General features: G+C 68.6%; 45 protein-coding genes, 1 tRNA gene and 3 pseudogenes (1 of these 49 running past the window's edge). 28 read left to right on the forward strand and 21 right to left on the reverse strand.

Annotated elements, in window-relative coordinates; translation table 11 throughout:
* Nucleotides 1–168: 168 nt before the first annotated feature.
* Nucleotides 169–1548: pseudogene (locus ACFVWL_RS18240) on the reverse strand (DEAD/DEAH box helicase); the annotation flags it as partial.
* A gap of 296 nt (nucleotides 1549–1844) precedes the next feature.
* Nucleotides 1845–2792 (reverse strand): 2,3,4,5-tetrahydropyridine-2,6-dicarboxylate N-succinyltransferase, encoded by a 948-nt coding sequence (gene dapD / locus ACFVWL_RS18245; protein ID WP_387185891.1) that lies wholly within the window; start codon nucleotides 2790–2792, stop codon nucleotides 1845–1847.
* A gap of 65 nt (nucleotides 2793–2857) precedes the next feature.
* Between dapD and dapE the strand changes: the two genes are divergently transcribed.
* The 3 genes from dapE to ACFVWL_RS18260 all read left to right on the forward strand — a co-directional run bounded on the left by dapE (nucleotide 2858) and on the right by ACFVWL_RS18260 (nucleotide 5398).
* Entirely contained in the window at nucleotides 2858–3931 is a 1074-nt protein-coding gene (dapE, locus tag ACFVWL_RS18250; RefSeq protein ID WP_387185894.1) for a succinyl-diaminopimelate desuccinylase, read from the forward strand.
* Nucleotides 3913–5130 carry a hypothetical protein gene (locus ACFVWL_RS18255; protein WP_387185897.1) on the forward strand — a complete coding sequence of 406 codons (1218 nt, stop codon included), beginning with the start codon at nucleotides 3913–3915 and terminating at the stop codon, nucleotides 5128–5130. Before dapE ends, ACFVWL_RS18255 begins: the two co-directional genes overlap by 19 nt.
* A 94-nt stretch (nucleotides 5131–5224) precedes the next feature.
* Nucleotides 5225–5398 carry a DUF3117 domain-containing protein gene (locus ACFVWL_RS18260; protein WP_017203323.1) on the forward strand — a complete coding sequence of 58 codons (174 nt, stop codon included), beginning with the start codon at nucleotides 5225–5227 and terminating at the stop codon, nucleotides 5396–5398.
* A gap of 102 nt (nucleotides 5399–5500) precedes the next feature.
* Here ACFVWL_RS18260 and ACFVWL_RS18265 read toward each other — a convergent pair whose 3' ends face one another.
* Complete coding sequence (locus tag ACFVWL_RS18265; RefSeq protein WP_387185901.1) at nucleotides 5501–6139, reverse strand: O-methyltransferase; 639 nt, start codon at nucleotides 6137–6139, stop codon at nucleotides 5501–5503.
* Nucleotides 6140–6229: 90 nt separating this feature from the next.
* On the opposite strand from ACFVWL_RS18265, the gene ACFVWL_RS18270 reads away from it, so the two are divergent.
* Nucleotides 6230–6631: a twin-arginine translocase TatA/TatE family subunit gene (locus tag ACFVWL_RS18270; RefSeq protein ID WP_387185904.1), complete on the forward strand. Its 402-nt coding sequence runs from the start codon at nucleotides 6230–6232 to the stop codon at nucleotides 6629–6631.
* Nucleotides 6632–6670: 39 nt separating this feature from the next.
* On the opposite strand, the gene ACFVWL_RS18275 is transcribed toward ACFVWL_RS18270, so the two are convergent.
* The 4 genes from ACFVWL_RS18275 to ACFVWL_RS18290 are packed head-to-tail and all read right to left on the reverse strand — an operon-like array spanning nucleotide 6671 to nucleotide 10083.
* The gene (locus ACFVWL_RS18275; RefSeq protein WP_387185907.1) at nucleotides 6671–7165 is read right to left on the reverse strand and encodes a YcxB family protein; all 495 of its coding nucleotides are present in this window, start codon (nucleotides 7163–7165) and stop codon (nucleotides 6671–6673) included.
* Between the two features lie 19 nt (nucleotides 7166–7184).
* Complete coding sequence (locus ACFVWL_RS18280) at nucleotides 7185–8306, reverse strand: Mrp/NBP35 family ATP-binding protein (protein WP_387185910.1); 1122 nt, start codon at nucleotides 8304–8306, stop codon at nucleotides 7185–7187.
* Nucleotides 8303–8815, reverse strand: a complete 513-nt coding sequence (locus ACFVWL_RS18285; protein ID WP_387185912.1) for a DUF1003 domain-containing protein — start codon at nucleotides 8813–8815, stop codon at nucleotides 8303–8305. The genes ACFVWL_RS18280 and ACFVWL_RS18285 overlap by 4 nt, the downstream gene beginning before the upstream one ends.
* Nucleotides 8815–10083, reverse strand: coding sequence for a magnesium transporter MgtE N-terminal domain-containing protein (locus ACFVWL_RS18290; RefSeq protein WP_387185915.1), 1269 nt, complete (start codon nucleotides 10081–10083; stop codon nucleotides 8815–8817). The genes ACFVWL_RS18285 and ACFVWL_RS18290 overlap by 1 nt, the downstream gene beginning before the upstream one ends.
* Nucleotides 10084–10168: 85 nt before the next feature.
* On the opposite strand from ACFVWL_RS18290, the gene ACFVWL_RS18295 reads away from it, so the two are divergent.
* Nucleotides 10169–10861: a general stress protein gene (locus tag ACFVWL_RS18295; RefSeq protein ID WP_387185917.1), complete on the forward strand. Its 693-nt coding sequence runs from the start codon at nucleotides 10169–10171 to the stop codon at nucleotides 10859–10861.
* A gap of 25 nt (nucleotides 10862–10886) precedes the next feature.
* A complete protein-coding gene (locus ACFVWL_RS18300; RefSeq protein WP_387185920.1) occupies nucleotides 10887–11549 on the forward strand; it encodes an alpha/beta family hydrolase in 663 nt (220 codons plus the stop codon).
* A gap of 49 nt (nucleotides 11550–11598) precedes the next feature.
* On the opposite strand, the gene ACFVWL_RS18305 is transcribed toward ACFVWL_RS18300, so the two are convergent.
* Both ACFVWL_RS18305 and ACFVWL_RS18310 read right to left on the reverse strand, forming a co-directional pair.
* The gene (locus ACFVWL_RS18305) at nucleotides 11599–13020 is read right to left on the reverse strand and encodes an aminopeptidase P family protein (RefSeq protein WP_387185923.1); all 1422 of its coding nucleotides are present in this window, start codon (nucleotides 13018–13020) and stop codon (nucleotides 11599–11601) included.
* Nucleotides 13021–13056: 36 nt separating this feature from the next.
* Nucleotides 13057–14079, reverse strand: coding sequence for an endonuclease/exonuclease/phosphatase family protein (locus ACFVWL_RS18310; RefSeq protein ID WP_387185925.1), 1023 nt, complete (start codon nucleotides 14077–14079; stop codon nucleotides 13057–13059).
* 100 nt (nucleotides 14080–14179) lie between these two features.
* On the opposite strand from ACFVWL_RS18310, the gene ACFVWL_RS18315 reads away from it, so the two are divergent.
* Both ACFVWL_RS18315 and ACFVWL_RS18320 read left to right on the forward strand, forming a co-directional pair.
* Nucleotides 14180–15052 (forward strand): PHP domain-containing protein, encoded by an 873-nt coding sequence (locus ACFVWL_RS18315; RefSeq protein WP_387185928.1) that lies wholly within the window; start codon nucleotides 14180–14182, stop codon nucleotides 15050–15052.
* 62 nt (nucleotides 15053–15114) lie between these two features.
* Nucleotides 15115–16038 (forward strand): DUF817 domain-containing protein, encoded by a 924-nt coding sequence (locus ACFVWL_RS18320; protein ID WP_387185931.1) that lies wholly within the window; start codon nucleotides 15115–15117, stop codon nucleotides 16036–16038.
* 81 nt (nucleotides 16039–16119) lie between these two features.
* Here the strand turns inward: ACFVWL_RS18320 and ACFVWL_RS18325 are convergent, their stop codons facing one another.
* Nucleotides 16120–17640, reverse strand: a complete 1521-nt coding sequence (locus ACFVWL_RS18325) for a DEAD/DEAH box helicase (RefSeq protein WP_387185934.1) — start codon at nucleotides 17638–17640, stop codon at nucleotides 16120–16122.
* A 196-nt stretch (nucleotides 17641–17836) separates the two neighbouring features.
* Here ACFVWL_RS18325 and ACFVWL_RS18330 point away from each other — a divergent pair, with 196 nt between their 5' ends.
* Nucleotides 17837–18550 carry a ferritin-like fold-containing protein gene (locus ACFVWL_RS18330; protein ID WP_387185936.1) on the forward strand — a complete coding sequence of 238 codons (714 nt, stop codon included), beginning with the start codon at nucleotides 17837–17839 and terminating at the stop codon, nucleotides 18548–18550.
* Between the two features lie 18 nt (nucleotides 18551–18568).
* On the opposite strand, the gene ACFVWL_RS18335 is transcribed toward ACFVWL_RS18330, so the two are convergent.
* The gene (locus ACFVWL_RS18335) at nucleotides 18569–18856 is read right to left on the reverse strand and encodes a hypothetical protein (protein ID WP_387185939.1); all 288 of its coding nucleotides are present in this window, start codon (nucleotides 18854–18856) and stop codon (nucleotides 18569–18571) included.
* Nucleotides 18857–18863: 7 nt separating this feature from the next.
* Nucleotides 18864–19088, reverse strand: a complete 225-nt coding sequence (locus ACFVWL_RS18340; RefSeq protein ID WP_387185942.1) for a DUF3107 domain-containing protein — start codon at nucleotides 19086–19088, stop codon at nucleotides 18864–18866.
* Between the two features lie 172 nt (nucleotides 19089–19260).
* Here ACFVWL_RS18340 and ACFVWL_RS18345 point away from each other — a divergent pair, with 172 nt between their 5' ends.
* Nucleotides 19261–22482, forward strand: a complete 3222-nt coding sequence (locus ACFVWL_RS18345) for an ATP-dependent helicase (RefSeq protein ID WP_387185944.1) — start codon at nucleotides 19261–19263, stop codon at nucleotides 22480–22482.
* Nucleotides 22479–26003, forward strand: a complete 3525-nt coding sequence (locus ACFVWL_RS18350; RefSeq protein ID WP_387186155.1) for a UvrD-helicase domain-containing protein — start codon at nucleotides 22479–22481, stop codon at nucleotides 26001–26003. The genes ACFVWL_RS18345 and ACFVWL_RS18350 overlap by 4 nt, the downstream gene beginning before the upstream one ends.
* Here the strand turns inward: ACFVWL_RS18350 and ACFVWL_RS18355 are convergent.
* Nucleotides 25949–27304 (reverse strand): hypothetical protein, encoded by a 1356-nt coding sequence (locus ACFVWL_RS18355; RefSeq protein ID WP_387185947.1) that lies wholly within the window; start codon nucleotides 27302–27304, stop codon nucleotides 25949–25951. The two genes, ACFVWL_RS18350 and ACFVWL_RS18355, sit on opposite strands and share 55 nt — an antisense overlap.
* Nucleotides 27305–27368: 64 nt before the next feature.
* On the opposite strand from ACFVWL_RS18355, the gene nudC reads away from it, so the two are divergent.
* A complete protein-coding gene (gene nudC, locus ACFVWL_RS18360; RefSeq protein WP_387185949.1) occupies nucleotides 27369–28250 on the forward strand; it encodes an NAD(+) diphosphatase in 882 nt (293 codons plus the stop codon).
* Nucleotides 28247–29968 carry an ATP-dependent helicase gene (locus tag ACFVWL_RS18365; protein ID WP_387185952.1) on the forward strand — a complete coding sequence of 574 codons (1722 nt, stop codon included), beginning with the start codon at nucleotides 28247–28249 and terminating at the stop codon, nucleotides 29966–29968. The genes nudC and ACFVWL_RS18365 overlap by 4 nt, the downstream gene beginning before the upstream one ends.
* An 838-nt stretch (nucleotides 29969–30806) precedes the next feature.
* Here ACFVWL_RS18365 and ACFVWL_RS18370 read toward each other — a convergent pair.
* Nucleotides 30807–32216 carry a zinc-dependent metalloprotease gene (locus tag ACFVWL_RS18370; protein WP_387185955.1) on the reverse strand — a complete coding sequence of 470 codons (1410 nt, stop codon included), beginning with the start codon at nucleotides 32214–32216 and terminating at the stop codon, nucleotides 30807–30809.
* Nucleotides 32217–32334: 118 nt separating this feature from the next.
* Between ACFVWL_RS18370 and ACFVWL_RS18375 the strand changes: the two genes are divergently transcribed.
* The 3 genes from ACFVWL_RS18375 (at nucleotide 32335) to ACFVWL_RS18385 (ending at nucleotide 37437) form a co-directional block, all read left to right on the forward strand.
* Nucleotides 32335–33426, forward strand: coding sequence for a PDZ domain-containing protein (locus ACFVWL_RS18375; RefSeq protein WP_387185958.1), 1092 nt, complete (start codon nucleotides 32335–32337; stop codon nucleotides 33424–33426).
* Nucleotides 33427–33501: 75 nt separating this feature from the next.
* On the forward strand, nucleotides 33502–36414 hold the full coding sequence (locus tag ACFVWL_RS18380; protein WP_387185960.1) for a UPF0182 family protein: 2913 nt from the start codon (nucleotides 33502–33504) through the stop codon (nucleotides 36412–36414).
* 189 nt (nucleotides 36415–36603) lie between these two features.
* On the forward strand, nucleotides 36604–37437 hold the full coding sequence (locus ACFVWL_RS18385) for a class I SAM-dependent methyltransferase (protein WP_387185963.1): 834 nt from the start codon (nucleotides 36604–36606) through the stop codon (nucleotides 37435–37437).
* A gap of 164 nt (nucleotides 37438–37601) precedes the next feature.
* Here ACFVWL_RS18385 and ACFVWL_RS18390 read toward each other — a convergent pair.
* The 3 genes and pseudogenes from ACFVWL_RS18390 to ACFVWL_RS18400 all read right to left on the reverse strand — a co-directional run.
* Nucleotides 37602–37745 (reverse strand): annotated as a pseudogene (locus tag ACFVWL_RS18390) (helix-turn-helix domain-containing protein); the annotation flags it as partial.
* Nucleotides 37688–38009: pseudogene (locus ACFVWL_RS18395) on the reverse strand (recombinase family protein). The pseudogenes ACFVWL_RS18390 and ACFVWL_RS18395, both read right to left, overlap by 58 nt.
* 46 nt (nucleotides 38010–38055) lie before the next feature.
* Nucleotides 38056–38129 (reverse strand) — tRNA-Met (locus ACFVWL_RS18400).
* A gap of 95 nt (nucleotides 38130–38224) precedes the next feature.
* Here ACFVWL_RS18400 and ACFVWL_RS18405 point away from each other — a divergent pair.
* The gene (locus tag ACFVWL_RS18405) at nucleotides 38225–39046 is read left to right on the forward strand and encodes a carbon-nitrogen hydrolase family protein (protein WP_387185966.1); all 822 of its coding nucleotides are present in this window, start codon (nucleotides 38225–38227) and stop codon (nucleotides 39044–39046) included.
* 7 nt (nucleotides 39047–39053) lie between these two features.
* Here ACFVWL_RS18405 and ACFVWL_RS18410 read toward each other — a convergent pair whose 3' ends face one another.
* Entirely contained in the window at nucleotides 39054–40256 is a 1203-nt protein-coding gene (locus ACFVWL_RS18410; RefSeq protein WP_387185968.1) for an aminotransferase class I/II-fold pyridoxal phosphate-dependent enzyme, read from the reverse strand.
* Between the two features lie 98 nt (nucleotides 40257–40354).
* Here ACFVWL_RS18410 and ACFVWL_RS18415 point away from each other — a divergent pair, with 98 nt between their 5' ends.
* The 3 genes from ACFVWL_RS18415 to ACFVWL_RS18425 are packed head-to-tail and all read left to right on the forward strand — an operon-like array spanning nucleotide 40355 to nucleotide 44691.
* A complete protein-coding gene (locus ACFVWL_RS18415) occupies nucleotides 40355–41956 on the forward strand; it encodes a S1C family serine protease (protein WP_387185970.1) in 1602 nt (533 codons plus the stop codon).
* 48 nt (nucleotides 41957–42004) lie between these two features.
* Complete coding sequence (locus ACFVWL_RS18420; RefSeq protein ID WP_387185974.1) at nucleotides 42005–43258, forward strand: CDP-glycerol glycerophosphotransferase family protein; 1254 nt, start codon at nucleotides 42005–42007, stop codon at nucleotides 43256–43258.
* Entirely contained in the window at nucleotides 43255–44691 is a 1437-nt protein-coding gene (locus ACFVWL_RS18425; protein ID WP_387185977.1) for a CDP-glycerol glycerophosphotransferase family protein, read from the forward strand. Before ACFVWL_RS18420 ends, ACFVWL_RS18425 begins: the two co-directional genes overlap by 4 nt.
* Nucleotides 44692–44735: 44 nt before the next feature.
* Here ACFVWL_RS18425 and ACFVWL_RS18430 read toward each other — a convergent pair whose 3' ends face one another.
* Nucleotides 44736–45809: a glycosyltransferase family 2 protein gene (locus ACFVWL_RS18430; RefSeq protein WP_387185979.1), complete on the reverse strand. Its 1074-nt coding sequence runs from the start codon at nucleotides 45807–45809 to the stop codon at nucleotides 44736–44738.
* Between the two features lie 120 nt (nucleotides 45810–45929).
* Between ACFVWL_RS18430 and ACFVWL_RS18435 the strand changes: the two genes are divergently transcribed.
* From ACFVWL_RS18435 to ACFVWL_RS18460, 6 genes are all read left to right on the forward strand, one after another.
* On the forward strand, nucleotides 45930–47213 hold the full coding sequence (locus ACFVWL_RS18435) for a CDP-glycerol glycerophosphotransferase family protein (protein WP_387185982.1): 1284 nt from the start codon (nucleotides 45930–45932) through the stop codon (nucleotides 47211–47213).
* 2 nt (nucleotides 47214–47215) lie between these two features.
* A complete protein-coding gene (locus tag ACFVWL_RS18440; protein WP_387185985.1) occupies nucleotides 47216–47986 on the forward strand; it encodes a biotin--[acetyl-CoA-carboxylase] ligase in 771 nt (256 codons plus the stop codon).
* Between the two features lie 86 nt (nucleotides 47987–48072).
* The gene (locus ACFVWL_RS18445) at nucleotides 48073–48576 is read left to right on the forward strand and encodes a PH domain-containing protein (protein ID WP_387186158.1); all 504 of its coding nucleotides are present in this window, start codon (nucleotides 48073–48075) and stop codon (nucleotides 48574–48576) included.
* A 112-nt stretch (nucleotides 48577–48688) separates the two neighbouring features.
* Complete coding sequence (locus ACFVWL_RS18450; RefSeq protein WP_387185988.1) at nucleotides 48689–49813, forward strand: 5-(carboxyamino)imidazole ribonucleotide synthase; 1125 nt, start codon at nucleotides 48689–48691, stop codon at nucleotides 49811–49813.
* 139 nt (nucleotides 49814–49952) lie between these two features.
* Nucleotides 49953–50420: a 5-(carboxyamino)imidazole ribonucleotide mutase gene (gene purE, locus ACFVWL_RS18455; protein ID WP_387186161.1), complete on the forward strand. Its 468-nt coding sequence runs from the start codon at nucleotides 49953–49955 to the stop codon at nucleotides 50418–50420.
* Complete coding sequence (locus ACFVWL_RS18460; RefSeq protein WP_387185989.1) at nucleotides 50417–51871, forward strand: LCP family protein; 1455 nt, start codon at nucleotides 50417–50419, stop codon at nucleotides 51869–51871. The genes purE and ACFVWL_RS18460 overlap by 4 nt, the downstream gene beginning before the upstream one ends.
* A 245-nt stretch (nucleotides 51872–52116) precedes the next feature.
* Here the strand turns inward: ACFVWL_RS18460 and ACFVWL_RS18465 are convergent, their stop codons facing one another.
* Both ACFVWL_RS18465 and ACFVWL_RS18470 read right to left on the reverse strand, forming a co-directional pair.
* On the reverse strand, nucleotides 52117–52701 hold the full coding sequence (locus ACFVWL_RS18465; protein ID WP_387185990.1) for a hypothetical protein: 585 nt from the start codon (nucleotides 52699–52701) through the stop codon (nucleotides 52117–52119).
* Nucleotides 52702–52844: 143 nt separating this feature from the next.
* On the reverse strand, nucleotides 52845–54608 hold the full coding sequence (locus tag ACFVWL_RS18470) for a DUF4012 domain-containing protein (protein WP_387185992.1): 1764 nt from the start codon (nucleotides 54606–54608) through the stop codon (nucleotides 52845–52847).
* A gap of 122 nt (nucleotides 54609–54730) precedes the next feature.
* Here ACFVWL_RS18470 and ACFVWL_RS18475 point away from each other — a divergent pair, with 122 nt between their 5' ends.
* The gene (locus tag ACFVWL_RS18475; protein ID WP_387185994.1) at nucleotides 54731–55804 is read left to right on the forward strand and encodes a glycosyltransferase; all 1074 of its coding nucleotides are present in this window, start codon (nucleotides 54731–54733) and stop codon (nucleotides 55802–55804) included.
* 101 nt (nucleotides 55805–55905) lie between these two features.
* Nucleotides 55906–57671, forward strand: partial view of a hypothetical protein gene (locus tag ACFVWL_RS18480; RefSeq protein ID WP_387185997.1) — the 5' portion only. It continues 1102 nt past the right edge of the window; 1766 of the gene's 2868 nt are visible here — the first part of the coding sequence; its start codon is at nucleotides 55906–55908; its stop codon lies beyond the right edge, outside the window.

A 57671-nucleotide genomic window follows, 5' to 3' on the forward strand; every position in this document is an offset into this window, starting at 1 on the left:
GGCCCCACTCCGTCTCGACGGAGTGGGGCGCTTCTATGTTGCTGGACTCACAGCGACCGGGCCCCGTTGTCTCGGTCTCTCGTCGCCGGCGGGTGCAGGAAGGCGCCCCCTCCGTCGAGCGGAGAGGGCGCCTTGATGCGAGAGAACTGCGGGTCGTGTGTCAGCTCAGCGGCCCTGCGAGCTGCGGCCACCCTGGCGGGACTGGCTGCTCTGCGTGGAGTATCCACCGCCCTGACCGGCGCCGGAAGCGCCCGAGCGAGGACGACGACGGCGACGCGACGGCGGGTTGGCCGCGCTGTTCCGCTCGCCGCCTGCGGGGCGCTGCTTCGACGACTGGCGCTGCTGCTGCGGAGCCTGCACGGGTGCCGGGCGCACGTGCGGTGCCCGCTCGGGGACAAGGGCGGTGACGGCAGCGGTCGTGACATCTTCCAGCGGGGCTGAGATGGCGGCCTTGCGCAGGAGGTCCTTGACGTCGCGGCGCTGCTCGGGGAGCACGACGGTGACGACGGTGCCTGCGGCCCCGGCACGGGCGGTGCGGCCGGAACGGTGCAGGTACGCCTTGTGCTCGACCGGCGGGTCGACGTGGACCACGAGGTCGACGTTGTCGACGTGCACGCCACGGGCAGCGACGTCGGTGGCGACGAGCACGCGCACTCCGCCATCCTCGGGAGCGGCGGAGAAGGCGCCGAGGTTGCGTTCGCGGGCGTTCTGCGAGAGGTTGCCGTGCAGGTCGACGGCGGGGATACCCGCGGCGGTGAGCTGCTTCGCGAGCTTCTTCGCCTGGTGCTTGGTGCGGGTGAAGAGGATGCGACGGCCGGTGCCGGAGGCGAGCTCGCGCACCAGGGCGGTCTTGTTGTCGGTCGAGTCGACGACCAGGACACGGTGCGTCATCTCGCCGACGGGCACGCTCTCTTCATCGACCTCGTGGCTGACCGCGTTCGAGAGGAAGCGGCGGGCGAGGGTGTCGATGCCGCGGTCCAGAGTCGCGCTGAACAGCAGGCGCTGACCACCGGCCGGGGTTGCCGTGAGAATGCGGGTGACGCCCGGGAGGAAGCCGAGGTCAGCCATGTGGTCGGCCTCGTCGAGCACCGTGACCTCGATCGCGCTCAGGCGAACGACCTGCTGCTTCATGAGGTCTTCGAGTCGACCGGGGCAGGCCACGACGATGTCGACGCCGCCGCGCAGCGCCTGCTCTTGCGGGCGCTGGCTGACGCCGCCGAAGACGGTCGTGACGCGCAGGCCCGCGGCCTCGGCGAGAGGAGCGATGGTCGCGGCGATCTGCGTCGCGAGCTCACGGGTGGGTGCGAGCACGAGCCCACGCGGGAGGCCGGCGCGGCGCTGTCCGCCCGAAGCGGCGAGGCGCGCGACGAGCGGCAGGGCGAACGCGATGGTCTTACCGCTACCCGTGCGTCCGCGACCCAGGAGGTCGCGTCCGGCGAGGGAGTCGGGAAGGGTGTCGCGCTGGATGGCGAACGCTTCGGTCTTGCCGGAATCGGCGAGAACAGCGGCGAGCTCGGCGGGAACGCCGAGTTCAAGGAAAGTAGACATGCAGAAAACTCCGTCAGCGCACGAGTGAACGGCGCGAGATAAGGGGTGAGGTGGGCGACGGCGCAGGAATTGCGCATCGGTTCGCCGTTCGAAAGGCCAGCTATAGCTGGTGGTGGGAGCAGTTCCGCTCGCTTCGGTCCTCGGAGACCCCGTGACGACGACGATGTTGCAACACCGGCGGTGCAGGCAACGACCTCAGTCTACCAGTGCGCACATGCCATCAGCTGCATGTCGCTTCTCGCGCGGGTCGTCGGCGACCCGCGCGGCTACGCGCCACCGACGTTCTGATCCTGTTCTCAGGCGTGCAGAGCCTCGTTCAGCGTCACTCCCACGCCGGCGCGACGCACGGCCTCGACCGCACCGCTGAGCGAGTTGCGACGGAAGAGCAGTCCGTCCTGACCGGAGAGCTCCGCGCCCTTCACGGTCGTGCGTCCGCCGTCAGCGGTCGCGGGACCGTCGACCAGGACGACCTTGGTGCCGGCCGTGACGTAGAGGCCCGCTTCGACGACGCAGTCGTCGCCGAGCGAGATGCCGATACCCGCGTTCGCGCCGAGCAGGGAGCGGGCGCCGATCGACACGCGATGCGTTCCCCCTCCCGAGAGGGTGCCCATGATGGAAGATCCTCCGCCGATGTCGCTGCCGTCGCCGACGACGACGCCCTGCGAGATACGGCCCTCTACCATCGATGCGCCCAGCGTCCCGGCGTTGAAGTTGACGAATCCCTCGTGCATCACGGTCGTGCCGGGGGAGAGGTATGCGCCCAGACGCACACGCGAGGCGTCGGCGATGCGGACGCCGGAAGGCTGAACGTAGTCGGTCAGGCGGGGGAACTTGTCGAGCCCCTGCACCTGGATGCCGGCGCGCTGGAGGAGCGGACGTAGACGGGCGGCGTCCGCGGGGAGGACGGGTCCCGCATTGGTCCAGGCGACGTTGGGGAGGTTCCCGAAGATGCCGTCGAGGTTGAGCTCGTTCGGCCGCACCACGAGGTGGGAGAGCGCGTGCAGGCGCAGGTAGGCGTCGGCGGTGGAAGCCGGTGCCGCGTCGAGATCGATCTGCAGCTGCACCACCTCGATCGTCACCTCGCGTCGCTCGTCCCGCCCGACGTGGGGCTCGAGGGCGGTCACTGCGGCCTCGTCGGCGGACGCCGCCCCGGTGCGCACCTCGGGGTACCACGCATCGAGGACGGTGCCGTCCCCGGCGATCGTGGTCAGTCCGATACCCCATACCGTGCGTGCGTCGCTCATCCCTCCACGCTATCGCGCCCGAGATGTGGCGACGTCACTCATGACGGGGTAAGTAGTCTTGTCCCATGGTGCTCGATCTGACCTCGTCCTCCGTCGACCTCACCCGTGCGATCTGCGACATCCCGAGCGTCTCCGGCGATGAGAAGACGCTGGCCGATGCGATCGAGGCCGCGGTCGCACCGCTGGAGCACCTCGACGTCTTCCGTCACGGGAACACGATCGTGGCTCGTACCGATCGCGGCCGCGCACAGCGAGTGGCGATCGCCGGTCACATCGACACCGTGCCGATCAATGCGAACCTGCCGACCCGGGACATCGAGATCGACGGGGTCCCTTACCTCTGGGGACGCGGAACCGTCGACATGAAGGCGGGCACCGCGGTGCAGCTGAAACTCGCGGCCGAGCTCACAGACCCCGCGATCGACATCACGTGGATGTGGTACGACAACGAGGAGATCGAGGCGTCGAAGAACGGCCTCGGACTGCTCGCCGCCGTGCGTCCCGACCTCTTCGAGGCGGACTTCGCGATCCTCGGCGAACCGTCCAACGGCGAGGTCGAGGGCGGATGCAACGGCACGCTCCGAGCGATCGTGCGCACCACCGGCGTGCGCGCACACAGTGCGCGCGCCTGGATCGGCGAGAACGCGATCCACCGCGCCGCGCCCATCCTCAGCCGTCTGGCGGAGTACCGGGCGAAGGAGGTACTGGTCGAGGGGCTGCTGTACCGCGAGAGTCTGAGCGCCGTGCGCATCGCGGGCGGCGTCGCGGGGAACGTCATCCCCGATGCCTGCGAGGTGGAAGTCAACTATCGGTTCGCGCCGAGCACGTCGGCGGCCGACGCCGAGGCCCACCTCCGCGGTGTCCTCGCGGGCTTCGACGTCGAGATCACCGACGCCGCCGAGGGCGCACGCCCGGGACTCGATGCCGAGATCGCGAGGCAGTTCGTCGCGGCCGTCGGTGCGGAGCCGCGTCCGAAGTACGGCTGGACCGACGTCGCCCGGTTCTCCGCGCTGGGGATCCCCGCCGTGAACTACGGCCCCGGCGACCCGCATCTGGCCCACCACGACGAGGAGCGCGTGCCCCTCGGGCAGATCGACGCCGTGGAGCGGGGCCTGCGCGCATGGCTCACCTCGCACTGAGCACAGCGCGCCGTTGGGCGAAGACACCGGTCGCGCTGCGCGTGGCCGTCATCTATCTCGTCGCGCGGGTCGTCACGACGGCGTTCCTCATCATCGCCGCGTCGTTGTCGACATCGTTCTCGCGGTTCGGTGCGGGGGCCGGGCTCATCGATTTCATCCTCGGCTGGGATGCGCAGTGGTACTGGCTGGTGGCTGAGAACGGATACCCGACGGAGTTGCCTCTCACGGAATCGGGTGACGTCGCCGAAAACGCCTGGGCCTTCATGCCGGTGTTCGCATATGCGGCGAAGGGGATCGGCTTGCTGCTCGGCTCCTGGGGTGCCGGTGCTCTCCCGCTCTCGCTGGTCGCGGGATACCTGGCCTGTCTCGCGCTTCATCGGCTGCTCCGTGATCGCGTCGGGAACTCTGGGGCGATGTGGGCCGTGGTGTTCTTCGCCGCAGGTCCGATCGCGGCGATGTTCCAGGTCGGATACGCCGAGACCCTGTTCCTGCTGCTGCTCTTCCTGGCTCTGGATGCCACGGTGCGCAGGAGATACGCCTGGCTGTACATCCTCATCCCGGTGATGGCCTTCACACGCCCCGGAATCCTCGCCTTCGCGCTCTATCTCGGTCTCCACGGTCTGCTGCGCTGGTTCCGGCGCCGACAGGATCCGCTCGCAGGTCGGGAGATCGCGCACATCCTTGCGCTCGGCGCCCTCGCTACCGTGTCGGGTTTCGCCTGGCAGACGATCGCGGGCATCGTGACCGGGGATCCCGGTGCGTACCTCGCGACCGAACTCGCGTGGCGACAGCACTGGATCACCGGCGGGGTCGAGGGCTTCATCCCGTTCGAGGGGTGGATCCAGGCATCACAGTTCTGGTTCGCGCTGTGGGGGATGCCGCAGTGGTGCGGGCCCCTCGTCTTGGCACTGCTGGTCGCGGGCGTATCCGCAGCCCTTCTCTTCTCGCCCCAGGTGCGTGCGGTCGGCGCGGATCTGCGCCTGTGGAGCGCGAGTTACCTGCTGTATCTGCTCGCCGTCTTCTTCCCCCAGTCGAGCACCTTCCGCCTGCTCCTGCCCCTCAGCCCCCTCTGGGGCGCGGTCGCCGTACCGCGATCCCGGCTCTGGCGCATCGGAATCCTGACCGCGTGTCTCGTCGGGCAATGGTTCTGGATCTACCACGTGTATGCCCTCGGAAGCACGTTCTGGCAGGTGCCGTGATCGGGAACCTCGACCCAATTGTTGCTCCGTGACCTCCAGGTCCCGGTGACACCCGATAAACTCATCCCATACCACCGGAGGAAAGGGAGCCACGATGGCAGCGATGAAGCCGAGGACCGGAGACGGACCCATGGAGGCCGTGAAAGAAGGACGACTCATCATCGTGCGCGTTCCGCTCGAAGGCGGCGGCCGCCTGGTCGTCTCCGTGAACGACGCCGAGGCCAAGGAGCTTCACGACGTGCTTGCCGCCGTCGTGGCACCGGCCTGATCGACCTGGGGTCCGCGTCAGCGGATCCGAAAGGGCGGTGGATCCTCGGATCCACCGCCCTTTTCGTCGCGCTCGGTGCCTGCAGTTCCGGTATTTTCGCGGTCAGTCGCGTTCTGCGAGGCTGATCAGCTGCAGCAGACCCTCGCCGGCGGGGGAGAGCGTGGCCAGGACGGCCGACGATTCCTGTGTCTCCTGCACGAGGGATCGATACGCGGAGGTGATCTCGTCGCGCTGCACGGGGTCGGCGACGCGGCCACCCGCGAGGACCCGCGGCACGAGGACGAGTCCGCCGGTGCGGGCGAGACGCAGACCGTGCTCGACGTATTCGATGACGTGCTCCGGATCGGCGTCGACCAGCACGATGTCGTAGGAGTTCTCGTTCATGCGGGGGAGCACATCGATCGCTCGCCCGGTGATGAAGCGAGCCCTGGTGGAGGGGATCTTCGCATCGGAGAAGGCCTGCCGTGCGGCGGCGAGGTGTTCCGGCTCGTTGTCGATGGACGTGAGCACGGCCTGGGGTGCGCCACGCAGCAACCAGAGTCCGGAAACACCGGCACCGGTGCCGATCTCGACGATGGAACGGGCGCCGGTCGCCGCGGCGAGCACAGCGATCTGCGAGCCGACGGCCGCGCTGATCGGCATCGCTCCCAGTTCGACCGCATGCGCGCGGGCGCGGGTGATGGCGTCGGGTTCCACGATGGACTCGCGCAGAAAACGCGCGTTCGCGTCATGCTCGCTCATGGCCTGTTTCTCCCTGCCTGCCCGGTGATCCCTTCCAGAGTATTCGGTCCGTGAGTGCGGGGACCGCAGGCGCGGCGGTAGCCTGTAGAGATGACGTTCGGGCTCACCTTCGAGAAGCTGCTGCTGATCGGCCTCATCGCGGTCCTGATCATCGGTCCCGAACGTCTCCCGCGGGCGGCGGAGAGCTTCTCGCGCATGGTCCGCAAGGCCGGCGAGTACCTTCGCGCGACCAAGTCGAGGGTGCGCGAGGAGATGGGGCCGGAGATCGACGACGTCGACTGGCGCAAGCTCGACCCGCGGCAGTACGACCCGCGGCGGATCATCCGCGATGCCCTGATGGAGGAGCCCCAGCCGGCGACCCCGCTGCAGGCACGTGAGACCATCGCGGAGCCGGTCGCCGCGCCGGTCGCCGGGCCGCTCACAGCCACCCGCGTCGCTCCGCAGGAGTTCAGCGCGACCAACCGCCCGCCGTTCGATCCCGAAGCCACCTGACCCCGGCGGTCCGCGGTCCTGGGCGCCGTCGCTCGAGCTCTAGGAGATCTTGGAGCGGAGGGTGGCGATGTCGTCGTCCATGAGGAGGGCGCGAGGAATCGCGGTGGCGACCGAGGAATCGCGCAGCTTCAGCAGCACGGCGTCCTTGCCCACATGCATCCTCTGGAACGTGGTGTAGGCGATGTCTGAGCGGCGACGGCCACTGCCCATCTGCAGCCGGTCGTCCTCGAGCGAGACCCACACCACCGTCTCGACGGGCATCGCGATCCGGACGGCGGTGCGCGCGCCGGACACCGACATGAAGATGGCGAACCCCGCGAGCGCGACGATGATCACCGGCATCCAGCCCGCCCCGAACGGACCCTCTTCGCCGGGTGCGACGGGGATGCTGAGATTGAGCACACTGAACACGAGAGCCCCGGCGAGGGCGACCCACATGACGAGTGCCGCGGGACGGGTCAGCGAGTAGATCGCCGCATCCCGCGCCATCCGTCGCAGCAGACTCTCATCGACGGTCAAGGAGCGTGGGGGCACCGGTTCATCCTCCCACGGCTCAGCCGATCGACATCGGCAGGGATCGGCCGGAGAGACCCCGGCCCTGCCGTGCGAGGGTGCTCGCCAGGTCGCGGATGGTGGTGGCTGCGGCGTCGGTCGTCTCGCCGGCGACGATCGGCTCACCCGCGTCTCCGCCTTCGCGTAGAGCCGGGCTCAGGGGGATCGAGGCGAGCAGGGGGACCATCGCGCCGGGTTCGGAGAGGGCGTCGGCGACGGCTGCGCCCCCACCGGAGCCGAACAGATCGATGACCGTTCCATCCGGCAGGGTGTAGGCCGCCATGTTCTCGATGACGCCGATCACGCGCTGACCCGTCTGGCGCGCGACCAGGCCGCTGCGGATCGCGACCTCAGCTGCGGCCGTCTGCGGGGTGGTGACGACGAGCACTTCTGCATGGGGGAGGAGCTGGCCGATCGAGATGGCGATGTCTCCCGTTCCCGGAGGCATGTCGATCAGAAGCACATCGAGGTCGCCGAAGAAGACGTCGGTGAGGAACTGCGACACGGTGCGGTGCAGCATCGGTCCGCGCCAGGCCACGACGGACTCGCCGTCGCGGAGGAACATCCCGATCGAGATCGTCTTCACGCCGTGCGAGACCGGGGGGAGCATCAGGTCGTCGATGCGCGTCGGCTGTGTGCCCGCCGGGATGCCGAGGAGGCCGGGAATCGAGAACCCATGGACGTCGGCGTCGACGAGCCCGACGGAGAGCCCCTGATCCGCGAGGGCGACGGCGAGATTCGCCGTGACCGTCGACTTGCCCACGCCGCCCTTGCCGCTGGAGACGAGGATCACACGGGTGAGCGAGTCGGGGCCGAACGGCATGTGCCGTGCCGGTCGGCCGGCACGGAGCTTCTCGGTGAGCGCCTTGCGCTCGGTGGGCGTCATCACCCCGACCTCGACCTCGACCTCGACGATGCCGGGAACGGAAGCCGCAGCGTTGCGGACATCCGTCTCGATCCTCGCTGCCGCCGGGCACCCGACGATCGTCAGGACGATGCCGACGCGGGCGCGGTCGCCGTCGACGGAGATCTCGCGGACCATGTCGAGCTCGCCGATGGGACGGCGGAGCTCGGGATCCGTGACAGCGGCGACGGCCGACCGGACGCGTTCCGCCTCGGTCACGATGCGGCGCTCGGTCGGGGCTTCTCCGGCGCGTCTTCGAGCTCGGCGAGAAGGGCCTTGAGCTCCTGGCGGAGCACGTCGCGTGTGACGGCCTGGGAGTTGCGCTCCTCGAGCGACATCCGCAGCGCCACGATCTCGCGGGCGAGGTACTCGGTGTCGGCGAGGTTGCGCTCGGCTCGTTGCCTGTCCTGCTCGATCTGCACCCGGTCGCGGTCGTCCTGGCGGTTCTGCGCGAGCAGGATGAGCGGTGCGGCGTAGGAGGCCTGGAGGGAGAGCATGAGCGTCAGCGCCGTGAACCCGAGGGCGGCGTCGTCGAAGCGCAGCTCATCGGGCATCAGGGTGTTCCAGACGATCCAGACCACACAGAACAAGCTGAGGATCACCAGGAACGCGGGTGTTCCCATCGCTCGAGCCACCCACTCCGTGAAGCGCCCGAAGCGGTCACGGGAGGTCGCCCTGGGCCGAGTCGTGGTGCGGCCCGGTGCGTCGAGGCGGGGCGCGCGGGGCATCAGCGCACCTCCTTCGTCGGCGTCGCGGTGTCTTCGCTGTCATGCGAGCGCCAGTCGTCGGGCAGGAGGTAGTCGAGCACGTCGTCGATGCTGATCGCTCCGACGAGCCGGTGTGCCGCGTCGATCACCGGGAGCGACACCAGGTCGTAGCTCGCCAGGAGTCGTGCGACCTCGGCAGCGGACGCCGTGACGGGAACGGGCTCGAGGCTGTCGTCGAGGATCGCTCCGAGGCGCTCGTGTGGCGGGTAGCGCAGCATCCGCTGGAAGTGCACGAGCCCGAGCAGGCGACCGGTGGGCGTCTCGAACGGCGGAAGCGTCACGAACACAGCCGCGGCCAGTGCCGGATGAAGCTCGTGACGGCGGATCAGGGCCAGCGCTTCGGCCACGGTGGCGTCGGCAGACAGGATGATCGGCTCAGGCGTCATCAGACCGCCGGCGGTGTCCGGGCCGTAGCGCAGCAGCATCCTGACGTCTTCGGCCTCCTCCGGCTCCATGAGCTCGAGCAGCTGCTCCAGACGGTCCGGGGCCAGCTGGGCGAGAAGGTCGGCCGCGTCGTCCGGTTCCATCTGGTCGAGGATGTCGGCGGCGCGCTCGTCTCCCAGGCGGTCGAGGATGTGCACCTGCTCGTCTTCGGGCATCTCTTCGAGGGCATCCGCGAGGCGATCGTCCGACAGCTCCTCGGCGACCTCGATCATGCGCTGCTGCGGAAGATCGAGGAGCGTGTTGGCGAGGTCGGCCGCGTGCAGTTCCGAGTACGAGGCCACGAGCTGCTCGGCCGACTGCGACTCGCCCGGTGCGCGCTGCTCCGCGACCTCGCTCCACGCCGCGAACGTCGTCGGCCCCTTCGCGAACGGCGACGCGCTGGTTTTCGGACGCCGGAGGAACAGCTGGCTGATCGCCCATTCGCCGAGGCGGTTCGGCTCGATCGCGATGTCTTCGATCACCGCGGTCCCGCTGCCGTCGACGAAGCTCACGCGTCGTCCCAGCATCTCGGCGAGGACACGCACCTCGCCGGCGCGGGGAGAGAACCGTCTCACGTTGATGAGACCCGTGGTGATGACCTGACCGGAGCGGATCGAGGTGACACGTCCGATCGAGAGGAACACGTGTCGTCGACCCGGGATCTCCACGACCAGACCGATCACGCGGGGCGCCGCGGTACTTCGATACACGACGACGACATCCCGGACCTTGCCGAGCCGGTCGCCGACGGGATCGAAGACGGCGCACCCGGCAAGGCGCGCGGCGAAAACCCGTTGTGTGCTCACTTCTCCAGAGTAGTCGGCGGCTCGGGTCTCCGGCGGGACGGTCGCGCCTCGGGCCGTGCGACGGTGCGCGTGGAAGAATAGCCGGATGAGCATGTTGAACCGGCCCGCGAGCGGCACAGACACCGGCGAGATCGTCGCGTCGATGCGCGACTACGAGAGCGCGCAGAAGACGGTCTCGAAGCTGATCGCCGGGGAGGTGCCGGCGCGCGACATCGCCATCGTCGGGCAGAGCGTGCGCACGGTCGAACGCGTGACCGGCAAGCTCGGTTACGCCTCCGCCGCGCGCTCCGGGGCGATCAACGGCGTGCTGATCGGGCTGTTCCTCGGTGCGATCCTCGTGCTCGGCAATCCCGAGGTGCCGATCCAGCTGTTCGTCGGCTTCGTCTTCATCGGCGTCGCCGTCGGGATGATCCTGAGCCTCGTCACCTATGCGATCGTCCGCCGTCGGCGCGACTTCGCCAGCGTCACGCAGTTCGCCGCCGACCACTACGAGGTCACGGTCCTGTCCTCCTCGCTGGGCAAGGCTCGCCAGGTGCTCGGAGCCGACAAGGTGGCGCCGGTGCGGCCTCCGGTCAACCTCGACGAGCCGCCGCGGTACGGCGAGCGGATCACGCCCGGTGCGACCGCTCCCGACCCCGCCCCGGCTCCCGAGGAGCCTGTGATCCCGCCGCGCCCGGCCGACCCGGTCTCGGAGCCCGTCGCGGAGCCGGCACCTGAGCCGCACCCCGAGCCGAAGACCTCCCCGGGCGCCGAAGGCATCCAGGGCGAACGCGCATGACGGCGACTCCGGCCTTCGCTGTCTGATGGCCGAGATCCAGGTCGCGCTGCCGACCGGACCCACCGCGGTGTCCGCCGACTGGACTCCCGGTGACAACGCAGCGACGGTGATCGTCGCGCACGGCGCCGGCACCGGCAAGGACCACCCGTTCCTCACGGGCTATGTCGATGCTCTCCGCGCGCATGGCTTCTCGACTCTGCGTTTCAACTTCCCCTATGTGGAGCAGGGGCGACGGATGCCGGGGCCCGCCGCACACGCGATCGCCACGTGGAACGCCGTCGTGGGCTTCGCGCGCGATTCCGATCCCTCGGCGAGCGTATGGGCGACGGGGAAGTCGTACGGCGGGCGCATGGCCTCGATGGCGGTCGCCGAGGGGTTGCGCGTCGACGGACTCGCCTATCTCGGCTACCCGCTGCATCCGCCCGGAAGGCCGGAGAAGCCGCGCATCGAACACCTGCCGGGTATCACCGTGCCCCAGCTCTTCGTGGAGGGGACCAACGATCCCTTCATCCAGCCGCTCACCCAGTTCGAAGAGGCGGTCGCGATCTGCCAGGATGCGCGCATCGTCTGGGTCGAGGGCGGCGGACACACCTTCGAAGTGAAGGGACGCAGGCTCCCCGCCGAGCAGATCGGGGCCTCGCTCGCCTCCGTGGTGGCGGAGTTCGTCCTCGGCGGCGCAACCGGCTGAGACCGGTCAGGCGACGAGCTTCAACAGGTCCGCATCGGTCAGCAGGGGGTCAGCGCTGCAGTCGCGCGATCCACGCCTCGACCTCGTCGGCCGTACGGGGAATTCCGGCCGAGAGGTTCACGGGGCCGTCCTCGGTCATCACGATGTCGTCCTCGATGCGCACGCCGATGCCGCGGAGCTCTGCCGGAACGGTGAGGTCGTCGATCTGGAAGTACAGTCCGGGCTCGATCGTGAAGACCATCCCCGGTGCGAGAATTCCGTCGTAGTACATCTCGCGCCGGGCCTGGGCGCAATCGTGCACGTCGATGCCGAGGTGGTGCGAGGTGCCGTGCACCATGTACCGACGGTGCTGGCCGCCCTTGTCGGCGTCCAACGCCTCTTCGGCCGTGACGGGCAGCAGACCCCACTCGGCCGTGCGCTCGGCGATCACCTTCATGGCAGCGCCGTGCACGTCGCGGAAGCGCACGCCGATCCGGGCGGCGGCGAACGCGGCATCCGCGGCCTCGCGCACCGTCTCGTAGACGCGTCTCTGCACGTCGGTGAACGTGCCCGAGACGGGGAGAGTGCGGGTGATGTCGGCGGTGTACAGGCTGTCGGCCTCGACGCCCGCGTCCACCAGGATCAGGTCGCCGGGGACCACGGTGCCGTCGTTGCGGGTCCAGTGCAGGTAGCAGGCGTGCGGGCCGGAGGCGGCGATCGTGTCGTAGCCCTCGCCGTTGCCGTCTTCGCGTGCGCGCCGGTGGAAGACGCCCTCCACGACGCGCTCGCCGCGTGCGTGAGCCGTTGCAGCGGGAAGCTCGCGGATGATGTCGTCGAAGCCGTTCGCCGTGATCTCGACGGCGCGGCGCATCTCGGCGATCTCGAACTCGTCCTTGATCAGGCGCAGCTCGGACACGAAACGGGTGAGCGCCTCATCGTCGTCGAGCACGAGCTCGCCCTCGACGGCCTCGAGCTCGTCCAGGTGCGCGGTCGCGATCTCGAGGTCGGCCGCGACACCTGCCAGGGAGGGGCGCGGACCGATCCAGAACTCTCCGACCGTGGCATCGGCGTAGAACTCGGTCGTCGTGCGGTCGGCGCGCTCGCGGAAGAAGAGCGTGATGTCGTGACCACCCTCGGTCGGCGCGAAGACCAGGACCGAGTCGGGCTCGGCATCCGATGCCCATCCGGTGAGATGCGCGAAGGCGGAGTGCGCGCGGAAGACATAGTCGGTGTCGTTGCTGCGCTGCTTGAGCGAGCCGGCGGGGATCACGAGACGCTTGCCGGGGAAGGCCGCGGAGACGGCTGCGCGACGCACCGCCGCGTACGACGCTTGCGCGCGCGGGGCGGGGAGCGTCTCCGGACGCTCGGCCCAGCCGGCGGAGATGGTGTCGAGGAAGCCCTGGGGGAAGGGCTGCTTGCGGTTCGTGGTGCCGTTCTCGACAGACGCTTCGACGGTGGGTTCTGCGATCGTGTCGCGCTCTCCTGTGCTCATCCCTCCAGTCTGTCACCTGGCGGGCGGGTGCGGGAGTCAGCCGGCGGGCTCGAGCTGCACGACCAGGGCCCGGTGGTCGCTCCCACCGGCGTCATCGAGCACGACGGACCCGGTGGGAGACCAGTTCTGCGATGCCATCACATGATCGATCGGGGCGCCGGCGAGTACGGGCAGCGAACTCGGCCAGGTGCCGGTGATTCCGTTGCCGGTGCGGGAAGCCGCGTCGCGGCAGTAGCCGATGTCACCGCCCTCCACCCCGAGCGGGGCCATGTGGTCGATCGTCGCGTTGAAGTCTCCGGCCAGGATGAAGTCGCCCTGGGGACACTGATCGGCGATCCACTGCAGGTCGCTGCGCCACTGCTGCATCTCCTCCATGCGCGGGGCGACCGCGTGCACGGCGACGATGGTGGGGCCGGATCCGTCGATCGGCATGAGCACAACGCTGGGCACCGAGCCGGTGTTGCTCGTGCCGTCCTTCGCCGACTCGATCACGGAATACTCGCCGAGGTCGGGGGCGACCAGGACCGTGGTCTGCCAGGACTGCGGCCCGTCCTGCACATCGGGGCGGAACTGCACGTGGTGCACCCACATCGGATGCCCCTGTTCGCGCAGCATGATCGCGATGCGCTCGCCGACGGCCTCCGTCGTCTCGGGAAGGGCGACGATGTCGGCTCCCTGAGCGAGGATCTGCTGTGCGATCGCCTCTGCGGACACGGCCTCGCCCGCCGTGTTCCAGGTGAGAACGCGGACGCTGCCCTCGGTCTTGTCCGGAAGGGTGGATGCGCCGAAGCCGCGAGTGGCGCCGATGGCCGCGGTCGCGCCGGCGCCGAGCAACGCCACGATCAAGACCGAGGCGGCGAAACCCCGCAGCGGACGGGCGAACAGCAGCAGGAGCGCGAGCACTGCGACGACGAGGAATCCGCCGAGCACGAGACCTCGCACCGACACGAGCTGCGCGAACGGATAGGTCTGCTCGAGGCGGAAGAACTGCGGCCACACCACGACCGCCGTCGCGATCGCGAGCAGCACGGTGAAGAGGATCCCCAGGAGACGAAACATCCCCTCCAGCCTAGGAGCGCCGCCTGTGAAGTCCCTGCCTCGACATCCGGTTCCGTGCGCCTCCGCGTCTGCCCGGGGCGGTGCTCGGTACGCTCGGAGGATGGCCACTTCGTCCCACGAGTTCGCCGGTCCTGCCGACCTGCACCTGCACTCGAACCACTCCGACGGCACGGAGTCCCCCGCCGAGGTGGTGACACAGGCGCACGCCCACGGGGTGCGCACGCTCGCCCTGACGGACCATGACCGCTCGACCGGATGGGCCGAGGCGGGAGACGCCGCCGTCGCGCTCGGGATGACCTTCATCCCGGGGATGGAACTCTCGGCGAAGCACGAGTGGCGCAGCGTGCACGTGCTCGGCTACCTCTTCGATCCGGCCGATGAGGCGCTGCGCGCGGAGACCGATCGCATCCGTGGGGACAGGATCGGCCGCGCCGAGCGGATCGTCCGGAACATCGGGCGCGATTACGACCTCCAATGGGACGACGTGGTGGCGCAGACGACGCTCGACGCGACGGTCGGGCGCCCGCACATCGCCGACGCCCTCGTGGCACGGGGAATCGTGCGGGATCGGACCGAGGCGTTCGACGGCATCCTGCACCCGCGGGAGGGATACTACGAGCCGCACTACGCGCCTGATCCGCTGACCGCGGTGCGCCTGATCACGGAGGCGGGGGGAGTGGCCATCATCGCGCACCCTGTGACAGCGGGACGCGACCGCATGATGCCCGTGCCGTTCATCGAGCGACTCATCGCGGCGGGCCTCGGCGGGTTCGAGATCGATCACCGCGAGAACACCGAGGCGGGCAAGCGGATGCTGCGCGAGATCGCGGCGAAGCACGACCTCATCGTCACCGGGTCGAGCGATTACCACGGCACCGGCAAGCCGAACCGTCCGGGCGAGAACACCACCGCCGAGGAGATGGTCGCCAGGCTCATAGCACGCGGCACCGGCACAGTCCCGCGTTTTCCCTGACCCTCGACGTTCTGTCGGTCACCTCCCGGCGACCTGTCGAGGTGGACCGATACCGTCGACGCATGCAACGAGCGACTTCCCTGGAGCGGCGCGTCGATGCGTGGGCTCATCGCCTTCTCCGCGGAGCTCCGTCGAACGGCATCCGCGCCGGCTTGATCGAGTTCGCGGTGTTCATCGTCAAGCAGGCGTGGGCGTGCATCTTCGGAGCCGCGCTGCTGGTGCTGATCGTCGCGGCGCGCCTCTGGTATCCCGACGATGCGGCGCTCGCCCGCAATGACGCCCTCACCATCGCGGCGGTCCTCATCCAAGTCGCGATGCTCGTCTTCCGGCTGGAGAGCGGTCGCGAGCTGTGGGTCATCGTGCTGTTCCACATCACCGGCACCGTCATGGAGCTGTTCAAGACCGATGTGGGCTCGTGGGCGTACGCCGCAGACGGGATCCTCCGCATCGGCGGGGTCCCGCTGTTCAGCGGCTTCATGTATGCGGCGGTCGGCTCGTACATGGTGCGCGTCTATCGACTGTTCGACCTCGGCTTCACGCGGTATCCGCGTCGCTGGATGACGGCGGTCCTCGCCGCGGCGATCTACGTCAACTTCTTCACGCATCACTGGTGGTGGGACGCGCGGTGGGTGCTGCTCGCCGGCGTCGTGGTGCTCTGGCTGCCCACCATGATGCACGCGCGTGTCTGGCGCCGCACGATCCGACTCCCGCTGCTGGCGGTGTTCGGCGGGGTCGCGGTGTTCATCTACCTCGCAGAAAACATCGGCACATGGGCAGGCGCGTGGGCCTACCCCGATCAGGCGGGGGGATGGCAGCCGGTCTCCCTGAGCAAGCTGAGCTCGTGGTTCCTGCTCATGATCATCTCGGTCGTGCTGGTCGCCTGGGTGTATCCGCCGCAGGTTCCCGCGTCCGTGTTGCGAGCGCCGGCAGACGGCGAGGCGACGGGCCCCCGCGCCGGCGAGAACCGGAGTCCGGGCACGGCCTGACCCGCACGTTCCTGGCGTGCGCATGCGAAAGGGCGCATACGTCGGCGTGAACCGAACGTATGCGCCCTCTCGGCGGGAAACTCAGGCCCCGGTGACGGGAGCCGCACCGGCGCCGGAACCGCCGCGACGGCGGCGACGACGACGTGCCGGTGCCGGCTTGCCGTCGTGGTGCTCCTTGCCTGCGCCGTCATGCGTTCCTGCGCCCTCGGCGCCGCGGTCGGCCGCCGGCGCGGATTGCCCCTCGCCGGAAGCGGGCTCCGCTGCGCCCTCGGCGAAAGTCGAACCGACTGGAGTCGTGCTGTTGCGACGACGACGGCGACGACGGGTGCCGCTCTCGTCGGTGCCTTCGGCGGCGACATCGGCCGCGCGCTCGGGGCGACGGGTGCGCTCGGTCTTGACGGACTCGGTCTTGGGTGCCGACACGAGGCGGCCCTTCGTGCCCTGAGGGATGTTGAGATCCTCGTACAGGTGCGGGCTCGACGAATAGGTCTCGATGGGCTCGGGCTGGCCGAACTCGAGGGCGCGGTTGATCAGGGCCCACTTGTGCAGGTCTTCCCAGTCGACGAACGTGACCGCGATGCCGGTCTTGCCCGCACGGCCGGTGCGGCCGGCGCGGTGCAGGTACGTCTTGTCCTCGTCGGGGATCGTGTGGTTGATGACGTGCGTCACGTCATCGACGTCGATGCCTCGCGCGGCGACGTCGGTCGCAACCAGGACATCGCGCTTGCCGGCCTTGAAGGCGGCCATCGAACGCTCGCGCTGGTCCTGGCCCATGTCGCCGTGCACACCGCCGACGTTGAAGCCGCGGTCGCCGAGCTCGTCGACGAGCCGCTGCGCCGCACGCTTGGTGCGCGTGAAGATGACGGTCTTCCCGCGACCCTCGGCCTGCAGGATGCGGGCGATGACCTCGTCCTTGTCCATCGAGTGCGCGCGGTACACCAGGTGCTTGATGTTCGCCTGGGTGAGGCCCTCGTCGGGGTCGTTCGCGCGGATGTGGATCGGGTTCGACATGAAACGGCGCGCGAGGGCGACGATCGGACCCGGCATGGTCGCCGAGAACAGCTGCGTGTGGCGGACGGCCGGAACCTTCTGGAAGATCTTCTCGATGTCGGCGAGGAAGCCGAGGTCGAGCATCTTGTCGGCCTCATCGAGCACGACCTCGGTGGCGTTCGAGAGGTCGAGCAGGCGCTGGCCCGCGAGGTCGATCAGTCGACCGGGGGTGCCGACGACGATCTGCGCGCCCGCCTTGAGCTGGTCGATCTGTCCCTCGTAAGCCTTGCCGCCGTAGATCGCGACGACGCTGGTCGAGCGGTTGCTGGTGAGCAGGTCGATGTCTTCGTACACCTGCACCGCGAGCTCGCGTGTCGGCACCACGATGAGTGCCTTGACGCCGTGCTCCGGGTCCTTGCCGAGGCGCTGGACGACCGGGATGCCGAACCCAAAGGTCTTCCCCGTTCCCGTCTTGGCCTGGCCGATGATGTCCTGGCCGGGAAGGCCGAGGGGGATGGTCTGCTCCTGGATGGGGAACGCATCGACGATGCCCTTGGCGGCGAGTGCCTCGACGATGTCCTGATCGATGCCGAGATCGGCGAAAGTTGTCACTTTATTCAGATTGCCTGTCCGGCGACCCTGCGGGATCGCCACGTTAACGGATCCACGCCGTCTCTTGTGCCACAGGCGCGGGGCCCCGCTCCGACGGCGGGGACACGCCCAGCCTACCCGAGGGGTGCTGTCGGCCAGGAAGGAGGGTCCGGCACGAGTATTGTGAACGACGTGGTGGACTCGGGAGGACGACCTCGTGGTTAAGTGGTTCTGGCAGCGCGATGCCGCGCCGCGACGCACCCTCGCCCTGCGCAGCAGAGGCGAGCAGGGGGATGCGACGCGCATCGACTTCGCGGAACTCGCCCCCGAGCTCAACCGCTTCCTCGGGCAGGCCGCCTATCTGCAGCTCGGCTACTTCGAGACGCTGACACGCCTCATCCGCGCCACGACGGAGCTGTCCGAGAAGGAGTCGCTGTCGCGCGCCGCCGGAGCCGCTCTGACCAAGCATCGCGGAATCGTCGATCTCATCGCCGAGCGCGGAGATGATCCGACGCAGCTGATGCTTCCGTTCCGCGAGAACCTCGATGCCTTCCGCCGCAAGACCATCGGCGCGCGCCCTCGCGAGACCCTGTTGGCCGTGTACATCACGGCGGGGATGCTCGACGACTTCTACCTCGCGCTGGCGTCCAGCTACGGGGATACCGGCCGTCGTGTGGCGGAGATCCTCCGCGAGGACGACGCACGGCACGAGATCGTCGCGATCATCCAGGAGACCATCGAGAGCGACGAGGAGTGGCGCTCACTGCTGTCGATGTGGGCACGCCGCCTCGTCGGTGACACCATCCTCGTCTGTCGATCCGCGCTGCGCCCGGAGCGCCTCGACGTCGACGAGGAGCGCATCGAGCCGGTGTACACCGAGCTCATGGGCGCGCACGCACGGCGCATGGACGCCATGGGCCTTGCGTCCTAGGAGACGCGACTCGGCGGGTCAGATGCCCAGCGCTGCCCTGCTCTGAGCGTCGGAGCGCTTGCGCATCCCGGTGATGGCGACGGTCGCCATCACCGCGACGACGGGGGCGCCGAGGACGCTCGCGAGCCACAGCCAGATGCTGTCCTCGCCGACTCCGGACCACTGCATTGCCGTGTACGTGATCGCCGAGACGGCGGTGGCGATCGCCGGAGTCAGGGCGACGCCGCGCAGCTCGCGATCGCCGATCAGGAAGTGCGCAGCGATTCCCAGAGCGCACGCGCCGATGAGTGCGAGAAGGATGTACATCGTCGGGTCAGGCGACGAAGCCGACGCGGCGCGATTCCTCGGTGCCCAGCTCGATGTAGGCGAGGTTGGCGGTCGGGACGATGTACGAGTTGCCCTTCACATCGGCGAAGCTCACGTGCGATGCGTTCTGCTCGAGCGCCGTTGCGACCTGGGTGCGGACCTCGTCCGCGCTTGCGCCGGTGTCGAAGCTCAGTTCACGGCCGGTGTTGATGATGCCGATGCGGATTTCCACGCGTGCTCCTTGAAGTTCGGGGACTGCGCCAACTCTACCCCGCGAGTGCGGGCCGGGTTCGGCCGCGGCGGCCGGTTTCGCCGTGAGCGCACAGGGCCGGCTCCGGTGGCCGCGCGTGGTGCGCCTGGCTCGTGCGGACGGCGATGTCCGCACGGGCGGATAGCGTGGAGGCATGACACCGGATACCGCTCAGCGCGCTGTGATCGCCGCGGAGCCGACCGCCTCCGGAGTCATCATCGGCGCACCGGGAACGGGCAAGACGCGCACTCTCATCGAGCGTGTCGTGCACCTGCTCGACGCCGAGGCTCTGCGCCCCGAGCAGGTCCTCGCGCTCACCCCGAATCGCCAGGCGGCCACGGCCCTGCGTGATCGGATCGGCGTGCGCGTCGGTCAGGCGACGCCGGGACCGCTGGCCCGGTCGCTCGGCTCTTTCGCCTTCCAGCTCGTCCGCGGAGCGATGGTGAGAGAGGGAGCGGAGCCGCCGGCACTGCTGACCGGTGCGGACCAGGACCGCATCATCGCCGAGCTCCTCGCCGGAGACGCGGAGGACGGACGCATCCTATGGCCGGACGCGCTGAGCCCCTCGGTGCGAGCGTCGAAGGGATTCCGCTCCGAGCTGCGCGCATTCCTCGCCGAGTGCACCGAGATCGGTGTCGAGGCCGCGGAGCTGCGTGCGACGGGCAATGAGGTGTGGTCGGCGACGGCGGAGTTCCTGGTCGAGTATCGAACGGTGCTCGACGCGCTCCGATCGGCCCACCGCGACGCCGCCGACCTGCTCAGTGAGGCGAGCACGATCCTGCGCACGGCCGAGGCGTCGGCGCTGGGCCCGCTCGAGCCGCTGCGCGTGGTGCTGATCGATGACGCACAGGAGCTCACCCGCGGCGGAATCGCCGTGGTGACGGCGCTGCGCAGCCGCGGGATCGCCGTGCTCGCGTTCGGCGACCCCGACATCTCCTCCGGATCGTTCCGCGGAGCCAGCCCCGAGCTGTTCGCGCAGCTCGCCGGGGTACTGGGAGACGTGCACGTGCTCGACGGTCCCCACCGTCAGCGTCCGGCCCTCACCGCGCTCACCCGCACGGTGACCCAGGCGATCGGCGTGTCCGGCCGCGTCGAGCATCGACGCGCGCCGGTTCCCGTGACCGCCGACGAGGTGGAAGCGGGGGTCGCGACGTTCGTGGCGCCGTCTCCGTACGAAGAGCTCGATCGCATCGCCGGGGTCATGCGCGAATGGCACCTCTCCGACGGGATCCGCTGGGATCGGATGGCCGTGATCGCCCACGACACCCGGCAGGTGACCACGCTCGAGACCGAACTCGCCGCCAGGGAGATCCCGACGCGAGCGGCCGGTGTGCAACGCCCGCTCGGGAGCGAAGGCATCGTGCGCGACATCGTCGGCATCGTCCGCTTGGCGCTCACCCCCGTCGAGGAGCGCACGTCGCCGTCGCTCGAGGAGGCGCTTCGCACTCCGTTCGGCGGGATGGACGCGATCGGACTGCGGCGGCTGCGTGCTCGACTCCGGCACGTCGAACTCGAGCAGGGCGGATCCACGCCCGCACGTGAGCTGCTGCGTCAGGCGATGGCGAATCCTGCGCACCTCACGCTCATCGATGCCCCGGAGTCGCGCACGGCCGAGCGGTTCGCCGAGACGCTCGAGGCGCTCTCCCGCGGTGCCGCGGCGGGGGAGACGATCCACGACCTGCTGTGGCGGGTGTGGGACCAGGCTCGGGCCGTGGACGGCCGACGGCTGCAGATCGCCTGGCGGGAGATCTCGCTGCTGCCCACGGGAGCGGAGACCGCGCGTTCCCTCGATGCGCTGGTCTCGCTGTTCGACGCGGCGAAGCGGTTCGTCGAGCGCACGCCCAACGAGAAGCCCGAGGCCTTCGTGCGGGACATCCTCGACAGCGAGGTTCCTGAGGACTCGCTGTCGACTCCTGATCGGCCGGGCAAGGTCACGCTGTTGACTCCCGCCACGGCTCTGGGCACGGAGTTCGACGCGGTCGTCGTCGCCGGGGTGCAGGACGGCATCTGGCCGAATGTCCGACTGCGGGGCGGTCTGCTGCAGACCTGGCGGCTGTCCGACGCGATCGCGGCGGGGCGCACGGGGACGTTCATCGAGCCCCCGGGGGCTCTGGACCGTCGACGGGCCGCGCTGCACGACGAGCTCCGGCTGTTCGTCCGCGCGGTGTCGCGTGCGCGTGATCGGCTCCTGATCACGGCGGTGGACGACGACGATCTGACGCCCAGTCCGTTCTTCGGGTTCCTGCCCGCTCCCGAACCTCCCGAGCGGCACGCGTCGGCGGAGCATCCGCTCACTCTCCGCGGCCTCGTCGCACGGCATCGACGCACGCTCACCACGGCTTCCGCCGCGCCGGTGCGGCGCGCCGCCGCGGCGCAGCTCGCCGTCCTCGCGCGTGAGGGGGTGCCCGGTGCCGATCCCGCGGATTGGTACGGCGTGACACCGGCCTCGACCGACGCGCCGCTGCGCGATCTCGCCGTCACCGGGGCTCGTGTCTCGCCGTCGAAGATGGAGTCGTACGAGGAGTGCGGCCTCAACTGGGTCGTCTCGGCTCTCGGCGGCGATACGGTGATGCCGCCGACTGCCGGCATCGGCACGATCGTGCACGAGGCGATGGAGCGGGTGCCCGACGGCGACCTCGAGCGGATGCGGGCGATCGTCGCCGAGCATTGGCCGGAACTCGACTTCGAGACCGCGTGGATCGGACGCAAGGAGCGGCGTCGCGCCGACGTGCTCGTCGATCGCCTGCACACTTACCTGGGCGATGTGCGCCGAGATGGGGGGCGCGTGATCGGGAGCGAGGTCGAGTTCCGCTTCGCCGTCGACGTGGCGGGCGCGACCGACGACGATGCGGTGCCGGCGGTGCACGCGGTGGGGGACGATCGAGCGAATCAGGCGATCATCCACGGCTACATCGACCGGGTGGAGGCCTACCCGCCGGGCGCCGGCGAGCACCCTGCGGCCCGGGGTCGCGGGTGGGAGCCGATGACGGGAGGTCCGAACGGTCCAACGGTCGTCGTCGATCTGAAGACCGGGAAGAACGATCCCGAATCCGACTCGGGAGTGATCGAGCATGCGCAGCTGGCCGCATATCAGGTTGCCGTCCAGCAGGGCCTGGTCGAGGGGGCACCGCCGACGTCGCTGGCCGGAGCGCGGCTCGTGATCGTCTCCAAGACGCTCGCGAAGAGCGACTACCGCATCGCCCATCAGCACAGGCTCGATGACGAGTCCCGCTCGGCTTTCCTGATGCGCGTGTCCGATGCGGCTCGTGGCATGTCGGCGTCGAGCTTCACCGCGCAGGTCGAGTCGCACTGCGCCGACACGCAGCGCCGGGTGCATCCGTGCCGCATCCACACGGTGCCGGCGGTGAGCTCGTGACGGCGCGGAGAGTATCGGGGTGGAGCGGTGGCGAGGGGATCTCGGCCACCGACATCGCCGCGGCGCTCGGTCAGCCGTCGCCGACTCCCGCCCAGCAGCGGGTGATAGAGGCGCCACCCGAACCGGCTCTCGTGGTCGCGGGGGCGGGCAGCGGCAAGACCGAGACGATGTCGGGGCGGGTGGTGTGGCTCGTCGCCAACGGGCATGTACGACGTGACGAGATCCTCGGCCTCACCTTCACGCGCAAGGCCGCGGGTGAGCTCGCGGAACGGATCGGCCATCGGCTCGCGGTCATCGACGAGTACGGGCGCCGCGGCCTCCTCCCGCATCTCCCCGAGATCGTGGTGGACGGGTCACTGCGCAGGATCGATGAGGCGGTGCCGGGCCGGCAGCGCGAGCTGGTGCGCGCGCACGTGCTCGACGAGCTCGCGGCGCACCGGGGAACCGGGTGGGATCCGGTGACCCCTCGGGCCGCGGAAGACCTGATGATCCGGCCGCGCGTCTCGACCTACAACGCCTTCGCCGACGGCATCGTCCGTGAGCACGCGGCGCGCATCGGACGGGACCCCGACGTGGCGATGCTCAGCCAGGCAGCCTCCTGGATGTTGGCGCGCGAAGTCGTGCTCCGCAGCGACCTTCCCGAACTGGAGAACATCGACTTCGCGCTCGGCACGGTCATCGATGCCGTGCAGCGCCTCGCCGGCGACGCCCTCGACCACCGCGTCGACCTCGAGGTCGCCGAGCGGATCGCCCGGGATCAGGCTCTCGCTTTCGAGCCGTATCGAGGCAACGGAGACGTCGAGAAGGCGGCCGTGAACCTGCTCAGCCTGCCGACGCTGTCGACGCTCGTGCGTGACTACATCGCCGAGAAGCACCGGCGCGGGGTGCTCGACTTCGCTGACCAGGTGGGCGGCGCCTATGACATCGTCGAGTCGGCTCCCGACGTGCGCGCCGAGCTTCGCGAGCAGCACCGCGTCGTGCTGCTCGATGAATACCAGGACACATCGGTCATCCAGACCCGCTTCCTCGCGGAGCTCTTCCGCGATACCGCGGTGATGGCCGTGGGCGACCCGCATCAGTCGATCTACGGCTGGCGCGGTGCGAGTGCCGACAACCTCTACGCGTTCTCCGGCACGTTCTCGAGCACGGGTGCGGCGGAGACCTACAGCCTCATGACGAGCTGGCGCAACGATCGCGGCATCCTCGGGATCGCGAACCGTGTGCTCGAACCTCTCCAGCGCCCGGGACTCGACGTACCGCCGCTCGAACCCCGCCCGGGGGCGGGGGAGGGCACCGTGACCGTGGAGTACCCGTTCACGGTCGACGAGGAGGCGTCCGTCGTGGCGGAGTGGTTCTCTGAGCGCCGTGCCGCACACGACGCCCGCGGCGTCGGCGAGGCACAGGGCGGGAAACCGCACACCGGAGCGATCCTGTTCCGGTCGAAGCGGCACATGCAGACCTTCGCGGCCGCGCTCGCGGCTCGTGGCATTCCGCACCGTATCCTCGGTCTCGGCGGGCTGCTGGCGACGCCGGAGGTGGTCGACGTCGTATCGACGCTCCGAGTGGTGCACGACCCCACAGCCGGGTCCGCGCTCATCCGTCTTCTCACCGGACCGCGTTTCGGGGTCGGGGTGGCCGACATGGCGGCTCTGTACGATCTGGGCCGCACCCTCTCGGAGCGCGACCCTGCCATGGCGCCGCTGCCCGAGGAGGTACGGGCTCGTCTGCGCTCTTCGCGCGGAGCCGATGAGGCGGTCTCGATCATCGACGCGGTCGACGTGGTGCGGGCGGTGCGCGACGATTATCGACTCCTCGAGGCGATCACGCCCGACGGCAGAGCGCGGGTACGCGCGGCAGGGGAGATGCTGGAGCGACTCCGTCGAGCGTCATCGCAGCCCATCCCCGAGCTGATCCGTCTGATCGAACTCGAGCTGCGGCTGGACATCGAGCTCGCGGCCAACGAGACGAGAGGACCCGCTCGTATCGCGGCGACGCAGCTGCGCGCCTTCGCCGACGAGGTTCGAGCCTTCCTCGCCGCCGACGACCGGGGGAGCATCGGCAGTCTGCTCGCCTGGCTCGACAAGGCCGAGAGCACGGACGAGCTGATGCCGCGCCCGGAGCCGCCGGAAGCCGGTGTCGTGCAGCTTCTGACCATCCACGGCTCGAAGGGGCTGGAATGGGATGCCGTCGCCGTGGTCCGCCTCGTGGTCGACGAGCTCCCCAGCCGGGTCTCCGACACCTCCGGTTGGTTCGGGTTCGGTGTCGTCCCCTTCGCGCTGCGCGGCGATCGCGATGCGCTACCCCGTTTCGAGTGGGATCCGATCGAGGCGATGGGTGACGAGGCGGACCCCGTGAAGCGCCAGAAGCTCGCACAGGCCTCGCTTTCTGGCGGCGCGACGAAGGCGAATCCGCAGGGCGGAGCGATCAAGCGCTTCAAGGACGCATATCGGGCGTACCAGCAGCAGGAGGAACGTCGCCTCGCCTATGTCGCGGTGACCCGTGCGCGGACCGATCTGCTCCTCAGTGGCGCGCACTGGGCAGGGCAGAAGTCTCCGCGCACCCCGAGCCCCTATCTCCTCGAGGCCATCGAGGTTCGGGGTCTCGATCCCATCGATGCGGTCGACCCCGACGACAATCCCTACGACGGTCCCGGTTCGACCCTGCGCTGGCCCCTCGACCCGCTGGGGGCTCGACGCGGTGTCGTCTCCGCAGCGGCCGCCGCCGTAGACGACGTGACACGTGCAGGAACTGCAGAGCCCTCGGTGGAGCTCGCGCGTCTACTGGCCGAGCGCGCGGCCCGGCAGCGCGGAACCGACGCGGAAGCGCCCACCCGCGTACCGGCGTCGCGCTTCAAGGACTACGTCACCGACTTCTCCGGCACCTTGTCCTCGATCGTGCGACCGATGCCGGAGCGGCCCTATCGGCAGACCCGCCTCGGCACGCTCTTCCACGCCTGGGTAGAGCAGCGGTCCGAACTCGTCGGCGTCGGCAGCCGGGTGGACGAGGCGCTCTGGGAGCTCGACGAGGACGAGACCCCGGCAGAGCCCGCGCACGGTGCCGTGGAGACATCGGCGGAGCCGGGCGCGACCGCCGACGCCGCCGATCTCGCGATTCTGCAGGCGACGTTCGAGCGTAGCGAGTGGGGTGGGCTGCAGCCGATCGCCGTCGAGATCGAGATCGACTTCGCGCTCGGCGCCGGACTCTCCGCTTCGGATGCGGTCGGGGCGCACATCGTCATCTGCAAGCTCGACGCCGTCTACCGGCGAATCGACCGCGGCGGACGCATCGAGATCGTGGACTGGAAGACCGGCAAGGCCCCGCGAACCGCGGCGGAGCGCGAGGAGCGGATGCTGCAGCTCGCGCTCTACCGCCTCGCGTACCATCGGCGTTTCGACGTGCCTCTGGAGGAGATCGACGTCGCGCTGTACTACGTCGCGGACGACCTGATCATCCGCGGCGACCGCGTCTACTCGGAGGAAGAGCTCTTCCAACGCTGGAGCGCCGCCCGGGCCGCGCGCTGAGCCTCATCCGAGTCGTCTTCGTCGTACTCGGCTGCCGGCTTCGAGGTGAGGCGAGGTGTTCCTTCGCGGACATCGTCGCCATGAGTGCCGGCGAAGATGCTCCGGGCTTCGGAGAGGTCTTCGGTCTCGACGGTGAGCATCTCCGTGCGGTGGGCGTTGTCGTCCCGGTCGGTCCCGCCCGGGCGAAGAGGCTCGTGCGACTCCGTGTCGGTCGAACTCGAGCCGGACTCGTCCGGGACCTCGATCCACAGCTCTTCGGGATTGTAGGCGTCGGTGTGCATCGAGGTGTCGACCTCGGCGACGGCGGTCTTGGGCACGCGGTCGAGCGCGTCCAGAGCGGAGTCGACGCCTGCGGCGCGTTCATCGACGATGCTGAGGTCGTCCGTGCGCAGCCCCTCGGCGAGAGCATCCAGCAGCGCGCCCGCGTCATCGACGATGTCCGGCCGGTGCATGGAATCGCCGTGCACGAGCCAGCGGGCGAACTCGAGCTCGGCCAGCAGGCGAGCGCGTACCTCGATGCCCGCGTCCGGAGTGCGATCCAGCGCGCGGGCATAAGCGGCGTGCACGTCGTCGGACGCATCGGGCGCCGCGGAGAGCCAGGAGAGGTCGAGCGCCGGGTCGCCGACCGAGAGCCCGTGCCAGCCGAGGAGGCCGACGACTTCGGGACCGAGTTCCGGATCGTCCTCGAACAGGAACGAGGTCGACTGCACGCCCCCGAGGATGACGGTCGACTCGAAGCGCCACAGGTCATCATCGGCGACGGCGTCGCGCCAGCGCACGGTGAGACGGGCGGGAACCCGGCCGGTGGCGGCCGCCGTGTCGATCAGGCGCTCCAGCTCGGCGCGGCTCTCCTGTGCGGTGCGCGTGGCGAGCCCCGCCCCGCGCACGACGGATGTGGGCAGGCCGTGCACGGCGGCGATCGAGGCACCCATGGACTGCGCGGCGCCGCGCCCGGCGGGCACCAGGGCCGCCTCGATCTGGAAACCGGGGAGGAGCTCGGTGACGAGTGCACGACCGTCGCCGATGCGCGTCTCTCCGATGTAGGCGGGCACGCGGAACGGCAGCATGGCGCGAGCGCCGTCGGTGAGTGCGCGAAGAGCGATGGCTTCGGCAGCGAGTTCACGCGCCGTCTCATCGTCGTCTGCGACGCGGATCGCGAGCTCACGGCCGTCGGCCAGCGAAGCGATGGCGGAGTCGAATCGACCGTCGCCGTCCGCGCTCAGACCGCGGGCACCCGTGACCTCCGCCCCGGGCAGTGCGGCGGTCACGGCCGCGGCTAGAGTGAAAGGAGAGCGTCCCATGCCCCCAGGGTAGGTCGGCTCAGGGGCGGTCCCGCCTCCGCCACGCCCGTGAAAGAGGGAGTCGATGACCATTCCGCGCCCGTCCCTCGACCGTGCAGCCGAACTCCGCGAGGAGCCGGACGTGCTCGATCGCCTGCGAGACGACCCGGCGACCCGGGTGATCGTCGTGCGTGAGGGCCGCGTCAGAGTCGTCGATTCCGCCCTGCTGCGCGTCACTCCCGATGCGGTCGTCGAGGCGACCTGGGCCCTTCTCGGACGCGACGCCGACGGAACCGTGCTGCTCCTCGCCGCCGCCCCGCCGGAGAACGACGCGCTCGACACGGCCCCGGACGAGATCTGGCTCGGGCTCCGTGACCTCGGCGGACGCATCGATGGGCAGGAGTCGGAGCTGCTCACGAGCGCCATCGCCCTCGCCGGGTGGCTCCAGGATGCGGCGTTCTGCCCCACATGCGGTGGGCGGACCGAACTGCAGCAGGGCGGCTGGTCCCGGCGCTGTCTCGTGTGCGGACGTCAGCACTTCCCGCGCACGGATCCCGCCGTGATCGTCGCGGTCGAGAGCAGGGACGGCGAGCGCCTCCTGCTCGGTGCCAACGCGAACTGGGGTGGCCGGATGTTCTCCTGTTTCGCGGGCTTCACCGAGGCAGGGGAATCGCTCGAATCGACCGCGTATCGCGAGATCGAGGAGGAGGCGGGGGTTCGTCTGTCCGCCCTGCGTTACCTCTCCTCTCAGGCCTGGCCGTTCCCCCGATCTCTCATGGTGGGCTTCCGTGCCGTCGTCGACGACGAGTCCGCGGCACGCGCCGACGGCGAGGAGATCATCGAGGTGCGCTGGTTCACGCGCGCTGAGATCGGGTCCGCGCTCGCCGGAGACGGCCCCGTGGGGCTTCCGGGACCAGCGTCGATCGCCCGTGCCCTGATCGTCGACTGGTACGAGGACCACGCGTGAGCGCACTCGATGCCCTCGATGAGCGGCAGCGGGCAGCGGCATCGGTGCTGCGGGGTCCCGTCGCCGTGCTCGCCGGAGCAGGAACCGGAAAGACGCGTGTGATCACCCACCGCATCGCGCACGGCGTCGACACGGGTGCGTATTCACCGTCGCGAGTCATGGCCGTCACCTTCACCGCCAAAGCCGCGGGCGAGCTTCGCGGTCGACTGCGTGCCCTCGGCGTCGAGGGGGTCGCCGCTCGAACGTTCCATGCGACTGCGCTCGCGCAGTTGAACTTCTTCTGGCCTACGCTGGCCGGTTCCCCCGCGCCGTCGATCATCGACAACAAGGTACGGATGCTGGGGCAGGCCGCGGATGCGATACGCCTCCGTCCCAGCACTGCGACGTTGCGCGACATCGCCTCCGAGATCGAGTGGCGCAAGGTCTCGATGCTCTCGATCGCGCAGTACGCCGCGCTCGGTCGCCCGATCAGCGGCGTCGATGCAGGGCAGCTGATCGAACTGATGCGCGGTTATGAAGCGCTGAAGGACGACCGTCGCCAGCTCGACTTCGAAGACGTGCTCCTGGCCTGTGCCGGCATGCTGGAGGCGGAGCCACGGGTCGCCGCGTCCGTCCACGAGCAATACCGGCACTTCACGGTCGACGAGTTCCAAGACGTCTCCCCGCTGCAGAACCGTCTGCTCGAGCTCTGGCTCGGAGATCGCCACGACATCTGCGTGGTCGGCGATGCCAGCCAGACCATCTACTCCTTCGCCGGGGCCGAGCAGCGCTTCCTCCTCGAGTTCGAGCGTCGTCATCCGGACGCCACCGTCGTGCGGCTGGAGACGAACTACCGCTCGCAGCCGCCCATCCTCACCGCCGCCAACGCCCTCATGCACGGCCGTCCTGGAGCACTGGAACTCGTGCCGGCGCGTGAGCAGTTCACCGCAGACGCGCCGACCATCACCGCATACGAGACCGAGGGTGAGGAAGCAGCAGGAATAGCCGCGGCGATCTCCGCTCGCATCGAGGCGGGTACGTCGCCCTCGGAGATCGCGGTGCTCTATCGTGCCCACGCCCAGTCCGCCGTGCTGCAGCAAGCACTCGCGGCCGAAGGCATCGCGACATCGGTGTTGGGCGGCACGCGATTCTTCGCCATGCCGGAGGTGCGTCAAGCCATCCTCGCGCTTCGGGCCGCCGCTGTCGCTCCGACCGAGCAAGGATTCCTGCCGGGGGTGGAGCGCGTGCTTCGCGAGCTCGGGCTCACCGAGGAGCCGCCCGCCGCGGGGGGAGCGCAGCGAAGCGGATGGGAGGCGCGACGCGCCATCCTGCGCCTTGCGGAGGAGGCAGGGCCTGAGGCGGATCTACGCAGTTTCAGTGACGCCCTGATGGCGCGGGCGAAGGACCAGCACGAGCCGACGATGCGTACGGTCACCCTTTCGACCCTGCATGCCGCCAAGGGCTTGGAGTGGCCGCACGTGTACCTGGCCGGATGGGCGGAGGGGTCGCTGCCCATCTCGTATGCGACGACGTTCGAGGCGATCGACGAGGAGCGGCGTCTGGCCTATGTGGGCGTCACGCGCGCCGCGCGAACACTGGCGCTGTCGTGGTCGAGATCAGCGGGGCGGGGGGAGCGCTCCCCGTCGCGGTTCCTCGCTGAGATGGGTACCACGGGCCGCGGCACCGGCATTCTTCGTGAAACGACACCGAACGCCACTCGAGCGAACCGTCCACGCTGACGCGCACCGACCGCCCGTCCGTGGTCTCGTCATCGGCGAGGAGCAGGGCTGCGAGCCGACCGGCTTCGGCGACCTGCGCGGCGCGGATCGGACCGGGATCGCGGCCGATCATCTGCGCGTGCAGCAGCGGCCAGGCCGGATCCAGGTCTCGGGCATGGGCGTCGCGACACGCGAGGCAGGCTGACGCGCCGGGTACCACGAGTGGCCCGATGGTCGCTCGGCCGGGCTCGAACGCGACCGGCAGGTGTGCGATGTCCGCGCGCAGGTAACGTACGAACTGCAGTGCGGCGGACGCTCCGTTCACCAGCACGATGCCGACAGCAGGCTGCTGGCCGATCTCGACGAGAGCGATGCCCTCGTCGGCGAGCGCCTCCCGCATCCGGTACTCGCTGCGGTCATCGTCGATCCCGATGCTCTCGACCCAGGCGGAGCGGGCCGGAGCGATGTCGTCGAGCAATACAGGCTCGAGACGCGCGAGGAGCATCCGTGCCGCCTCGCGCGGTGCACCGGCTGCGTGCGCGATCACGTCGAAGGCGCCGCGTCGGAATCCGGAGCGCAGTCTGCTGAGCAGCGGCTCCACCCAGGCGTCCTCCGCGTCGATGCGCAGACCGCCGTCGTCGCCGAGTTGGAGCGTGTGCTCATCGCGCCACAGCAGAGGCGAGCTCGGGTGCAGGCGTGTGAGGAGCGGAGGAGTCAGCGGCATCTCTCCGATTGTGGAGAGGATGGCGGCACACCGGGGCTGGAACCGGGCATCGGTGGACAACTCGCCCTCATCCGCGTGACGGGGGAGGAGAGGTGCGGGCGGCCGCGTGATCCGCTGCCGCCCGCTCTCACCGGGTCAGACCGGCCGGTCGCCCTCGGGGGGCGCGTCGCCGTCTCCGTCCGACTCGTCGGTCGAACCCTCTGCCGGCTTGTCATCCGAGAAGTCGTCACCATCGAGCAGACGGGCCAGCGCCTCGTCGAACTCGTCGGCGACCGGCTGCTCCCCACGCTCCGCCGCCTGCAGACGCGCGACGAGCGCGCTCGGATCGTCGATGTCCTCGGCGGTCGGCATGAGATCCGGGTAGTCCCAGAGGGAGTCGCGCCCGCTGATGCCGACGGCATCCGTCACCGCCTGCCACATGGCGGAGGCTTCGCGCATGCGCCGCGGACGCAGCTTGAGTCCGACCAGAGCACCGAGTGCATCTTCGGCAGGGCCACCCACGGCGCGTCGGCGCCGAGCGGCTTCCGCGATTCGTGCGCCGTCGGGCAGACGCGAGGTCGCCTCGGCGGTCACCACGTCCACCCAGCCGTCGATCGTCGCGATGAGGTTCTCGAGCCGGGTGAGGGCCTCGAGCTGCGCTTCGCTCTGCACCGGAAGGAGCGCGCCGCCCTCGATGGCCGCACGCAGCTCTTCCGGGTCGGAGGGGTCGAGCCGGCTGGCAACGTCTTCCAGAGCGTCGACGTCGACCGTGACCCCGCGTGCGAAGTCGGTGATCTGTGCCATGACGTGCAGGTGCAGCCACTTCGCATGCCGGTAGAGACGTGCGTAGGCGAGCTCGCGGGTGGCGAGGTAGAGCGCGATCTGGTCTTCAGGGATCTCGAGGCCCTCGCCGAAGGCCGTCAGGTTCTGTGGGATGACCGCCGCGGTCCCTGCCGGGAGCACGGGGATCCCGACGTCGCCGCCGGAGACGACCTCGAGCGAGAGGTTGCCGAGAACCTGTCCGAACTGCGCGGCGAACACCGAGCCGCCGAGGCCCCGCATCAGTTTGCCTGCGCCCTGGACGACGCCGCGCATCTCCTCGGGCACCTGCGTGTCCAACGCCGACGTCAGCGCGTCCGCGATGCTCGTCGACACCGGGTCGGCGATCTCCTTCCACACCGGCAGAGTCTTCTCGACCCACTCGCCTCTGGTCATCGCGGTGGGCGTCTCGGAGAGCTCCGAGATGGTCGTCGCCTCGCCGAGCCACAGGTTCGCGAGCGCGAAGGAATCGGCGAGCGAGGTGCGTGATCCGGCGGTCACACCCTGGTCGTCGCGGTTGGCGATGAACAGAGCCTGGCGCAACGCGCTCTCCCAGGGATCGCCTCCGAAGGCGCCCTGGAGCTGCGACATGATCGTCTGCATCATCGCGGGATCGAATGTGAAGCCGTCCATCCCCTCGAAGGCGCCTCGCAGCGCTTCGGGGTCGATGTCCCCACCGCCCTGATTCGAGAGCATCTTCCGCAGGAACTCCTGGAAGTCCTCGGGTGTCGGGTCGTTGTCTGCCATGTCGCTCGCCCTCTCAGCACTTCTGTTGCCGTGGCCTCTACGCTAGTCACAGGTTTCTGCGCGCGAACCCGATGCGGGCAGATCGGTGTACGCCGCTCGCGAACGACGGAGGAATGCAGTGGATCGAACGCGGTCTAGGAAGCTCGGACTCGGAGTCTGGGCGCTGATCGTCGCGCTCATCGCGCTGGTCGTGCTGACGTTCCTGCCGTCGCCCTACGTGATCCAGCGGCCCGGCCCGGTCTACGACACCCTCGGCACCGCGAAGGGGGCAGACGGCGAGCAGGTTCCGCTCATCAGCGTCGAGGGCGCCGAGACGTTCGAGACCGCAGGCACGCTCGATCTCACGACGGTCCAGGTCGTCGGCAACCGTGAGCGCACGCCGAGCTGGTTCGAGCTCGCCCTGGCATGGATGGATTCGTCCAAGGCGGTCGTCCCGCTCGACTCGGTCTTCCCCCAGGGCGTGACGAGCGAGCAGCGCGACGAGCGCAACGCCACGCTCATGGTCGATTCCCAGCACGAGGCCACAGCGGCCGCGTTGAACGAGCTCGGATACGACACCGGCGCCCAGGTCGTGGTCGTGGATGCCGTGGCGGGCTCTCCGGCGGACGGCATCCTGGAAGCCGACGACGTGATCACCGCGATCGACGGCACTCCGGTCACGTCCGCCACCCAGCTGCGTGAGGCGATCCAGGCCGCGGCGGGATCCCCGGTGCAGCTCACCGTGCTGCGCGACGGCGCCGAACAGACCGTGGAGGTCACCCCGGAGAAGCACACCGAGGGCGACGCGACCGCATGGCTCATCGGGATCACCCTGCGCACCGACTACGACTTCGAGATCGACGTCACGATCCAGCTCGACAACGTCGGCGGCCCCAGCGCCGGGATGATGTTCGCGCTCGGGATCATCGACACGCTGACCGAGGGGGAGCTCAACGGCGGGAAGGACATCGCCGGCACCGGAACCATCGACGCGGCGGGCACGGTCGGCCCGATCGGCGGCATCCGTCAGAAGCTCTACGGCGCGCGAGACGCCGGAGCCGACTACTTCCTGGCTCCCGCGGCGAACTGCGACGAAGTCGTCGGCCACGTGCCGGACGGGCTTCAGGTCGTCCGCACGGCGACACTCGAGGAGTCGCTCGCCGCGCTCGAGGTCATCGCGGACGACGGCGACGTCTCAGCGCTCCCGACCTGCGACCTCGCAGGGAGCTGAGCGGAGAGGTCACCGTGACCGCGCCGTGATCGGGATGACAGCCTGCGCACAGTGAGCGATGCCTAGGATGGTGGGGTGACCTCCTCGCCTTCAGCTCCGAATCCGGCCACGCCTCGAACCTCACGACGCATTCTCGGCATCTCCCTGGTGATCATCGCCGCCTTGATCGCGGTGTTCTTCGTGTTCGCCTCCCTTTACACCGAGTTCCTCTGGTTCGACCAGGTGGGCTTCACCGGCGTCCTCACGACGCAGTGGATCGCCACGGCGGTGATGTTCGTGGTGGGCTTCCTCGGGATGGCCGTTCCGCTGTTCGTCGTCATCCAGCTCGCGTACCGGCTCCGTCCCGTCTACGTGCGGCTCAGCTCGCAGCTGGACCGCTACCAGGAGGTCATCGAGCCGCTGCGTCGCCTGGCGATGTGGGGCATGCCCATCTTCTTCGGACTGTTCGCCGGCTTCGCGGCCGCGGGGCAGTGGAAGACGGTCTGGCTCTGGGCCAACGGTGTGGCGACGTCCGACGTCGACCCCCAGTTCGGCATCGACACCGGCTTCTACATGTTCGCGATGCCGTTCTACACGATCCTGCTCGCGTTCGTCTCCGCCGTACTCCTGCTCTCGCTCCTGGTCACCGCTCTCGTGTCGTACCTCTACGGCTCGGTGCGCATCGGTCAGGGTGAGCTGCGCATCTCGAAGCCCGCGCGCATCCAGCTCGCGGTCATCGCGGGTCTCTACCTGCTCGTGCAGGCGGCGAGCCTCTGGCTCGACCAGTACAAGACTCTCGTCGAGCCCGACGACCGCATCACGGGTGCGGCGTACACGGGCGTGAACGCGACGATCCCCGGTCTCGCGATCCTCGCGATCATCGCCGCTGTCGTGGCGATCCTCTTCTTCGTCACGGCCGTCATCGGTCGCTGGCGCTTCCCGCTGGCTGCGACCGCGCTGCTCATCGTGGCCTCGCTCGTGGTCGGCATCGGATACCCGTGGGTGGTCACGACCTTCCAGGTGAAGCCGAACCAGAACGCCTACCAGGCCGAGTACTACCAGCGGAACATCGACGGCACGAAGGAGGCGTACGGGGTCGCCGACCTCGAGACCACGCCCTTCGCCGCCAAGACCGATGCCGAGGCCGGTCAGCTGCGCGCCGATGCCGAGACCACCGCCTCCACCCGCATCATGGACCCGAAGGTCATCCCGCCGACGGTGCGTCAGCTCGAGCAGTACCGCGGGTACTACCAGTTCCAGAAGACGATGGACGTCGACCGGTACGAGATCGACGGGAAGATGCAGGACACCGTGGTCTCGGTGCGCGACCTCGACATGTCGGGCCTGGGCGACGGCGACAACTGGAACAACCGCGTCGCGGTCTACACCCACGGCTACGGCCTCGTCGCCGCTGCGGGAAACCAGCGCACCACCGACGGCGAGCCGGTGTTCCTCGAGCGCGGCATCCCCACCTCGGGGTTCCTGTCCGATCGCGAGAACTTCGAGCCGCGTGTCTACTTCGGCGAGAACTCGCCCGAGTACTCGATCGTCGGCGCCCCCAAGGGCTCCGAGCCCGCGGAGATCGACTACCCGCGCGGTAAGGACGGCTCGAGCGAGACGAAGACCACGTTCGAGGGCGACGGCGGTCCGAAGATCGGCGACACGTTCACGAAGCTCCTCTACGCGCTGAAGTTCCAGTCCGAGCAGATCCTGTTCTCGAACCTCGTGAACGAGGACTCGCAGATCCTCTACGACCGCGACCCCAAGACGCGCGTCCAGAAGGTGGCCCCTTACCTCGAGCTCGACAGCGACCCGTACCCGAGCGTGGTGGACGGGCGCATCGTCTGGATCGTCGACGGCTACACGACCAGCCAGACGTACCCGTACTCGACGAGTGTCAGCCTGTCCGACGCCATCGCCGACTCCAACATCCCGTCGCCGACGCTCGCGATCGATGACATCAACTACATCCGCAACTCGGTCAAGGCGACCGTCGACGCCTACGACGGTTCGGTGCAGCTGTACGCATGGGATGCCGAGGACCCGGTGCTCAAGACCTGGCAGAAGGTCTACCCGTCTACGGTGAAGCCGATCAGCGAGATGTCGGGTGAGCTCATGAGCCATGTGCGCTACCCGACCGACCTGTTCAAGGTGCAGCGCGACATCCTCGGCGTGTACCACGTCGACAAGGCGGGATCGTTCGCGCAGCAGGACAACCGCTGGCAGACGCCCAACGACCCGCGCAGCGAATCGATGCTGCAGCCGCCGTACTACCTGACCATGCAGATGCCGGGGCAGGATGCTCCGAGGTTCTCGATGTTCTCGACGTTCATCCCGAACTCGCAGGGTGCGGGCGGAAGCCGTGACGTGCTGATGGGCTACCTCGCCGTGGATTCGGACGCCGGCTCGGAGAAGGGCGTGAAGGCGGAGGGCTACGGCCAGCTGCGCATGCTCGAGATCGACACCGACACCACGGTCCCCGGTCCCGGTCAGGTGCAGAACACCTACAACTCGGACACCTCGGTCGTGCCTCAGCTCAACCTGCTCCAGCAGGGGGAGTCCGAGGTCATCTACGGCAACCTGCTGACGCTGCCCGTCGGTGGCGGTCTGCTCTACGTGCAGCCCGTCTACGTGCAGTCGTCCGAGGGAACGCAGCTGCCGCGTCTGCAGAAGGTGCTCGTCGCCTTCGGTGATCGCGTCGCCTTCGAGAACACGCTCACCGAAGCCCTCGACACCCTCTTCGGAGGTGATTCCGGTGCGACCGGTGGTGATGACACGGTCGAACCGGATCCGAACGCCGAGGTGCCCGACACCGGCGAGGTGCCGCCGACCGACACCACGCAGCCGACCGGGGCCGAAGCAGAGGCGCTGGCGGCGGCCCAGACGGCCCTGGTCGACCGCGAGACGGCACTGAAGGCGGGCGACCTGGCGAAGTTCGCCGAGGCCGACGAGCGCCTGACAGCGGCGGTCCAGAAGCTGATCGAGCTGGACTCCGCAGCGGGCAACTGATCCGCAGCACCGAACAGAATGGGCGCCCCCGAGGGGGCGCCCATTCTCGTATCGTGGTGACGCGCGGCATCGTCCGGGCAAAGCGAAAGGCCCTCTGACTTGGATTTCTCCATCCGTGAGCTTGACGCTTCGGCTGGGAGCCGGGCGAGAATCGATCAAACCGACGATCGCGGGGCCGATACTTGAAGCATGGTGTCCTTCCGAGATCCTGAAAGTCAGCTCGGCGCAACAGGACGTGGATCGACCTGGTCGCGGGCCGAACGTGATCTGCTCGACACTCTCGCGGTCGTTCACGCCGAGGCAGCGATGGTTGGCTGGGACTTCTCACGCCTCGATGAGCGATGGTCGGTTGATGAGCCTTGGTGGGATTTCGAGGACGATTGTCTCGAAGCGATGCGTGCGACCCGCCAGGGCATTCTCGATCTGGGAACCGGTGGAGGCGAGAGGCTTTCGTCCCTCGTCAGCTCGCTTCACGAGCCACCAACTCCCTTGCCTCAGATTTTCGCTACGGAGGGGTGGGCGCCCAACATCGCCGTTGCGCGAAGCTCCCTTGCACCATGGTCCATCCCCGTCATGGAATATGACTCAGACGCCGGGGATGTCCTACCCTTTGCTGAGCGGAGTCTCGGTTTGGTGATGGCTCGGCATGAGAGCTACGAAGCCGCCGAAGTCGCACGAGTCCTCGCACCTGGCGGCCGATTCCTCACGCAACAAGTTGATGGCTACGATGCTCCCGAGATCCACAACTGGTTCGGAGACGACTTTCGGTACCCGGGCGTCACCGCAGACGCCTACGCCGTGCGCCTGCGGGATGCCGGAATGCGAATCGACCACGTCGACGAATGGTCGGGGCAAATGCGCTTCGCTGACGCCACCGCTCTCGTTACTTACCTTGCTCTCGTGCCATGGGACGCTCCGGACTTCTCCGTTGAAGCGCACGCGCAACGGCTCTTGGACCTCGAAGCCTCAGCGCCCATCGTCGTGACTCAGCGTAGATTCCGGATCTACGCCACCGTCGAATAGGACGGCCGCAAGCCACCGCGACCTGAGGAATCACAACGAGTTCGCATGTCGGCCGACATCGAGGATGTTGAAGGGCTGCTCAAGGGAGCCACGGACTCGTGGTGGGGGAGCGCATCGCGGCATCCCCCCCTCACGGGACGAGGCGAGCTGAGCCACGAGAGTCTTTATGCCGAGGCGCCTGGTTTCGTGGGACTCCGTGTGATTCGAGACACGGTCGTAGTGCTGACGTCAAGCGCCTTCGCGATGTCTGTCACGCTCTCATCGGAGTCTCGGAGAATCTGGGCACGTCGTGCGGTCGGGTTGTCAGCCTTCTTCGGTCGCCTCCGAAACGTCCCTGAGCACGGGCTGCCTCAAGGCCGGCCATCGTTTGCTCCTTGATGAACGATTGCTCCAGTTCAGCGAAGATCGCGCGCATCTGGAGCATCGTCTTTCTGGTCGGCGTCGGCGGCTCCGTCGCTCGTGCGGCGAATGTGGATACCCCGATAAGTGAGGCCCTCAGCGATAGATGCGACGCGTGCTGTCGAGCGTCCGATGCGGTCGAGCTTGTAGACCGTGATGATATGCGCGGCCAAAAAAGGACAAGGCCCCGAGATCGTGATGATCTCGGGGCCTTTCTTGTTGCGGGGACAGGATTTGAACCTGCGACCTCCGGGTTATGAGCCCGGCGAGCTACCGAACTGCTCCACCCCGCGGCACAAGAAGTAACTTATCACGGATTCCGGAGGCGGGCGAATCGAGGGGGCCTCCAGGCGACGTCCCGGGCGTGTCGATGCGAGAGGATGGAGACATGTCCGAGACCGCAGCCGTCCCCGTCGCCGTGTGCCAGTTCGCGCCGACCGCCTCCCGAGCCGAGAACCGGGAGCGGATCGCCGCGCTGACGGCCGACGCCGCCGGGCGGGGGGCGAAGCTGATCGTGTTCCCGGAGTACTCGAGTTACTTCGTCGACCCCATGGACGAGAGCCTGGCCGCCAATGCGGAGGACCTCGACGGGGAGTTCGTCGAGACCCTGAGGGCACTGGCCGCCGAGTACGCCGTCGTGATCGTCGCGGGTGTGGCCGAACGGGCGACCGACGGGCAACGAGTGCGCAACACCGTGGTGGCCGTGCGGGGTGACAGCGTCCTCGCCGTGTACCGCAAGCAGCACCTGTACGACGCGTTCGGCCAGACCGAGTCCGACTGGGTCGAGCCGGGTGAGGTGGGAGAGGCCGCGACCTTCGAGCTGGGGGGCCTGCGTTTCGGGCTCATGACCTGTTACGACCTCCGCTTCCCTGAAGTGGCCCGTTCCCTGGTCGATGCGCAGGCCGATGCCCTGGTCGTGCCGGCCGAGTGGGTCAGGGGTCCGCTCAAGGAGCACCACTGGACGACGCTGCTCGCTGCTCGTGCGATCGAGAACACCGTCTACGTGGTCGCGGCAGACCACCCGACCCCGATCGGGGTCGGACACTCGCAGATCGTCGACCCTCAGGGCGTGGTACTCGCCGGAGTGGGAACCGCTCCCGGGATCGCGGTCGCGGTCGTCGAGAGAGAGGCGATCGAGCGGGTGCGGGTCACGAACCCGTCGTTGCGCGTCAGGCGGTACTCCGTCATCCCTCGTGAGGTCGTGGCCTGATCCGAATTCAGACCGAGAAGCGGGCGAGGCGCGTCGCTGCCTCTTCGAGGACCTCGACGCGCTTGCAGGCGGCGAAGCGCACCAGGCCCGCGTATTCGCTCCTGTGCTCCTCGGAGACGAAGGCCGTGAGCGGGATCGCCACGACGCCCACGCGCTCCGGCAGGGCCCGGCAGAAGGCCGCGGCGTCCTCTCCGCCCAGCGCGGTCGCATCCGCGACGGTGAAGTAGCCGCCCTGCGGAGCGTGCACTGTGAACCCGGCGGCCCTCAGCCCGTCGCCGAGGATCCGGTGCTTGTGGGCGAGCACGTCGGCGGCGCCCGCGAAGTACGAGTCGTCCATCCGCAACCCCACGGCGACCGCAGGCTGGAACGGGGAGCCGTTCACATACGTGAGGTACTGCTTCACCGTGAGCACGGCCGTGATGAGCGCGGCCGGGCCGTGCACCCAGCCGATCTTCCACCCCGTCGTGGAGAAGGTCTTACCGGCGGAGGAGATGGTCAGGGTGCGCTCGGCCGCGCCGGGGAGCGTGGCGGTCGGAGTGTGCGGCGCGTGGAAGGCCAGATGCTCGTACACCTCGTCGGTGACGATGATCGCATCGTGCTTCTCCGCCAGGCGCACCACCTCTTCCAGAACCTCGCGCCCGAAGACGGCGCCCGTGGGGTTGTGCGGATCGTTGACCAGGATGATCCGGGTGCGATCGGTCACCGCCGCCGCGAGCCGCTCGAGGTCAGGCTGGAAGTCGGGAGCGCGCAGCGGTACCGTGCGAAGCCGTGCGCCGGCGAGTGCCACCGCGGCGGCGTAGGAGTCGTAGTAGGGCTCGAACACGACCACTTCGTCTTCCGGACCGTCGATCAGCGCCAGCAGGGTCGCCGTCAGCGCCTCCGTCGCACCGGCCGTCACGATCACCTCGCTGGTGGGGTCGACGGACAGCCCGTAGAAGCGACGCTGATGCGCGCTGATGGCCTCGAGGAGATCCGGGACTCCGCGACCGGGAGGGTACTGGTTGGCGCCGTTCGCGATGGCGGCCCGCGCCGCCTCCAGCACCTCGGTGGGGCCGTCCTCATCGGGGAAGCCCTGGCCGAGATTGATCGCTCCCGTTCGGGCCGCTGCCGCCGACATCTCTGCGAAGATGGTGGGCGCGACGGTTCCGTCCGCAGCGAGCAGACCTGCACCCGCTGCCGTGCGACGCCATGCGCCGGGAATGACACTCATGAAGAACAGGCTAAGGCCATAGCGGAAACTCATCTTCGGCATAAGGAACGCACAGGCAGAGGCGTCATTCTGAAATGGTCGTCGAAGGAGCACACACCATGAACGAAGACAACCCCCAGGACCAGTCGGTACCCGCGTCGAATGACGCCGTGCCGTCCACCGAGGCCGCAGAGGTCGCCGCTCAGCCGGTGACGGATGCCGCCGCTGACACGAACACGCCCGCCGTAGCCGCGGCGGTACCCGTCGCACCGGCAGTCCCCGCGACGGTGCAGGGCCATGAGATGCCGTCGACGTTCACCTCGCAGGCCCCGGCCGCGCCCATGATCGCCCCGGTTCCTCACGGCTACGCGGCACCGGCCGACACGGCGCCTGGCGCGGCCACCGCACAGGGCGCCGCTTTCGGCATCCCCGCTGCGGCGTCGTACACCCAGCCCACGCAGCCTCTCGGCGATGCATCGATCGGCACGTCGGGTGACGGCACCAAGATCAAGGAGCAGAAGCCTCGCAGCGGTGCGAAGTTCGCCGCCTTCATCGTCGCAGCGGCTCTGGTCGGCGGTGTCGCAGGTTTCGGCGGCGGTGCGCTGCTCAACGGAATCCAGGACCGGCCCTCGTCGGGCACGGCCGAAGGCCCGCAGACGGTGACCGTGAACAACCCGGGCTCCGTCAACGAGACCACAGCGGTGGCGACGGCCGCACTGCCGTCGGTCGTCACCATCGAGGTGGCGGGCTCCGATCAGGCGGGCAGCGGATCCGGTGTCATCATCAGCGACGACGGCTACGTGCTCACCAACACGCATGTCGTGACGCTCGGCGGGGCGGTCGCCGATCCGTCGATCCGAGTGACCACATCGGACGGGCGCATCTTCGAGGCGACAGTGGTCGGCACCGACCCGATCTACGACCTCGCCGTGATCAAGCTGAAGGATGCCAAGGGGCTCACCCCGATGGACTTCGCGGATTCCTCGAAGCTCAACGTCGGTGACACCGCGGTGGCGCTGGGCGCTCCGCTCGGGCTCGCCAATTCGGTCACGACCGGCATCGTGAGTGCTCTGAACCGGAGCATCCAGATCGCGTCCTCCGCCCTGCCCGACTCGTCATCCGAGGACGCCCCGAACCAGCAGCAGACGCCGGATCAGGGCCAGGGCCAGGGACCGTTCCAGTTCGACATCCCGGGAAGCGGCACGCCGCAGACCTCGAACTCCATCTCCATCGCCGTGATCCAGACGGATGCAGCGATCAACCACGGCAACTCCGGTGGCGCCCTCGTGAACAGCAAGGGCGAGCTGATCGGCATCAACGTGGCGATCGCCAGCTCGGGAAGCTCGGAGGAGTCGGGCTCGATCGGCATCGGGTTCGCCATTCCGTCGAACATCGCCAAGCGGGTCTCCGACGAGATCATCGCGGACGGTGCGGCGACGCATGGCCTGCTCGGCGCCTCTGTCCAGGACGCTTCGAGCGTGCAGGGCGCGACCGTCTCCGGGGCGTACATCGCCAAGGCGACGGACGGTGGCGCCGCCGCAGCTGCGGGCATCCAGGAAGGCGACGTCGTCACCGAGTTCAACGGAGTGCCGATCACCAGCGCGAGCGATCTGACCGCTCAGGTGCGTGCGGTGGCGGCCGGCAGCGATGCCAAGGTCACCTACGTGCGAGGCGGCAAGGAATACGACGCCGAGGTGACGCTCGGCGAACTCGCAGGCTGACAACCACTGCGCACAGAGAAGGACGCCACCCCGCGATAGGCTCGCGGGGTGGCGTCCTTCTCTTTCGGCACCGGCAATGCGGCCAAGCTCCTCCGCATCCCGCTGTATGTCGTCGGACGCATCGGCACTCTTCTCCTTCCACGCGGCCGTCGCTGGGTCTTCGGGTGCGGGGCCGGAGTGGGCGACGGCGCTCTCGCGCTGCAGCGCTACGCGTCGCAGGCCGGTCACGACACCGTGTGGCTCACATCGTCGGAGCGCGAGGACCGGGAAGCGGCCGCCCTCGGCATCCGTGCCGTGCGCAAGCACGGACTGCGTGGCTGGTGGGCCACCGCGCGGGCTGGCGTGCTCGTCGTGACCCATGGGCTCGGCGACGTGAACCGCTATGCGAACGGCGGCGCGTTCGTCGTCCAGCTCTGGCACGGGATACCCCTGAAGCGGATCGGCCTCGATTCGCCGGCGACGACCCAGGTTCCGAACGTTCCCGGTGCGGCGCTGCTTCGTCGTGCTGTCGGCATCCTCTACCGCGCGGCGGCTCAGCGGATCCGCGTGCTTCCGGCGGCATCGCACCGCGCGAGGGGCCGACTGGAGTCCGCGTTCGGCCTCGGCGACGCCCGCGTGGTCGTGACGGGGGAGCCGCGAGTCGATGTGCTCTCGGCTGGACCACCAGAACACGTGCGCTCGGCGGCCTCTGCTGTGCTCCGCGGCGTCGCGGGGGAGTTCCCGGACACGGCGCGAAAGATCCTGTACGCGCCCACCTGGCGCGACGGTGCCCCCGACCCCGCGGTGCCCAGCGCTGAGGAGTGGATCCGTATCCTCCAGGTGCTCGAACAACACGACGCGATCCTGTTCGTGCGCTCGCATCCCCTCGGGGAGGGCGGGTACGCGCCCCCTCTTCCCAGCAGGAGGGTGCGCGCGCTCGGGTCCGCGCTGCTGGCCGACGTGACGCCGGCGCTCGCGGCGTTCGACGTGCTCATCACCGACTACTCGTCGCTCGCATACGACGTCGGTCTCGTGCGCATGCCGGTGCTCTTCCTGGCTCCGGACGCCGAGGAGTACGCCCGCACTCGCGGCTTCTACGGTCGGTTCGACGACGTCGCCGGAACCGACGCGGCCGCCGATTGGGCGGGGGTGCTCGCGCAGCTCGAAGCACTCCTCGACGACGACGCCGCCCGCGACGCAGCATCCGTCCGTTCCGCTACGCTCAGCGCGGAGATGCACGCATATCGGGACGGGCGCAACACCGAGCGCGTCTACCAGGTCATCCGCGCGCGGGGGATTCCCGCGCCGAAGGGAGCAGTATGACAACGGCCCGCATCGATGACGCGGCGGAGGCCCTGATCATCGAAGGGACCGGTCAGCGACCGGAGATGGCCGAGCTGGTCGGACCCCGTGCGCAGGTCGAGGCTCGTATCAGCGGCGATGACGGCACCTGGACGGCGACGCTCCCGCTGGAAGCGTCGCGGTGGGGTGGCCCTGCGCTTCCGTTGCCGACCGGAGCGTACGAGTTGCGGGTCGCCGATGTCGATCTCGATGGTGTGCGGCTCCCTCCCGTGGTGCTCACGGGGGTGCGCGTCGCCGTGAATGCCGGCACCGTCCGTATCGCCGCTCCGATCGATCCGGTGTATGAGACCACCGAAGGACGCTCGACCCTCGAAGAGCGGTACGTCGCGCAGGCGGGCGGCACGGAGAACGCGGTGTTCTTCGAGAGCTTCTACGGCCGCAGCGTCGGCTGCAACCCTCGCGCCATCGATCGCGAACTCGCGGCACGCGCACCCGAGGTGCGTCGCTACTGGAGTGTCGTCGACCTCTCCGTCGAGGTGCCGGAGGGCGCGATCGCGGTCGTCGAGGGCAGCCCGCAGTGGTGGCATGCTCGCGGAGCCGCACGGCTGCTGGTCGTGAACGACTGGATGCGTCGACGGTTCGCCCGCAAACCGGGTCAGAAGGTGCTCCAGACGTGGCACGGCACACCGCTCAAGCGGCTCGCCTTGCACCGCCCCGGCTTCGATCCACGGCGGATGGCCGCGGTCGTGAAGGAATCGCGGCGTTGGGACGTGCTGTTGGCCCAGAATGCCTATTCCGAGCGCATCCTCCGCAAGGCGTACGCCTTCTTCGGACGCCCGATCTGGGTGGAGGGGTACCCGCGGAACGACGCGCTCACCACGGGGGACCCCGCCGCGGTCCGCGCCGCGTTGGGCATCGGCGCCGACGAACGTGTGCTCCTCTACGCTCCGACCTGGCGCGATGACCGTGCCGAGATGGTCGACTTCGTCGATGCCGAGCTTCTGGCACGTCAGGCGAACGCCGTGGTGCTGGTACGCGGCCACTCCCGTACCCTCGAGCAGGGGCGGGATCGCGCGGGCGCACGGGTCATCGACGTGACCGGCTACCCCGAGACCGCACGACTGCTGCTCGCCGCCGACGCTCTGATCACCGACTATTCCTCGGTGATGTTCGACTTCAGCGTCACCGGAAAGCCCATGTTCTTCCTGGTTCCGGACATCGATCACTATCGCGGACAGCTGCGCGGTTTCTACTTCGATCTCGCCGAAAGGGCTCCTGGTCCGCTGGTGCGCACACAGGAGGAGCTCACCGCTGCTCTCGATGACGCGGGGCACGTGGCGGCATATGCGGATCGCTACGCGGCCTGGCGCACGCAGTTCAACTCCCGCGACGACGGTCATGCCGCGCGGCGAGTGGTCGACCGCATCCTCGACCTCGGGTTCGTCACGGCCTGAGCGCCAGAACGAACGCGTCGCACGATCGCGCTCCGGCGGCCGTGTCAGGGGAGCGGCGTGTTGCGAGTTCCGAGACGTGAGGCGTCGACGGTGTCGCGAGCACCGCGGAGGACACCGCCGAGGAAGCCCAGGCCCCACGAGATGTGCATCGTCGGTAGTACGAGGAGCGTCCACATCCGCTGGCGCACGCCGCCTCCCCCCGGTGCGAGCGCGACGCCGAGGACCAGCAGGAGGTAGAGGGCGAGGGGCCCGTACACGAGCAGCGATGCGACCAGGGATGCCACTCCACTGAGCACACCGGTCAGCTGCAGCACGCCGAGCACGACGGCGAGCGCGACGATCGCGACGAGTGCAGGCGGGGCGAAGTAGCGGATGCCGTTGCGGCGCCCGAACCGGCGCACGAGTTCGCCCCTCCATGCACCGGTCGCACGGAACTGCCGAGCCAGGCGCAGCCAGCTCTCCCGCGGCCAGTACGTGACCGACAGCTCGGGGTCGAACCAGACCCGGTGGCCGGCCTGGCGGAGCCGGAGATTGAGCTCCCAGTCTTCGCCGCGTCGAATCGACTCGTCGAACAGACCGACGCCGTCGAGGACCTCCCGCCGCATCACGCCGAGGTAGGCCGACTCTGCCTCGCCTTCCTGCGAGCTGCCGTGATAGGCGCCTCCGCCGAGTCCGACAGGGGAGTTGTACAGCCGTGCGACGGCCTTCTGGAAGGGTGTGCGCCCCTCTGCGTGCATCACGCCGCCGACGTTGGCCGAGCCCGTCCGTTCCAAGGTCTGCAACGCTCGCGCGGCGTATCCCGGGGAGAGCTCCGAGTGCGCATCGACGCGCACGATCGTGTCGTATCGACTCGCGCGGATCGCGGCGTTCAGCCCCACGGGGATGTGGGCCGCAGGATTGTCGACCAACCGGATGCGGTCATCCGCCGCGGCGAGTCGTCGTGCAAGATCGGTCGTGCCGTCCGTCGACGGTCCCAGCGCAAGCACGAGTTCTGTGGGCGCATCGACGTCCTGCGCGAGCACCGATGCGACCGCGTGCTCCAGGTACGCGCGCTCATTGAGCACCGGCATCACGAAGGACACCCCGGGCGGGGGAGCGGAGAATTCGTCTGCGGGCACATGACGATCATGGCACGGCGCTCACGCACGTTCCCTGAGGGAGCGGGCGCGGCGGTCCCCGGCCGACCTCCCGGACCCCCGGGGCCGGAGGATCGGACGCGGACGAACTATTCTGGAGGGATGGGTGCACTGTCTGACGCGAAGAAGGCATACCGTCTGCTGAAGCGGGCGCTCGCGTCTCGCACGGCGGTGCAGCGCGTGCGGCGGCGGCTCGCCGAGCGCGAACCGCTCCCGACGGATCACTTCAAGGTCGCCGTCTACTTCGCCGACGGAGCCGTGAACATGTACCAGATGCGCCAGTGGTACCGCCCTCTCGCCGAGCTCTCGAAGCGCTGGCCCGTCGTCGTGCTGTCGCGGCAGGCGACCGGAACCGAGAAGCTTCTCGAAGAGGACTCGCCACCTGTGGCCTTCGTCCCGACGGTGCGCGACCTGGAGCGATTCATCGCGACACAGGACATCCGCATCGTGCTGTACGTCAACCAGAACACCCGCAACTTCCAGATGTTCCGCTACGGCCGGCGCTGGCACGTCTTCATCAATCACGGCGAGTCCGACAAGATGTACATGACGACGAACCAGTACAAGGCCTACGACTACGCCTTCGTCGCCGGACAAGCCGCGCGGGATCGCCTCTCGCGAACGCTGTGGGACTACGACGTCGACCGCCGAACGCTCGAGATCGGACGCCCGCAGGCCGACCACTATGCGGGAACGCTTCCGTACACACCCGATGAGCGCACCGTCGTGCTCTACGCGCCGACGTGGGAAGGGGACCGCCCCAGCGCGCATTACGGTTCCATCGCCTCGCACGGCGAGGCACTTGTCGCTCGGCTGCTGGCGACCGGCGTGCACCGCGTGATCTATCGTCCCCACCCGCGCAGCGGTGTGGTCGATGAAGCGTACGGGGCCGCGCATCGACGGATCGTGTCGGCCATCAACGAGGCGAACGCCGCAGATCCGAGAGCTCACCATATCTACGACTCGGCTCCGGAGCTCGGCTGGCAGCTCACGGCAGCCGATGTCGCCATCGTGGACATCTCGGCCATGGTCTACGACCGGCTCGCGGCCGGGAAGCCGCTGATGATCACGCGCCCGACGGATGAGCAGGCGTCGATCGACACGCAGGGCTACCTGGCGGACTGCGAATGGCTGACCGCGGAGGCGGCCGTCGACATCGTGGCCGAGATCGACCGCGTCCGCGACGATGAGGCCGCGATCGCCCGGCTGCGGATGTGGGTTCAGCACTATTTCGGCGACACCACGCAGGGGGTGGCGACCGCGAAGTTCCATGCCGCAGTCGACGGCCTCATGCAGGAGTGGGATCGTTGGCAGGCCCATGAGGTCGGGGTCGTTCGCGAAGACGAGGACGACGACGACGAAGAAGCCGACGAAGAGGACGCCTGAGCATGGACTTTCCGCTTTCGAACGCTGTCGTACCTCGCTTCGAACTGGTGTCGGACACCGGCTCGACGAATGCCGACCTGCGGACGAAGGGTGCTGACCCCGAGGACTGGCCGCATCTGTCCACCCTGGTCACACGCAACCAGACTGCCGGGCGCGGTCGCCTCGATCGCACCTGGGTCGCGCCGGCGGATTCGGCCATCGCCGTCTCCGTGCTGTTGCGGACGCTTCCCTCCGACCCCGCCGCGCGTGGATGGATCCCTCTCGCCGCGGGGGTCGCGATGACCGAGGCGATCGCCGAGCAGCTTCCCGTGCATGATGTGGCCGTGAAGTGGCCGAACGACGTGCTCGTCGACGGGCGCAAGATCTGCGGCATCCTCGCAGAGGCGACCGCGGACGCGGTCGTCGTCGGGGCAGGCGTCAACACGGCCATGACGGTCGACCAGCTCCCGGTGCCGACGGCGACGTCGTTCGCTGCACTCGGCATCGTCGTGGACGAGGACCGGCTGCTGTCGACCTATCTCGGGAAGCTCGACGGCCTTCTCTCGGCGCTCACCGTCTCTGCGGATGCGGTCGTGAGCGGATTGCACGCGGCCGTAGTGTCCCGCTGCGCGACGCTCGGGCACGCGGTGCGGGTGTCGATGCCCGCCGAGCGCACCCTCGAGGGAGCGGCCACCGCGATCGATGCGGAAGGCCGTCTCGTGGTCGAGTCCGAGGGGCGGACGCACGCGATCTCGGCCGGCGATGTCGTGCACGTACGCCCGGTCGGAAGCTGACACGCCGCCGCACACACGGCTTTGTCGCAGATCACAGGCACAATGGTGGGGTGACCCAGCCTGTGACGCTCGGCGGGCGGCCCCTGATGCCGCCGCCCGGTACGCCTTCGGAGGAGCTGCTGATCGCGCGCTTCCGGAGCCACGCACGTCGGTTGTTCTGGTCGGCCCTCGTGCTCATCGTGACTTTCGGGGCGACGGCGTACTTCTTCGGCAACCTGCCGGCGGGTTTCGAGGACTGGATGCTCCTTGCTGCTGCGGGGGCGCTGGTGCTGCTCGCCGTCGTGCTGCCGTTCATCATCTGGTATTCCCGGAGCACCACTGTCACCACCAGACGGGTGATCGCCCGCCAGGGGATCGGTGCCCGTCGGCGTCACGAGATGTCGCATGCGCGGGGATACACGATCGCCGTTCGCCGCGGGCCGCTGCAGCGGTTGTGGGGGTCGGGAACCATCACCCTGTCGAACGGCGTCGATGCGCCCCTGCGGCTGCCGAACGTCCCGAACGTCACTCTCGTGCACGAGACTCTCGCGGACCAGATCGAAGTCGGGCAGATTCTCGCGCACCGCGACGCGCAGGCCGTCGGCGACTGATCCATCGGTTTCCGGGCGGCTGTGCGCCGTCATCGGTGGCCGCGGATCCGCAACCTGTCGTGCGCGCCCGGATCGGTGCGGGAGAATGGGTGCAGACGAATGGAGGCGGCACATGGCGTTGCGTGTTGGCGTGATCGGCGGAGGACAGCTGGCCCGGATGATGATCGCTCCGGCGGTCGAGCTCGGGCTCGAGCTGAGAGTGCTCGCAGAGGATGAAGGGATGTCCGCCGGGCTGGCGGCCACCGCGGTCGGCGACTATCGCGATCTGGAGACGGTGCGTGCCTTCGCGGCCGACGTCGATGTCGTGACCTTCGACCATGAGCATGTGCCCCAAGATGTCCTCCGCCAGCTGGTCGCCGATGGAGTCGCCGTGCACCCTGGTCCGGATGCCCTCCAATACGCGCAGGACAAGCTCGTGATGCGCGCGCGCCTCGCGGAGCTCGGAGTTCCTCAGCCCGAGTGGGCCGCTGTCCGCACCGAGGCCGAGCTGCAGGCCTTCCTCGATGAGCACGGGGGAGCGGGCGTGGTGAAGACGCCGCGCGGAGGGTACGACGGCAAGGGAGTACGCGTCGTGCGTGCCGCGGAGGAGGCGCAGGACTGGCTGGCGGCGCTCGCCGACGGGGATGCGCTTCTCGTCGAGGAGCTCGTTCCGTTCGTGCGCGAGCTCGCACAGCAGGTCGCACGTCGCGTCGGCGGCGAGATCGTCGCCTATCCGGTGGTCGAGACCGTCCAACGCGACGGTGTGTGCGCCGAGGTCATCGCTCCGGCCCCTGCCGCGGCCGAGCGCCTGGTGGAGGTGGCAGAGGCGATCGGTCGTACCATCGCGGAGGGGCTCGGCGTGACCGGGATGCTCGCCGTCGAGCTGTTCGAGACCGACGACGAACGAATCCTGGTCAACGAGCTCGCCATGCGGCCGCACAACAGCGGGCACTGGAGCCAGGACGGCGCCGTCACCGGTCAGTTCGAGCAGCATCTGCGTGCGGTCGCCGATCTTCCCCTCGGGAGCACCGCACCGCGAGCAGCGTGGTCCGTGATGGTGAACATCCTCGGTGGGCCTGTCGACGGGACGCTCGACGAGCGCTTCGGCGCAGCGATGGCGGAACACCCGCAGGCGAAGATCCACACCTACGGCAAGGCACCGAGGCCCGGCCGCAAGGTCGGTCACGTGAATGTGGCGGACGACGATCTCGACGACGCGGTCTATGTCGCACGGGCTGTCGCCGCGCATTTCGTCTGATTCGCCCTCGCGTCGATTCATCGCCGACACATGCAGGGCAAGAGGTGTGCCGTTCGGGGAATCTCACAGCGGCAGACCATACCCTGATCTGGTGACCGAGCCACTGCACTCCTCCGCCGAGCCTCTGGTCGGCGTCGTGATGGGATCCGACTCCGACTGGCGTGTGATGAGCGACGCATCTCAGGCGCTCACGGACTTCGGCATCCCACACGAGGTCGAAGTGGTCTCCGCCCACCGCACACCGGACAAGCTCATGTCGTATGCGCGCGAGGCGCGGTCGCGCGGTATCCGCGTCATCATCGCCGGAGCCGGGGGAGCAGCCCATCTTCCGGGAATGCTCGCCTCGATGACGCCGCTTCCCGTGGTCGGAGTCCCGGTGCCTCTCGCCTACCTCGACGGAATGGATTCCCTCCTGTCCATCGTGCAGATGCCTGCCGGGATCCCGGTCGCCACCGTGTCCATCGGGGGCGCTCGCAACGCCGGTCTGCTCGCCGCGCGGATTCTCGGAACGTCCGACACCGCGCTTGCCGACCGCGTCGAGGAGTACGCCCGTGACCTCGAGGCGCAGGTCGAGGAGAAGAACGAACGGTTGAAGGACTCGCTGTGACCCTTGCGCCTCCGCGCGCAACACGGCGCCCGCTCATCGAGACCCGGCCGCTGCGGCATCCGGATTCCGCCGACTCGGGGATGATGGCCAAACGCGGGTGGTGGCTGATCGCGGTCAATCTACTGGTGCCGGGCTCCGCGCAGGTTCTCGCCGGCAACCGTCGTCTCGGCCGCTTCGGGCTCGGCGCGACGCTTCTCTCCTGGTTCCTCGCCATCGTCGCGCTGGGGCTCGCACTCTTCGCGCGTCCTGTCCTGCTGTGGCTCACGATCGGTGGCGGGTTCTTCTCCGCCGCGGTCCTGACGATCGTCCAGGTGCTCCTGGCGGGATACGTCGTGCTCTGGGCCGTGCTCACATTCGACACTCTGCGTCTGGTGCGGCTCGTGAAGGTCCCCGGCCCCTCCCGACTCGCCATCCCGGTCGTCGCACTGGTGCTGCTGGGACTGGTGGGGGGCGGAGCAGGGTATGCCGCGACCGCCGTCGGGTCCGTCCGCAACACCATCGGCTCGATCTTCGGACAGAGCGGCCCCAGCGTGGAGCCGAGCGATGGCTACTACAACATCCTTCTCCTCGGTGCGGACAGCGGCGACGGCCGTGACTCCATGCGGTTCGACAGCATCTCGGTGGTCTCGGTGAATGCCGATACCGGGGCTGTGACCATCACGGGCATCCCCCGGGAGCTCCCGAATGCGCCATTCAGCGACGGCAGCCCGATGCAGGAGCTCTACCCGAACGGGTTCGAGGGCCACTCATCTTCGACCTGCGGGTGGAACGGCTGGATGAACCACGTGCGCAACGCTGCCGAGGTCTGCCGGGAAGACGGCGGTGCGGGACTCTATCCTGATGCCGTGTCCAACGGTTCGGAACCTGGCATCGAGGCAACGAAGGATGCGGCAGAGGGCGTTCTCGGAATCGAGATCCCGTATTACGTGTTCGTCGACATGCACGGGTTCGCCGAACTTGTCGACGCCCTGGGGGGTGTGGAGATCGACGTCACGGAGCGACTGCCCAAGGGCGGTCCGCCCGAGGGGTGGACGGGCAGCGACGTGAACGAATGGGCGATCGGATGGATCGAGCCCGGAAAGCAGCGGATGGACGGCGATACCGCACAGTGGTACGCCCGCTCGCGCTACACGACCAGCGACTGGGATCGGATGAAGCGCCAGCGAGAGTTGCAGGCGGCCATCCTCGCCCAGTTCACACCCCAGACAGTGCTCACTCGTTTCAACGAGGTGGCGGCGGCGGGAACGGCCTTGATCAGCACCGACCTCCCGTCCGACAAGCTGCCGGAGTTCTTCGATCTGATGCTCAAGGCGAAGGAGCAGCCGGTCACGTCGATCGAGCTCACGCCCGAGGCCGGCGTGGACGAGCACGAGCCGGACTACACATTCATCCACGACATGATCCAGCAGAAGCTGCATCCGCCGACGGAGACACCGACGCCGGAGCCGTGATCACGGCCGCCGGTCTTCACGTCGATGCCGATGCCGATGATCTGGACCTCCGGGCTCGCGGACCTCTGACGCGGTTCGGCATGCCATCACGGGGGATCCGACGCACGACAAAGCCCACGGTCGCCTCCCGAAGGAGGGCGACCGTGGGCTTCCGGTGGTTTGCACCGGATGCACCAGACGACGGTGATCGGAGGGGGAGGGATCACCGTCGTCCAGTCGACCACCGCGCGAGGCGGCAGCCGGACCTAGGCGCGCTTGCGGCGGGATGCTCCCACCGCGACGAGGGCTCCACCGGCGACTAGAGCTGCTGCTCCGCCTCCGAGGACCCACGGCGACACGCTTCCGCCGGTCAGCGCCAGCTCGATGCCGCCACCGGTGAGCGGCAGCTCCGAACCTGCTGCTGCGACTCCGGGATCGTGGTCGCAGGTGGCGGCAGCGTCGTGACCGTGGGAGACCGTGATGGTCGCCGTGTACGAACGCGAGCCGTTGAAGGCGACGGCATAGGAGCCTTCGCCGTCGGACGGCGGACGGAACGTGAGCGTCAGGCTGCCGTCGCCGGTTGCGGTGTTACCCGAGATCGCGGCTTTCCCGGCGTTGTAGCCGGAGACCGAGACGTTCACGTTCTCGGACGGCAGGAAGTAGCCCGGACCGAACACGATCGTCGAGGTCTCGCAGATGTCGATGATCGGATCGCCGACCTTGGCGCCGGGAGGCGTCGGATACGAGTCGGACGACGCAGCCGGAACAGTCGGTGCAGCGGTTGCGACGGTGGGCGCGACGAGTACGAGCGCGCCAGCGGCAAGGCTGATGGCAGCCAGTTTCTTCAGCATGATTTCTCCCCAGAATTTCACGCGGAATCGCCTTTGGACACACCCCTGCATCCAACTGCGTGGCGTCATCCTGCCCCCACGGCAGGATGGCAGACGCCAGATATTCCCCAGTGAGTCGACAGTACCCTATCGAGAGGGGAATGTCACGAAGCGCATCGCAGAGGCTCCCGTGTCGTGTCCGGAGTGTCGATCAGCGGAGTGTGCAGCACCTCGGTGAGACGCTCTCCTGCTCCGGTCCCCTGGAACTCGATCGTGATGGTCGTCGATTCGCCCGGTGCGAGCGAAACTTCGTGCTGCACCGTGGAGCGGTCGCCGATCATGGCCGTCTGCACACCTTCCTCCGCGCCATCGCGATCGATGTGCGAGGGGGTCGCGCCCTCGGGGCCGTACACGGCGATCAGAGTGCGCACCGTGCCGGCCGGCACGCCGTAGAAGCCATCAGCCGTCACGTAGGCCGGCAACGTTGTGGCGGCATCGGCGGGGGCGGTGTTGGTCCACGTCACTCGCACCTGCGTGGTCGGAGCGCCCTGGCAGGTGCCGACCGACGTGGAGATGGCTGCCCGAGTGTAGAAATCCATCTTGCCGCCGGTGGTGTCGTTCATGAGAACCCCCACATGGGTCGCATCGACGCTGTCATCGGGAATCGTGCCACCCAATGCCGAGTTTGCGAGCACGGTCTCCTCGGTCTCGTGGGCACTCCAGATACGGATGCGTCCTTCGGCAGCGGATTCGGCCAATGCGCCGAGCAATGCGCGCGGATCCCCACCGGACAGCGCGGCGCCGAACAGTGCGCCTGCCGCCTGCGCGAAGATCTCGTCCTGCACCGCGGGATCGGGAACGGCGGCGTAGATCTCCGAGAGGAGAATGTCGGTGACGTTCTCTGAGGTCGCCGTGAACGGGCCGAACGCGAGACCGCCGGTCGCCGCCATCAGATGTTTCGCGACGACGGCATCCACGGCGATGACGCCGTCGACGGTCCCGCCGAACCGGCCTTGCCAGCGGGCGGCGATCGCCGCACCGGCCTCGCTGAAGTCGGGGATGCTGGTGATGTTCTGCAGATATCGACCGGGACGATCCTCGAACAGGGCGATCGTCGAGTCACTGAGTGGCAGGGCGGCATCGAGCGGAGGGAAGTCCCGGGTCGACGCCTGGCTCTGGAGCGTGATCCTGCCGTTCTCGGCGTGCAGCAGCGCGATCGAGCCGATGATCCCGCCCGAAGAGCGCAGCTCCGCGTTGTTCTGCATCGCGAGCACGTAGTTGCGCGGGCCCTCACCGCCGAGCATGGTCGGCAGCAGCACGGCGGCACCGTGGAGCGATCCGACGACCGTCGCAGCCTCGGTGACGGATGATCGCATCGTGCGGATGGCGTCGGCGAGCGGGGGAAGCGTGGCATCGGCGTCTATGCGCCGTGCCTGCTGCTGTGCGGCGGTCAGCGCAGTGTCGGCGGTGCCGAGAGGGCCGGCGATCGCCGCGAACGGCGCAAGATCGATCGATCCACCGGCGAAGCCGAGACCCGCCAGGTCGAAGTCCGCCGCCACATCGAGGAGGGGCGTGAGCGCGTCGGCGGAGACATCGTCGGCGATCTCGGCGATGTCGCCCACCGCGCTGAAGTTCGGCCCGATCCACGGGAGTGCGCCGAACGCCTGCCACACCGGGTCGGACGTGAGGCCATGGGCGGACTCCGCGTTGTGTGCGATGCTCCGCGCGATGGGCTTCGCGCCTTCCAGGTCACCGGCGGCGATCGACGCCTTCAGTTGCGAGGCGCCCTTCGCGACTTGCTGGAGGTCGTTGACGGCCCCGATTCCCCGGACGGTCACCCAGCCGACGGAGATGAGGAGAAGGGACAGCAGAACGCCGACGGTCCACCCGATCCATCGGCGCCGGACGGGAAGTCGACCATCGCTCACCCGAGCATTCAAGCATGAACCGCTGCGGCGGTGGTGGGCGAAGTCTGTGCGAACGCTGACATTCGCGCGCCGTAGGTGGTGCGCTCCGCGGGAGAGTGGGACCGCGAGGATACCCTGTGGGCATGGGTGCTCGGCTGCGTGTTGTTCTGGATCAGCTTGTGAGCGTCGTCGATGCCGATCACGCGGATGCCGCGGTGGGACTCGCCACCGGTCTGGTCGCGACAGCCCCGTCCGGGTGCGCTGTGGATGCCATCGTCCCTGCGGGCGCTTCGGTGCCGGTGGCGGGAATCGCCGACGTGCGCACGCTCGGCATGGGGCGACGTGAACTCGCCGCAGCGTGGCAGCTCGGGATCACTCCCGGCGTCGGCGGCGGACTCATCCACTCACCGACGCTGATGGCGCCGCTCGTCCGCCACGATCGAGTGCACGACAACGATCAGACCACCGTCACCCTGTGGGATCTGCGCGCCTGGGACGCTCCGGAGCTGCTATCCAAGGGGAACGTTGCGTGGCAGCGCGGCATGCTCAGACGTGCGGTGCGGCACGCCGACGCGGTCGTGGTGCCCTCTCATGCGGTCGCCGAACGCCTGTCGGAGCTGGCGAAGATCGGTGATCGCATACGCGTGATCGCCGGCGCAGCGCCACAGGGATTCGGCGTTAGCGGTAGCGCGGCCGCGCGTCGCGACGCCCTGGCGCTGCCGGACGAGTATGTGGTTCTGACCGGGTCCCTCTCGAGCCTGTCCGAGGGCTTCCGGGGTGCGGTGGCCGCCGGCGTGGACGCCGTCATCGTCGATGCTCCGGACGGAGCGGAACCTCGCTACGCCGATGCGGCTTCGGCTGCAGGGCTACCCGAGCGGCGTGCGCACGTGCGTGGAAAGCTGAGTACCGAGGATCGTGCCGTGGTTCTCGCCGGCGCTTCTGCCTACGTGGCGACCGATGCCGTCGCCGGATGGCCATGGCGTGCGGTCGAGGCCATGGTGCTCGGAATTCCGGTGGTGGCGGTCTCGAGCGGCTCGCACCGAGACGTCATCGCCGACGGAGGGATGCTCGTTCCCTCCGAGGAGATCTCCGACGCTGTGGCGGAGGCTGCCGGGGGAGCGGCGGAACGGCTCCGAGTGCTCGCCTCCGACCGATCCCGAGCGTTCTCCTGGGCAAGCTCAGCCGAACGGCTGTGGGGCCTGCACGCCGACCTGTGATTCGCTGAGAGCAACCTGCGCATACGGGCGACACGCCGAAAAGTTGTCGCGCAAAGCGTGTAACAGTGGCATCATCACGCAACTTCCGTCACACTGGTCACATGTCTCGACGTGCCCCACGCTCGCGAAACAACTTGAGGTTCCCCCGACTCCTCACCTGTTTCCTCGCCGTCTCCGCCCTTGTCATCGGCACGGTGGTCCCCGCCACTGCTGCCACTGCCACCGCCACCGCCTCCGCGTCCAGCCCGATTACGTCGCGAATGATGGCCGACCCCGCCTCGAGCGGGATCGCGAAGACCACGCTGGCCGGCTTCAGCGCCGGCAACATCATCAGCGATGCCGTGTTCACGAACAAGAGCACGATGACCGAGGCGCAGATCCAGGAGTTCTTCAACAGCAAGGTTGCTCGGTGCCAGGGCGGCAGGGACGAGAACAACGAGCCGATCGTGTGTCTCAAGGACTTCTCGATGAACACGGTCACGCGTCCAGCGGATGCGTACTGCAGCGGCTACTCGGGGCAGGCCAACGAATCTGCGGCGCGCATCATCTATCGGGTCTCCCAGGCCTGCAACATCAACCCGCAGGTCCTGATCGTCATGCTTCAGAAGGAGCAGGGCCTGGTCACGCACACCTGGCCGAGCGCGTGGCGCTACCGGATCGCCCTCGGTCAGGGGTGCCCTGACACAGCGCCCTGCGATCCGAACTACATCGGGTTCTTCCACCAGATCTATGGCGCGGCACGTCAGATGCAGATCTACATGGAGGGCAAGTGGTTCCAGTGGTACGCGCCGGGCAAGACCTGGAACATCCTCTACAACCCCAACGCGAACTGCGGCAGCTCGCCGGTGTACATCGCCAACAAGGCGACGTCGGCTCTCTACTACTACACCCCGTATCAGCCCAATGCCGCCGCACTCAACGCCGGATACGGCCTGGGCGACGGGTGCTCCGCTTACGGGAACCGCAACTTCTACAATTACTTCACCGACTGGTTCGGCTCGACCCAGTCATCTGCGAACAACCCGTTCGGGAACATCGAGCTGATCGAAGCGCTTCCCGGAGAATTCCGGGTGTCCGGTTGGGCCGCCGACCGCGACACGCGGGATCCCATCGGCGTGCACGTCTACGTCGGCGGCGTCGGAACGGCGATCACGGCAGACCGGCCCAGGGCTGATGTCGGCAACGCGTACCCTGACCTCGGGCCCAACCACGGGTTCGATGCCCGCGTCGCGGCGACAGGGGCAGGGCCCGTGGACGTCTGCGTGTATGGCATCAACGTCGGCTCGGGCGGCAACGTGCTCTTCCTCTGCAAGACGATGCAGGCCAAGAGCGGCCCTCCGCAGGGGCTCCTCGATTCGGTCACCGTCGTCGACGGCGGCGTTCAGGTCGAAGGCTGGGCTGTCGATCCCGACACCGTCGATCCCGTCTCCGTGCACATCTACGTGGGGGCGGTCGGCACCGCCATCGTCGCCGATAAGAAGCGCCCGGATCTCGTCCCGCACTTCCCGGGTTACGGCGAGAACCACGGCTTCTCCGCGAAGATCAATGCGTCACCGGGCCGCCAGGATGTGTGCGCGTATGCGATAAACGTGGGAGCGGGCGGGACAGTGCTGCTCCGGTGCGAGACCGTCGTCGTCCCGGGCACCGTCGATCTCGGTCGACCTCCCATCGGAGGGTTCGAGGGAGTGTCCGTCGACGGGACGGTCGCGACCGCCTCCGGCTGGGCGCTCGACCCCGACACCACGGCTCCGATCGGGGTCCACCTCTACGTCGGCGCGGTCGGCAAGGCCTATACGGCCGACAAGGAGCGTTCGGATGTGGGCGCAACATATCCCGGATACGGCAACAAGCACGGATTCGTCGAGAA

The sequence above is a fragment of the Microbacterium sp. NPDC058269 genome (assembly GCF_042881445.1).
Lineage (GTDB): Bacteria > Actinomycetota > Actinomycetes > Actinomycetales > Microbacteriaceae > Microbacterium.

Excerpts from the sequence above, each read along its gene's own strand:
- dapD (WP_387185891.1), bottom strand. The coding sequence starts at position 2,792 with ATGAGCGACGCACGCACGGTATGGGGTATCGGACTGACCACGATCGCC.
- dapE (WP_387185894.1), top strand. The coding sequence starts at position 2,858 with ATGGTGCTCGATCTGACCTCGTCCTCCGTCGACCTCACCCGTGCGATC.
- ACFVWL_RS18255 (WP_387185897.1), top strand. The coding sequence starts at position 3,913 with ATGGCTCACCTCGCACTGAGCACAGCGCGCCGTTGGGCGAAGACACCG.
- ACFVWL_RS18260 (WP_017203323.1), top strand. The coding sequence starts at position 5,225 with ATGGCAGCGATGAAGCCGAGGACCGGAGACGGACCCATGGAGGCCGTG.
- ACFVWL_RS18265 (WP_387185901.1), bottom strand. The coding sequence starts at position 6,139 with ATGAGCGAGCATGACGCGAACGCGCGTTTTCTGCGCGAGTCCATCGTG.
- ACFVWL_RS18270 (WP_387185904.1), top strand. The coding sequence starts at position 6,230 with ATGACGTTCGGGCTCACCTTCGAGAAGCTGCTGCTGATCGGCCTCATC.
- ACFVWL_RS18285 (WP_387185912.1), bottom strand. The coding sequence starts at position 8,815 with ATGCCCCGCGCGCCCCGCCTCGACGCACCGGGCCGCACCACGACTCGG.
- ACFVWL_RS18295 (WP_387185917.1), top strand. The coding sequence starts at position 10,169 with ATGAGCATGTTGAACCGGCCCGCGAGCGGCACAGACACCGGCGAGATC.
- ACFVWL_RS18300 (WP_387185920.1), top strand. The coding sequence starts at position 10,887 with ATGGCCGAGATCCAGGTCGCGCTGCCGACCGGACCCACCGCGGTGTCC.
- ACFVWL_RS18305 (WP_387185923.1), bottom strand. The coding sequence starts at position 13,020 with ATGAGCACAGGAGAGCGCGACACGATCGCAGAACCCACCGTCGAAGCG.
- ACFVWL_RS18310 (WP_387185925.1), bottom strand. The coding sequence starts at position 14,079 with ATGTTTCGTCTCCTGGGGATCCTCTTCACCGTGCTGCTCGCGATCGCG.
- ACFVWL_RS18315 (WP_387185928.1), top strand. The coding sequence starts at position 14,180 with ATGGCCACTTCGTCCCACGAGTTCGCCGGTCCTGCCGACCTGCACCTG.
- ACFVWL_RS18320 (WP_387185931.1), top strand. The coding sequence starts at position 15,115 with ATGCAACGAGCGACTTCCCTGGAGCGGCGCGTCGATGCGTGGGCTCAT.
- ACFVWL_RS18335 (WP_387185939.1), bottom strand. The coding sequence starts at position 18,856 with ATGTACATCCTTCTCGCACTCATCGGCGCGTGCGCTCTGGGAATCGCT.
- ACFVWL_RS18345 (WP_387185944.1), top strand. The coding sequence starts at position 19,261 with ATGACACCGGATACCGCTCAGCGCGCTGTGATCGCCGCGGAGCCGACC.
- ACFVWL_RS18355 (WP_387185947.1), bottom strand. The coding sequence starts at position 27,304 with ATGGGACGCTCTCCTTTCACTCTAGCCGCGGCCGTGACCGCCGCACTG.
- nudC (WP_387185949.1), top strand. The coding sequence starts at position 27,369 with ATGACCATTCCGCGCCCGTCCCTCGACCGTGCAGCCGAACTCCGCGAG.
- ACFVWL_RS18370 (WP_387185955.1), bottom strand. The coding sequence starts at position 32,216 with ATGGCAGACAACGACCCGACACCCGAGGACTTCCAGGAGTTCCTGCGG.
- ACFVWL_RS18385 (WP_387185963.1), top strand. The coding sequence starts at position 36,604 with ATGGTGTCCTTCCGAGATCCTGAAAGTCAGCTCGGCGCAACAGGACGT.
- ACFVWL_RS18405 (WP_387185966.1), top strand. The coding sequence starts at position 38,225 with ATGTCCGAGACCGCAGCCGTCCCCGTCGCCGTGTGCCAGTTCGCGCCG.
- ACFVWL_RS18410 (WP_387185968.1), bottom strand. The coding sequence starts at position 40,256 with ATGAGTGTCATTCCCGGCGCATGGCGTCGCACGGCAGCGGGTGCAGGT.
- ACFVWL_RS18415 (WP_387185970.1), top strand. The coding sequence starts at position 40,355 with ATGAACGAAGACAACCCCCAGGACCAGTCGGTACCCGCGTCGAATGAC.
- ACFVWL_RS18425 (WP_387185977.1), top strand. The coding sequence starts at position 43,255 with ATGACAACGGCCCGCATCGATGACGCGGCGGAGGCCCTGATCATCGAA.
- ACFVWL_RS18435 (WP_387185982.1), top strand. The coding sequence starts at position 45,930 with ATGGGTGCACTGTCTGACGCGAAGAAGGCATACCGTCTGCTGAAGCGG.
- ACFVWL_RS18440 (WP_387185985.1), top strand. The coding sequence starts at position 47,216 with ATGGACTTTCCGCTTTCGAACGCTGTCGTACCTCGCTTCGAACTGGTG.
- ACFVWL_RS18445 (WP_387186158.1), top strand. The coding sequence starts at position 48,073 with ATGCCGCCGCCCGGTACGCCTTCGGAGGAGCTGCTGATCGCGCGCTTC.
- ACFVWL_RS18450 (WP_387185988.1), top strand. The coding sequence starts at position 48,689 with ATGGCGTTGCGTGTTGGCGTGATCGGCGGAGGACAGCTGGCCCGGATG.
- purE (WP_387186161.1), top strand. The coding sequence starts at position 49,953 with ATGGGATCCGACTCCGACTGGCGTGTGATGAGCGACGCATCTCAGGCG.
- ACFVWL_RS18465 (WP_387185990.1), bottom strand. The coding sequence starts at position 52,701 with ATGCTGAAGAAACTGGCTGCCATCAGCCTTGCCGCTGGCGCGCTCGTA.
- ACFVWL_RS18475 (WP_387185994.1), top strand. The coding sequence starts at position 54,731 with ATGGGTGCTCGGCTGCGTGTTGTTCTGGATCAGCTTGTGAGCGTCGTC.